The sequence below is a fragment of the Brevibacterium sp. 50QC2O2 genome (assembly GCF_024580675.1).
Taxonomy (GTDB): Bacteria; Actinomycetota; Actinomycetes; order Actinomycetales; family Brevibacteriaceae; genus Brevibacterium; species Brevibacterium moorei.
Map to the genome: position 1 here is coordinate 1 of NZ_JANIJZ010000019.1, position 47,428 is coordinate 47,428.

Annotated in this window: 43 protein-coding genes, 2 tRNA genes, 1 other RNA gene and 1 pseudogene; 20 read left to right on the top strand and 27 right to left on the bottom strand. The window is 66.7% G+C overall.

Features of this window, described 5'->3' with window-relative positions; translation table 11 throughout:
• Window positions 1-44: 44 nt before the first annotated feature.
• A complete protein-coding gene (locus NQ038_RS13150) occupies window positions 45-1,493 on the bottom strand; it encodes a hypothetical protein (protein ID WP_257062774.1) in 1,449 nt (482 codons plus the stop codon).
• A 165-nt stretch (window positions 1,494-1,658) separates the two neighbouring features.
• On the opposite strand from NQ038_RS13150, the gene lipB reads away from it, so the two are divergent.
• From lipB to NQ038_RS13165, 3 genes are read left to right on the top strand one after another with little or no spacing between them, the layout of a single operon-like run.
• A complete protein-coding gene (gene lipB / locus NQ038_RS13155; RefSeq protein ID WP_257046759.1) occupies window positions 1,659-2,297 on the top strand; it encodes a lipoyl(octanoyl) transferase LipB in 639 nt (212 codons plus the stop codon).
• A gap of 39 nt (window positions 2,298-2,336) precedes the next feature.
• Window positions 2,337-3,383, top strand: coding sequence for a lipoyl synthase (gene lipA / locus NQ038_RS13160; protein WP_257062775.1), 1,047 nt, complete (start codon window positions 2,337-2,339; stop codon window positions 3,381-3,383).
• A 29-nt stretch (window positions 3,384-3,412) separates the two neighbouring features.
• Window positions 3,413-4,147 (top strand): DUF4191 domain-containing protein, encoded by a 735-nt coding sequence (locus tag NQ038_RS13165; RefSeq protein WP_257046761.1) that lies wholly within the window; start codon window positions 3,413-3,415, stop codon window positions 4,145-4,147.
• Between the two features lie 111 nt (window positions 4,148-4,258).
• Here the strand turns inward: NQ038_RS13165 and NQ038_RS13170 are convergent, their stop codons facing one another.
• On the bottom strand, window positions 4,259-4,699 hold the full coding sequence (locus NQ038_RS13170; RefSeq protein WP_257046762.1) for an RDD family protein: 441 nt from the start codon (window positions 4,697-4,699) through the stop codon (window positions 4,259-4,261).
• A 207-nt stretch (window positions 4,700-4,906) separates the two neighbouring features.
• Between NQ038_RS13170 and glnA the strand changes: the two genes are divergently transcribed.
• Entirely contained in the window at window positions 4,907-6,331 is a 1,425-nt protein-coding gene (gene glnA, locus NQ038_RS13175; RefSeq protein ID WP_257046763.1) for a type I glutamate--ammonia ligase, read from the top strand.
• Between the two features lie 129 nt (window positions 6,332-6,460).
• Here glnA and NQ038_RS13180 read toward each other — a convergent pair whose 3' ends face one another.
• The 4 genes from NQ038_RS13180 to NQ038_RS13195 all read right to left on the bottom strand — a co-directional run bounded on the left by NQ038_RS13180 (window position 6,461) and on the right by NQ038_RS13195 (window position 11,863).
• A complete protein-coding gene (locus tag NQ038_RS13180) occupies window positions 6,461-9,481 on the bottom strand; it encodes a bifunctional [glutamine synthetase] adenylyltransferase/[glutamine synthetase]-adenylyl-L-tyrosine phosphorylase (RefSeq protein WP_257046764.1) in 3,021 nt (1,006 codons plus the stop codon).
• 7 nt (window positions 9,482-9,488) lie between these two features.
• A complete protein-coding gene (locus NQ038_RS13185; protein ID WP_257046921.1) occupies window positions 9,489-10,826 on the bottom strand; it encodes a glutamine synthetase family protein in 1,338 nt (445 codons plus the stop codon).
• 5 nt (window positions 10,827-10,831) lie between these two features.
• Window positions 10,832-11,035: a hypothetical protein gene (locus tag NQ038_RS13190; RefSeq protein ID WP_257046765.1), complete on the bottom strand. Its 204-nt coding sequence runs from the start codon at window positions 11,033-11,035 to the stop codon at window positions 10,832-10,834.
• Between the two features lie 72 nt (window positions 11,036-11,107).
• Window positions 11,108-11,863, bottom strand: coding sequence for a FadR/GntR family transcriptional regulator (locus tag NQ038_RS13195; protein WP_257062777.1), 756 nt, complete (start codon window positions 11,861-11,863; stop codon window positions 11,108-11,110).
• 63 nt (window positions 11,864-11,926) lie between these two features.
• Here NQ038_RS13195 and map point away from each other — a divergent pair, with 63 nt between their 5' ends.
• From map to NQ038_RS13210, 3 genes are read left to right on the top strand one after another with little or no spacing between them, the layout of a single operon-like run.
• On the top strand, window positions 11,927-12,826 hold the full coding sequence (map, locus tag NQ038_RS13200) for a type I methionyl aminopeptidase (protein ID WP_257062778.1): 900 nt from the start codon (window positions 11,927-11,929) through the stop codon (window positions 12,824-12,826).
• Between the two features lie 23 nt (window positions 12,827-12,849).
• Window positions 12,850-13,695 carry a polyphosphate--glucose phosphotransferase gene (gene ppgK, locus NQ038_RS13205; RefSeq protein WP_257062779.1) on the top strand — a complete coding sequence of 282 codons (846 nt, stop codon included), beginning with the start codon at window positions 12,850-12,852 and terminating at the stop codon, window positions 13,693-13,695.
• A 38-nt stretch (window positions 13,696-13,733) separates the two neighbouring features.
• Window positions 13,734-14,201 carry an NAD(P)H-dependent oxidoreductase gene (locus NQ038_RS13210; protein ID WP_257046769.1) on the top strand — a complete coding sequence of 156 codons (468 nt, stop codon included), beginning with the start codon at window positions 13,734-13,736 and terminating at the stop codon, window positions 14,199-14,201.
• Window positions 14,202-14,249: 48 nt separating this feature from the next.
• Here the strand turns inward: NQ038_RS13210 and rnpB are convergent.
• An RNA gene (gene rnpB / locus NQ038_RS13215) (RNase P RNA component class A) lies at window positions 14,250-14,638 on the bottom strand.
• 41 nt (window positions 14,639-14,679) lie between these two features.
• Here rnpB and NQ038_RS13220 point away from each other — a divergent pair.
• Window positions 14,680-15,441 (top strand): peroxide stress protein YaaA, encoded by a 762-nt coding sequence (locus NQ038_RS13220; protein ID WP_257062781.1) that lies wholly within the window; start codon window positions 14,680-14,682, stop codon window positions 15,439-15,441.
• Here NQ038_RS13220 and NQ038_RS13225 read toward each other — a convergent pair.
• Window positions 15,431-16,180, bottom strand: coding sequence for a hypothetical protein (locus NQ038_RS13225; protein ID WP_257062782.1), 750 nt, complete (start codon window positions 16,178-16,180; stop codon window positions 15,431-15,433). The genes NQ038_RS13220 and NQ038_RS13225 overlap by 11 nt on opposite strands.
• Entirely contained in the window at window positions 16,171-17,064 is an 894-nt protein-coding gene (locus NQ038_RS13230; protein ID WP_257056807.1) for a Nif3-like dinuclear metal center hexameric protein, read from the bottom strand. Before NQ038_RS13230 ends, NQ038_RS13225 begins: the two co-directional genes overlap by 10 nt.
• A gap of 65 nt (window positions 17,065-17,129) precedes the next feature.
• Between NQ038_RS13230 and NQ038_RS13235 the strand changes: the two genes are divergently transcribed.
• Window positions 17,130-18,647 carry a fatty acyl-CoA synthetase gene (locus NQ038_RS13235; RefSeq protein WP_257062784.1) on the top strand — a complete coding sequence of 506 codons (1,518 nt, stop codon included), beginning with the start codon at window positions 17,130-17,132 and terminating at the stop codon, window positions 18,645-18,647.
• Between the two features lie 112 nt (window positions 18,648-18,759).
• On the opposite strand, the gene NQ038_RS13240 is transcribed toward NQ038_RS13235, so the two are convergent.
• From NQ038_RS13240 to NQ038_RS13265, 6 genes are all read right to left on the bottom strand, one after another.
• The gene (locus NQ038_RS13240; RefSeq protein ID WP_257046774.1) at window positions 18,760-19,521 is read right to left on the bottom strand and encodes an amino acid ABC transporter ATP-binding protein; all 762 of its coding nucleotides are present in this window, start codon (window positions 19,519-19,521) and stop codon (window positions 18,760-18,762) included.
• Window positions 19,521-20,492 (bottom strand): amino acid ABC transporter permease, encoded by a 972-nt coding sequence (locus NQ038_RS13245; RefSeq protein ID WP_257062785.1) that lies wholly within the window; start codon window positions 20,490-20,492, stop codon window positions 19,521-19,523. Before NQ038_RS13245 ends, NQ038_RS13240 begins: the two co-directional genes overlap by 1 nt.
• A gap of 1 nt (window position 20,493) precedes the next feature.
• On the bottom strand, window positions 20,494-21,444 hold the full coding sequence (locus NQ038_RS13250; protein ID WP_257046776.1) for an ABC transporter substrate-binding protein: 951 nt from the start codon (window positions 21,442-21,444) through the stop codon (window positions 20,494-20,496).
• A 187-nt stretch (window positions 21,445-21,631) separates the two neighbouring features.
• Entirely contained in the window at window positions 21,632-22,867 is a 1,236-nt protein-coding gene (locus tag NQ038_RS13255) for an alpha-hydroxy acid oxidase (RefSeq protein WP_257046777.1), read from the bottom strand.
• 36 nt (window positions 22,868-22,903) lie between these two features.
• A complete protein-coding gene (locus NQ038_RS13260) occupies window positions 22,904-24,139 on the bottom strand; it encodes an NAD(P)/FAD-dependent oxidoreductase (RefSeq protein ID WP_257046778.1) in 1,236 nt (411 codons plus the stop codon).
• 88 nt (window positions 24,140-24,227) lie between these two features.
• Complete coding sequence (locus tag NQ038_RS13265) at window positions 24,228-25,448, bottom strand: alpha-hydroxy acid oxidase (protein ID WP_257046922.1); 1,221 nt, start codon at window positions 25,446-25,448, stop codon at window positions 24,228-24,230.
• Window positions 25,449-25,609: 161 nt separating this feature from the next.
• On the opposite strand from NQ038_RS13265, the gene NQ038_RS13270 reads away from it, so the two are divergent.
• The gene (locus tag NQ038_RS13270; protein ID WP_257046779.1) at window positions 25,610-26,302 is read left to right on the top strand and encodes a metal-dependent transcriptional regulator; all 693 of its coding nucleotides are present in this window, start codon (window positions 25,610-25,612) and stop codon (window positions 26,300-26,302) included.
• A complete protein-coding gene (locus NQ038_RS13275) occupies window positions 26,299-27,015 on the top strand; it encodes a peptidyl-tRNA hydrolase (protein ID WP_257046780.1) in 717 nt (238 codons plus the stop codon). The genes NQ038_RS13270 and NQ038_RS13275 overlap by 4 nt, the downstream gene beginning before the upstream one ends.
• On the opposite strand, the gene NQ038_RS13280 is transcribed toward NQ038_RS13275, so the two are convergent.
• Window positions 26,979-28,685 (bottom strand): ABC-ATPase domain-containing protein, encoded by a 1,707-nt coding sequence (locus NQ038_RS13280; protein ID WP_257046781.1) that lies wholly within the window; start codon window positions 28,683-28,685, stop codon window positions 26,979-26,981. The two genes, NQ038_RS13275 and NQ038_RS13280, sit on opposite strands and share 37 nt — an antisense overlap.
• 67 nt (window positions 28,686-28,752) lie before the next feature.
• Window positions 28,753-28,826: transfer RNA gene (locus NQ038_RS13285), tRNA-Pro, on the bottom strand.
• Window positions 28,827-28,984: 158 nt separating this feature from the next.
• Between NQ038_RS13285 and NQ038_RS13290 the strand changes: the two genes are divergently transcribed.
• Window positions 28,985-29,575, top strand: a complete 591-nt coding sequence (locus tag NQ038_RS13290; protein ID WP_257046782.1) for a TetR family transcriptional regulator — start codon at window positions 28,985-28,987, stop codon at window positions 29,573-29,575.
• A 48-nt stretch (window positions 29,576-29,623) separates the two neighbouring features.
• Window positions 29,624-29,697: transfer RNA gene (locus NQ038_RS13295), tRNA-Val, on the top strand.
• Between the two features lie 159 nt (window positions 29,698-29,856).
• Here NQ038_RS13295 and NQ038_RS13300 read toward each other — a convergent pair.
• Window positions 29,857-30,480: a hypothetical protein gene (locus NQ038_RS13300; RefSeq protein ID WP_257046904.1), complete on the bottom strand. Its 624-nt coding sequence runs from the start codon at window positions 30,478-30,480 to the stop codon at window positions 29,857-29,859.
• A gap of 108 nt (window positions 30,481-30,588) precedes the next feature.
• Here NQ038_RS13300 and NQ038_RS13305 point away from each other — a divergent pair, with 108 nt between their 5' ends.
• A complete protein-coding gene (locus tag NQ038_RS13305) occupies window positions 30,589-30,945 on the top strand; it encodes a VOC family protein (RefSeq protein WP_257046905.1) in 357 nt (118 codons plus the stop codon).
• 135 nt (window positions 30,946-31,080) lie between these two features.
• On the opposite strand, the pseudogene NQ038_RS13310 reads toward NQ038_RS13305, so the two are convergent.
• Window positions 31,081-31,302 (bottom strand): annotated as a pseudogene (locus NQ038_RS13310) (DoxX family protein); the annotation flags it as partial.
• Window positions 31,299-31,886 (bottom strand): TetR/AcrR family transcriptional regulator, encoded by a 588-nt coding sequence (locus NQ038_RS13315; RefSeq protein ID WP_257046906.1) that lies wholly within the window; start codon window positions 31,884-31,886, stop codon window positions 31,299-31,301. The pseudogene NQ038_RS13310 and the gene NQ038_RS13315, both read right to left, overlap by 4 nt.
• 453 nt (window positions 31,887-32,339) lie before the next feature.
• On the opposite strand from NQ038_RS13315, the gene NQ038_RS13320 reads away from it, so the two are divergent.
• Window positions 32,340-33,440 (top strand): CoA transferase, encoded by a 1,101-nt coding sequence (locus NQ038_RS13320; RefSeq protein WP_257046907.1) that lies wholly within the window; start codon window positions 32,340-32,342, stop codon window positions 33,438-33,440.
• Window positions 33,441-33,639: 199 nt separating this feature from the next.
• A complete protein-coding gene (locus NQ038_RS13325; protein ID WP_257046908.1) occupies window positions 33,640-35,286 on the top strand; it encodes an ABC-F family ATP-binding cassette domain-containing protein in 1,647 nt (548 codons plus the stop codon).
• Between the two features lie 28 nt (window positions 35,287-35,314).
• Here NQ038_RS13325 and NQ038_RS13330 read toward each other — a convergent pair whose 3' ends face one another.
• From NQ038_RS13330 to NQ038_RS13340, 3 genes are all read right to left on the bottom strand, one after another.
• Window positions 35,315-36,310 (bottom strand): SRPBCC domain-containing protein, encoded by a 996-nt coding sequence (locus NQ038_RS13330; protein ID WP_257046909.1) that lies wholly within the window; start codon window positions 36,308-36,310, stop codon window positions 35,315-35,317.
• On the bottom strand, window positions 36,307-36,552 hold the full coding sequence (locus NQ038_RS13335; RefSeq protein WP_257046910.1) for a hypothetical protein: 246 nt from the start codon (window positions 36,550-36,552) through the stop codon (window positions 36,307-36,309). Before NQ038_RS13335 ends, NQ038_RS13330 begins: the two co-directional genes overlap by 4 nt.
• Window positions 36,553-36,663: 111 nt before the next feature.
• Window positions 36,664-36,969, bottom strand: a complete 306-nt coding sequence (locus NQ038_RS13340) for a DUF6506 family protein (RefSeq protein ID WP_257046911.1) — start codon at window positions 36,967-36,969, stop codon at window positions 36,664-36,666.
• 185 nt (window positions 36,970-37,154) lie between these two features.
• Between NQ038_RS13340 and pta the strand changes: the two genes are divergently transcribed.
• The 3 genes from pta (at window position 37,155) to NQ038_RS13355 (ending at window position 41,936) form a co-directional block, all read left to right on the top strand.
• A complete protein-coding gene (pta, locus tag NQ038_RS13345) occupies window positions 37,155-39,299 on the top strand; it encodes a phosphate acetyltransferase (RefSeq protein WP_257046912.1) in 2,145 nt (714 codons plus the stop codon).
• The gene (locus NQ038_RS13350; protein WP_257046913.1) at window positions 39,296-40,510 is read left to right on the top strand and encodes an acetate/propionate family kinase; all 1,215 of its coding nucleotides are present in this window, start codon (window positions 39,296-39,298) and stop codon (window positions 40,508-40,510) included. The genes pta and NQ038_RS13350 overlap by 4 nt, the downstream gene beginning before the upstream one ends.
• Window positions 40,511-40,619: 109 nt before the next feature.
• Entirely contained in the window at window positions 40,620-41,936 is a 1,317-nt protein-coding gene (locus NQ038_RS13355; protein WP_257046914.1) for an MFS transporter, read from the top strand.
• A gap of 25 nt (window positions 41,937-41,961) precedes the next feature.
• On the opposite strand, the gene NQ038_RS13360 is transcribed toward NQ038_RS13355, so the two are convergent.
• Genes NQ038_RS13360 through NQ038_RS13375 form a run of 4 tightly spaced genes read right to left on the bottom strand, consistent with a single transcriptional unit; the run spans window position 41,962 to window position 44,292 of the window.
• Window positions 41,962-42,936 carry an Fpg/Nei family DNA glycosylase gene (locus tag NQ038_RS13360; RefSeq protein WP_257046915.1) on the bottom strand — a complete coding sequence of 325 codons (975 nt, stop codon included), beginning with the start codon at window positions 42,934-42,936 and terminating at the stop codon, window positions 41,962-41,964.
• Window positions 42,936-43,364, bottom strand: a complete 429-nt coding sequence (locus NQ038_RS13365) for an HIT family protein (RefSeq protein ID WP_257046916.1) — start codon at window positions 43,362-43,364, stop codon at window positions 42,936-42,938. The genes NQ038_RS13360 and NQ038_RS13365 overlap by 1 nt, the downstream gene beginning before the upstream one ends.
• Window positions 43,365-43,376: 12 nt before the next feature.
• A complete protein-coding gene (locus tag NQ038_RS13370) occupies window positions 43,377-43,832 on the bottom strand; it encodes a redoxin domain-containing protein (protein ID WP_257046917.1) in 456 nt (151 codons plus the stop codon).
• Window position 43,833: 1 nt separating this feature from the next.
• Window positions 43,834-44,292, bottom strand: a complete 459-nt coding sequence (locus tag NQ038_RS13375; RefSeq protein ID WP_257046918.1) for a DUF3052 domain-containing protein — start codon at window positions 44,290-44,292, stop codon at window positions 43,834-43,836.
• Window positions 44,293-44,572: 280 nt separating this feature from the next.
• Here NQ038_RS13375 and aceE point away from each other — a divergent pair, with 280 nt between their 5' ends.
• Window positions 44,573-47,335 carry a pyruvate dehydrogenase (acetyl-transferring), homodimeric type gene (gene aceE, locus NQ038_RS13380; RefSeq protein WP_257046919.1) on the top strand — a complete coding sequence of 921 codons (2,763 nt, stop codon included), beginning with the start codon at window positions 44,573-44,575 and terminating at the stop codon, window positions 47,333-47,335.
• Window positions 47,336-47,428: the final 93 nt, after the last annotated feature.

Consider the following 47,428-nt stretch of genomic DNA (forward strand, 5'->3'; position numbering starts at 1 on the left):
GCGGAGCGGGATACCCGCTCCGCCCCGCCGCTTCGGCGTCTGGACTAACCTTCGGCTTCAAGGACCGAATAGACCTTCCAGACGCCGTTGGCGAACCTCAGTTCGACCCACACCGTGCGCGTGCCGTAGTCCACCGTGCCGGAGGCACCCGTCACCTTCGCGCCCATGGTGCTGCGCAGCCGCACCCGCCGCGCGCCGACCACCTCCGGAGCGCCCGGCTCAACGCTCAGTTGCACGTCGGATCCCCGGTGCGTCCCCGGGTCTGTTTGCGCGTCAGCCCGAGCCGCAGGTGAGTTCGGCACGCTGAGGTCTGCCAGCGCCCCAGCATCCCCGGTCTCCAACGCGGCCTCGCGCAAGCGCGTCAGTGCCCGCCAGGCGCCGACCGGCTCCTCCGGATCGTGCAGTGAATCCGACTCGGCCGCCACGGCCGATGGAGTCGCTCCGCCGGCCTCCCCCACCGCCGGGATCTTCTCGGCATCATGCCAGGGACCGGACAGGAGAATCCCAACCCCCACGAGCAGCAACGCCCCACCCAGCACGGGTACGGCCGAACGCCGCACCAAGACGGCCCATCCTCCGGACCGACGGGACCGGCGCCGACCCATCCGGCCCTCGGACGGCTCCGCTGACCGGCGGACCAGCCGGCTCCCCCGTGCGGCCCGCAATAGCGCAACGGAGTCCGCCTGACCGTCTTCGTGCTGCCTCGACCGCACACCTGCATAACGCTCGCTCAGCGCCTCCGCTCCCGGCCCGATGGCGGGCGTGCTCGCCGTCCGTGCCTGTTCGACGGCCACGCCGGTCTCCGCCGCGATGAACGGCAGGGGCTCTCCTTGGCCGCAGGCGTCAAGACGTTCGCGCACTCGCTCGGTGGCCAGGCCGTGGTCCGTGGCGTAGCGGGCGCTGCCGTAAGCCAGGTCGCTGAGGAACTCGGCCAGTTCGTCTGGCATACCCGGTGCCAGCGAAGCGGGCGGGGCGCCGATGTCGGCGGTGAGGTCGCCACTCAGCGCTACCACGGCCAGACGGGCCAGAGCACATGCCTCATCCCGTCCCGCGGCGGAGCCGTACCTCCCGGGGACGAGCACGATGTCGCCTCTCGCATCCACGCCGAAGGCATCGAGGTGCACCCTGCTCATCCCCTCAGGTGGCGGTGGCGCGCCGTCGAGCGCTTCGACCACCCGGTGCAGTAGGAACAGGCAGCGGGACACGCTCAGCGGTCCCGCCGTACCCAGATACATGCGCAGGGTCCCGCCTTCACAGCGGGACACCAGCAGGCCCTCTAACGTCTGTCCGTCAATCGGGTCGTACATCCGCGCGACGCGGGGGCGCGCACCCGTCCAAGCGCCGCCGGGAGCGTCGGCGCCGGTGACGAACCAGCGGCTGCGGCCATCCGCTTCAACACGAAAGAGGTCGTGCTCCAGCTGATGGACAAGAGTCCATTTTTCCTGGTCATCCTCGCGGACACCCGTTGTTTCCTGCTGCTCGTCATCGTTCATAATCAGTTCCAATGGCTAAGAGCGTTTATGTCGTTTTGTTGATAATAGATAACGCTCTCCACCAGAAATAGCCCGACACCGGTTGAATCACTCCTCCCGTCGGTTCCCAGCGCCCGTCGCCGGGTGTCTTTGCCCACAGCACCCGGCTGGACATAGGGTGGTGCCATGGTCCTCACCGTTGAAAAACTCGGCTTCGCCCCCGAACTCGTCGATTACCGTTACGCCCTGGGCATTCAGAACGCCTACCATGACGAGGTCGTCGCCGGCACACGGGACTCCACGCTCCTGGCACTCGAACACGAGGCCGTCTACACGGCGGGCAAGCGTACCGAGCCCCACGAGCGCCCCCTCGACGGCACAGAGGTCATCGACATCGACCGCGGAGGCAAGATCACCTGGCACGGACCCGGCCAGCTGGTCCTCTACCCGGTATACCGACTCAACGACGCCAAGGACGTTCGCCTCTACGTCAGCCAAATCGAGGATGCCGTCATCGAACTGCTCGCCGGCCTGGGAATCGAAGCCGGACGCGTGGACGGGCGCGCCGGAGTCTGGCTGGAGGCCGATGCCACCGGTCCCGAACGCAAAATCGCCGCGATTGGCATTCGCATCCACGACGGCGTGACCATGCACGGTGTCGCCATTAACTGCTCCAATTCCTTCTCCGGATTCGACAACATCGTCCCCTGCGGAATAGTCGACGCCGGGGTGACCTCCATCAGCCGCGAGCTTCACAGGGAGGTCACTCCCGCCGCACTCGCCGATGAGGCCATCGCACTTCTGAATCGCCATATCACCGCCTGACCCCCACACAGCCTGACCCCACACAGGAAGGACCAGCACGTGACAATCGCACCCGAGGGACGCAGATTACTGCGCGTCGAAGCCAGGAATTCGGAGACCCCGATCGAGTCCAAACCCGACTGGATCAAGGCGAAGGCCCATATCGGCCCCGAATTCTCCGAATTGAAATCCCTGGTGCGCACGTCCGGGCTGCATACGGTATGCGAAGAGGCCGGGTGCCCGAACATCTTCGAATGCTGGGAGGATCGCGAGGCGACTTTCCTGATCGGCGGCGAACAGTGCACCCGACGCTGTGACTTCTGCCAGATCGACACGGGCAAGCCCGCCGACTTCGACGCCGACGAACCGCGCCGGGTCGCCGAATCGGTCGCCACCATGGGCCTGCGGTATTCGACGATCACCGGCGTGGCCCGTGATGATCTGGCCGATGGTGGGGCCTGGCTCTACGCCGAGACGGTTCGCCTCATCCACGGGCTGGACACCGCCGACGGACAGGGCACCGGCGTCGAGCTGCTCATCCCCGATTTCAACTCGGACGACGACCAGCTGGCTGAAGTCTTCTCCTCCCGCCCCGAGGTCCTGGCCCACAATGTCGAGACGGTCCCCCGCATCTTCAAACGTATTCGCCCCGGCTTCCGCTACGACCGTTCACTGTCCGTGTTGACGAAGGCCCGCGCGGCCGGCCTGGTGACGAAATCGAACCTGATCCTCGGCATGGGAGAGACCAACGACGAAGTCGTCGCAGCCATGCAGGACCTCCACGACGCCGGCTGCGACCTGCTGACGATTACCCAGTATCTGCGCCCGTCGCCGCGCCATCATCCGATCGACAGGTGGGTCAAGCCACAGGACTTCGTCACATTGCGCGATGCAGCCGAAGAAATCGGCTTCCTGGGGGTCATGTCGGGGCCGTTGGTCCGCTCCTCGTACCGGGCGGGGCGGTTGTGGGCGCAGGCCATGCGCCGCAAGGGGCGCCCGATTCCGGCCCACCTGGCCCACCTCGACCGTGACTCCGAATCCCCGGCCAGGCAGGAGGCCCAGGCGGTGGTCGATACCTTCGGCGCGGGCGAAGAGGTAAAATACTGAGCAGTCCGCAACTGTCAAGAAACGAGTCCATGTCTACTTCGAACGAACCGAAGCCCAAACGCTTCAAGCGCAAGCCGAAAGATCCGAACAATCCGGGCCGGATCGCCCAGATGAAGCAGGTCTACAAGCTGGCGGCCAAGCACTACAAGGCCCTGCCGTGGATCCTGGCCGCCGCGGTGCTCGGCGGCGGCGCCCTCGGCGCCCTGGTCGGCCTGCTGCTGCCACCCATCTGGCTGTGGATCATCCTGGGCCTGATGGTCGGCGTCCTCGGTGCTACCTTCATCCTGGGACGCTTCGCCGAAACCGCGGCGTTCGAGGAGATGCGTGGCAAGCCCGGCGCCTACGGTGCGGTCCTCAACACGGTGCGCAAGTCCTGGCTGGCCGACGACGAGCCCGTGGCTGTCGACCCCAAGACACGCGACCTGGTGTACCGCGCCACCGGCCGCGGCGGCGTCGTCCTGGTGGGCGAGGGCCCCGCCGGACGCGTGGCCAAGCTGGTGGACAAGGAACGCAAGCGCCATGAGAGGGTGCTCCCCGGTGTTCCGGTCAACACCCTGCTCGGTGGCGAGGGCGAGGGACAGATCCCGATGAACCGGCTGACCAAGGAGGTCTACAAGATCCCGCGGAAGCTCAACAAGTCGGAGGTCCTGGTCATTCGCAAGCGCCTGACCGCACTGGGCACCATTTCGAAGCGGGCTCCGATCCCCAAGGGCATCGACCCCAGCCGGGCGCGCCCGGACCGCCGCGCCATGCGTGGTCGCTGATACCTCGCAGCACGCAACAGGGCCCCTGTTCCATCCACACTCCGTGTAGTGAACAGGGGCCCTGTTTCATCGTCTTCGTCGTCCCCTCCATCCGAATACGGAGGACATCGGTCACATTCTGACCACTGTGACGTTCGCCGCCAAGTCGTGCAAACCGCGACGATCGCCGTTGTAGACGACTGCCGGGATGACCAGAGCCAGCAAGACAACCCGCACCAGGATCCAGCCCGGATTGCGGCGAGTCCCGCCAGGGCCCAGCAGCCGCACCCGCAGCACCCGCTGACCGATCGTGTACCCCAGGGTGGACTGCAGCACCCAGTTCTCCACCAGGAACAGCCCCAGCGTCACCCAGGAGTCCCCGTGGAAGAACGCGGTGGAGATCAGCAGGCACAGGCCCCAGTCGATGCACAGGGACAGGAACCTCTTCCAGTGTGGGGCGACCGAGCCCGGGCCCTCCTGGGGCAGACCCAGGCGTTTGCCGGGCCAGTCGCCCGGGCGCATGGAGAGGTCGGGGCCGTTGAGCCAGGAGCCGATATCATCTCTGTCGATCACCCCACCAGGGTATCGCCTGAGACGATTCCCGACCGCATCCGGAGGCCTTCGCCACATTGCAGGGCTGCACCGCATAGGATGAAGGAGTGGTCGCTGAAACATCTCCGAAACATTCGGGACACTCAGCGGTTACGGCATCTGGCTAAAGTGGTCAGAGCAACGCGGTAATTCATATGTATCGCGTATCGATTGACACTGGGAGTGAGCTTGTTTACATCAGCCTCTGAACTCGTCGCCTATCTGAAGGCAGAGGACGTCGAGTTCGTCGACGTCCGCTTCTGCGACCTGCCGGGCACCGTACAGCACTTCAACATGCCGGCTGAGGCCTACGGCGAGGACGAAATCGAAGAGGGCCTGCTCTTCGACGGCTCGTCCATCCGCGGCTTCCAGTCGATCAACGAATCGGACATGAAGCTGCTGGCCGATGTCACCTCGGCCTTCATCGACCCGTTCCGCGAGGCCAAGACCTTGGTCGTCACGCACTCGATCGTCGATCCCTTCACCGACGAGCCCTACTCCCGCGATCCCCGCCAGGTCGCAGCCAAGGCCGAGGCCTACCTGAAGTCCACCGGGATCGCCGACACGGTCTTCTTCGGCGCTGAGGCCGAGTTCTACCTGTTCGACTCGATCCGTTACGACAGCCAGCCCGGCGGCGCCTTCTACAAGATCGACTCCGTCGAAGCGGCCTGGAACACCGGCGCCGAAGAGGGCGGCCACAACCTGGGCTACAAGACCCCCATCAAGGGCGGCTACTTCCCCGTCTCCCCCTCCGATCACTTCGCCGACATCCGCGATGCTATCTCACTGACGCTCAAGGAGATCGGCTTCTCCGTCGAACGCGCCCACCACGAAGTAGGCACAGCCGGCCAGCAGGAGATCAACTACAAGTTCGACAGCCTGCAGAAGGCCGCCGACCAGCTGCTGGACTTCAAGTACGTCGTGAAGAACGTCTCGAACGAATTCGAGAAGACCGCGACCTTCATGCCCAAGCCCATGTACGGTGACAACGGCTCCGGCATGCACTGCCACCAGTCGCTGTGGAAGGACGGCAAGCCGCTGTTCTTCGACGAGAACGGCTACGCCAACCTCTCCGATCTGGCCCGCTGGTACATCGGCGGCCTGATCGAACACGCCGGCGCCGTGCTGGCCTTCACGAACCCGACGATCAACTCCTACCGTCGTCTGGTTCCCGGATACGAGGCACCGGTCAACCTGGTCTACTCGGCACGCAACCGCTCGGCCGCCATCCGCATCCCGGTCACCGGCTCGTCGCCCAAGGCCAAGCGCCTGGAGTTCCGCGTGCCCGATCCCTCGTCGAACCCCTACCTGGCCTTCGCCGCCCAGCTGATGGCCGGCCTCGACGGCATCAAGAACCGCATCGAGCCGCCGGAGCCGATCGACAAGGACCTCTACGAACTGCCCCCGGAGGAACTGGGCGACATCAAGCTCACCCCGAACTCCCTCGAGGATGCCCTGGCCGAACTCGAGGCCGACCACGAGTTCCTCACCGCCGGCAATGTCTTCACGCCCGATCTGATCGAAACGTGGGTCAAGTACAAGCGTGAGAACGAACTCGACGTCGTGCGCCTGCGCCCGACTCCGGCCGAGTTCGAGCTGTACTACACCGTCTGATCCGATCAGACCGGCTCAACGATAAGGGCTGTGGCCCGCAACCGCTTCGGTTGCGGGCCACAGCCCTTATCGTTCTCTGTGGGTGGAACGCACGCTGCCCTGGCACCGCGCTTCGGATCTCGACTCGCGTCACTCCTCATAGCCGAAGAACAGCCGCTCGACCACCTTCCTGGCGTGCCGTGCCGCACGCAGATAGTCGTCCTGGAACTCCTGCCACAGACCAGGGCCGTAACCCATCAGCCGTGCAACCGCTTCCAGGTCCTCCGGCCGGGCCGGCAGGGAATCTGCGATGCGCCCGCGGAAGAGCACCGCTGCACAGCGGATCTGGGTGGCCGCCAACCAGGCCTCCTCGAGAACCTGTGCGTCTTCCCCACCGATTACGCCCAGTGCCACCTCAGCGTGCAAGGCCGGCAGGGTCGAGGTGGTGTGCAGGGCCGCTTCCCCGTGCCCGTGGACCAGCTGCAACAGCTGAACCGTCCACTCTACGTCCGATAGTCCCCCGTGGCCCAACTTCAAATGCCTGCGGATATCGGCCCCGCGCGGCAAGCGCTCGGCCTCCATCCGCGCCTTGAGCCTGCGCATCTGGCGCAAAGAGCTCTCGGGGACGACTGCCGGGTAGCGCAGCGGCTCGATGAGTTCGAGATAGTCCGCAGCCAGACTCTGATCGCCGGCGATCGGACGCGCCCGCAGCAGGGCCTGAGCCTCCCAGGGCTCCGACCACTTGCCGTAGTACGCCCGGTAGCTCTCCAGGGTGCGCACCAGCGGTCCGTTCTTGCCCTCCGGCCGCAGATCCGCGTCCAGCTCGACGGCCGGGGCGGCGCCCGCCTGGCCCAGCTCGTGGATCAGGCGCAGGGCGAGCTTCTTAACGTGAGTGGCCAGACGGCTCCTGGCGTCGTCGTCCAGATCGCCTGCCGGACGGTAGACGAACATCACATCCGCATCGGAGGAATAGCCGACCTCCGCACCGCCCAGCCGGCCCATCGCGATGACCGCGAACTCGTAGGCGGGCGTTTCCGGGGTGTCCATGGCCAGGCGCATGGCCTGGCAGCCAGCCGCTATCGTGGCATCGACGATCTGCGCGAGCCGGGCCGGAATCTCCGTTCGGTCCCCGACTTCGAGCACATCGGCCAGCGCACAGCGCAACAGTTCGCGCCCGTACAGGCCTCTGATAGCCGGAATCGATTCTGCGCCGTGCCGGCGCAGCAGGCCCGCCGTCTCGGCCCGCAGATCGCTGCGCACGGCCAGCGTCAGTGGCTCTTCGAGCCAGGCCACCGCCGAGGGATTCTTCAACAGGAGTTCCGTAGCATACGCCGAAAGCGACAGGACACGGGCCATTGCCCTGGCCGCCACACCCGAGTCGCGCAGCATCTTGAGATACCAGGTCGAACCGGACAATGACTCGGACAGGCGGCGGAAGGACAGCAGAGCCGCATCCGGATCCACGCCGTCGGCGAACCAGTCCAGGAGGGCCGGCAACACCTGCTTCTGCACGTGTGCGCTGCGCCCGGTGCCCTGGGCCAGGCGGCCGATGTGCAGCAGCGCGGACTTCGGATCCTTGTAGCCGAAGGCGGCCAGGCGGTCGCGGGCGGCCGAATCGGACATCCGCACGATGGAGTCGGCTCCCGCGGCGGCCTGCAGAATGGGCCGGTAGAAGATCTGCTGGTGTAGGACCCGCACTCGGCGGGAGTGGACAGTCCGCTCGGCCGCCAGGCGCTCGGCGCTTCGGTCCCCATCGGCGTAGACGGCCCTGGCCAGGGTCCGCAGTCGGCCCGGATCATCCGGCAACAAAGCCGTGCGCTGCATCCGGGGGATCTGCAGACGGTGTTCGACGACCCGCATGAACCGATACGCCGCGGCCAGATCGCGGCCGTCATCGGCCCCGATATAGCCCAATCCAGCCAGCCGCGGGATCACGTCGAGGGTCGCCGTAACACGGATCTCCTGCTCCTCGCGCCCGTGGACCAATTGCAGCAGCTGGGCTGAGAATTCCACGTCGCGCAGTCCGCCGCTGCCCAGTTTGAGCTGGCGGGCGGCCTCGTTGGCCGGGATCAGATCGACGACGCGCCGCCGCATGGCGCGTACCCCGTCGATGAAGCCCGGACGGGCCGCCGCCGTCCACACCAGCGGATTGAACGCCTCGAACCACTCGTGCCCCAGCGCGACGTCGCCGGCGATCGGACGGGCCTTGAGCAGGGCCTGGAACTCCCAGTTCTCAGCGGTTCGCTCATAGTAGGAGCGGAATTCCTCGAGGGGCCGGACCAGCGGGCCGGCCTTGCCCTCCGGACGCAGTGCCGCATCGAGTTCCCACAGTGCGGGCTCCGCGGCCGGCCGGTCGATGAGCTCGGCGACGCGGTTGGCCAGTGCAGTGGCCAGTTCGCGTTCGGCCGCAGGCTCCGCACAGTAGACGACATCGACATCGGAGACGTAGTTCAATTCGCGTGCGCCGCACTTGCCCATTCCGATGACGGCCAAGCGGACTCGGGCATCCGGATCCAATTCCGCCCGTGCCACCGCCAGTGCCGCATCGATCGCCGAGGCGGCCATGTCCGCCAGGATCCGGCAAACCTCGGCGACCACATCAGTGGGACACTGTGCGAGCAGATCATCGGCGGTCAGCCGGATCAGCAGTTCCCGGTAGGCCACGCGCAGTGCGGTCCGGCCTTCCTCCCCGCGCACCATGGCCACTGGCGCAGGTGCCTCCGGGTCCGCTCCGACGGCGTCGAACAGGTGCGCGCGCAGGGCCGGCTGCGCCGCCGCAGAGGTTCCCAGCAGGCAGGTGGTGGACCCCGGTTCCGGCAGGGCCAGCATTCGCAGGGACTGCGGATGCCGGATAATGAAGTCGATGCACGCCTCGGAATACCCACCCAGGGCGATGACCCGACGCAGGACCTGTGACGTGGCCAGCAGGTCGGCCAATCCAGAGGCATCCGGATGAGTTGCCACGGCCTCGGCCACACGGATAACCGCCAGACCGGCGGCGTCGGGGTCGGCCACCGAACGCGCCAGTGCCGTGGCGGCAGCGGCGGACAGCGCAGGTCGGTCCAGCAACTGCGCGGCCTCGGTGAGGAAGCGGGGATAGCGGAAACTGGCCTGGGGCCGGCCCGATTTGCCCGGCCGGCCCGTCGGCTGGGACCGTCGCGTCTGCGGCATCAGCTGCTCACAGGGAACTGAAGTCGCGGCTCAGTTCGAATTGGGTGACCTGCGCGCGGTAGTCCTCCCAGTCCTTGCGCTTATTGCGCAGGAAGTAGTCGAAGACCTCCTCGCCCAGGGTCTGCGCGACCAATTCGCTGTTCTCCATCGCGATGATCGCCTCGTTCAACGAGGCCGGCATGGCCTCGATGCCCAGTGCCCGGCGTTCCCCGTCGGAGAGCAGCCACACATCGTCTTCGGCCTCCGGGGGCAGTTCGTAGCCCTCCTCGATGCCCTTGAGGCCCGCAGCCAGGATGAGCGAATACGCCAGATAGGGGTTGGCTGAGGAATCCAGCCCGCGGAACTCGATCCGGGCAGAGGACGACTTCCCCGATTTGTACTGCGGTACCCGGATCAGGGCCGAACGGTTGCGGTGGCCCCAACAGATGTAGGACGGGGCCTCGTGCCCGGTCCACAAGCGCTTATAGGAGTTGACGTACTGATTGGTCACGGCGGAGATCTCCGGGGCATGGCGCAGCAGGCCCGCGACGAACTGGCGTCCCGTGGTCGAGAGCTGATAGTCCCCCGATGGGCTGTAGAAGGCGTTCTCCTCGCCCTCGAACAGGGAGACGTGCGTGTGCATGCCGTTGCCGGGCTGGTCGGCCAGGGGCTTGGGCATGAAGGACGCGTACACGCCCTGGGCGGCCGCCACCTCCTTGACCATCGCGCGGAAGGTCATGACGTTGTCGGCCATGGTCAGGGAGTCGGCGTAGCGCAGGTCGATCTCGTTCTGGCCAGGTCCCGCCTCGTGATGGGAGAACTCGACGGAGATCCCCATGGCCTCCAGGGTCTGCACCGCGGTGCGGCGGAAGTCATTGGCCGTGCCGCCGTTGACGTGGTCGAAATAGCCGGCGGAGTCCACGGGAATGGGCAGTCCGCCGTTCAGCTCCCCCGACTGAAACAGGTAGAACTCGATCTCCGGGTGGACGTAGAACGTGAAGCCCAGGGCAGCGGCACGGTCCATCGTCCGCTTGAGGACATTGCGCGGATCCGACATCGCGGGCCCACCGTCGGGCGAGATGATGTCACAGAACATCCGCCCTGTGGGCTCTTCCTCTCCGCGCCACGGCAGCAGGCTGAAGGTCGAGGGGTCCGGTTTGAGGACCATGTCCGCCTCGAACACGCGTGACAGGCCCTCGACCGCCGAACCGTCGAACCCGATGCCCTCGCCGAAGGATCCTTCGAGTTCCGCCGGCACGATCGCCACCGACTTCAACCGACCCAGGACGTCGGAGAACCACAGGCGGATGAAGCGCACATCGCGGTCCTCGACCGTGCGCAGGACGAATTCCTCTTGTTTACTCAACCCGGTCATTTGCCGTCCCAGTCCTTGTCCTCGTCGTCCCAATCCCGATTGCGGGTGGCGGCCGTGCGCAGCGCCGCCTGTGCCTCTTCACGCGTATCGTACGGGCCCATGCGGTTCTCCCAACCGCTCAGCGGGCCCTCTTCGACCTGGCCGGTGCGCACGTTGAACCAGTACTTGACGTCACCGGGAAGTCCGTTCTCCTCAGCCATCTCGTCTCCTTCTTCGGCCGTGTCCGCCACCCGGCGGAGTCGTGGACCGCCTTCTGGCGTATCGCCTCTAGCCTATCGCCTGCCGACTGTGTCGTCCCCGAGTGCACGAGCATCCTCTTCGGCCCCGGCGGAACCCGGTTGCATCGTCGTAGCGCGGAAGTGCTCCTCACACAGGACGCCGGCTTCCTGCGCGCGTCCCGCTGCGATGGCAGCGGCGATCGCAGCGTGGTCGCGCTGGGCTGCTGCGAACAGTTCGGGCGAAAACGGGTCGTGTCGGAAGCCGGCGTTGATCCGCCGGTCCAGGTCGACTGAGATCCTGACCAGTTCCTCGTTTCCGGTCGCTCTGGCGATCGTATGGTGGAAATGCGCGTCGGCGCTGCGGGCGTGGATCGGATCGTCCATCTGTGCATAGCGGGCGGCAGCGGCGCTGATATCGTGTGCGTCCTCCGGCGTGCGGCGCAGGGCCGCAACATGGGCCAGTCGCCCGTGGACGATCGCCCTGGCGTCGAGTAGCGATTCGCGTTCGGCGCGGAAGGTCGCCAGGTGCTCCTGCTGTCCGGCCAGTTCGCCCGCGTCGCCCGCTGCGATGAAGGTGCCCCCGCCCCTGCCGCGACGCCGGAGGACGAAGCCGGCCCGTTCCAAGCGGTCCAAGCCGGCGCGCACCGATGAGCGCGAGACCTGCAGGGCCTGTGCGAGCTCACGTTCGCTCGGCAGCGGGGTACCGACCGGTAGAGCGCCGACGGCGATCGCCGAGAGGATGTGATCGGATATCTGCTGGCCCGTCGTCGGCACGGAGACCACTGTCTCCAACCCTTTGAGTTCCTGCATAAACGACCACCTGTTCGATTGTTCGTTTGTTCGATTGCTCGGACGTCTAGACTGATTCCTATCATGGCAAAGAACACCCACGTTGAAAAAGGCACCCTGAGCCCGCACCGGAGAGTTCCCACCTCCATCGACCGCCCCGAGTACGTGGGCCGGCCAGAGCCGCGTGAAGGGCTCACCGGTGATAAACACACACCGGAGGAAATCGAGCATATCCGCTCCGCCGGAGCCATCGCCGCCAACGCGATCGCCTTGGCCGGGCGTGCCATCGCCCCCGGCGTGACAACCGACGAACTGGACCGGATCGCCCATGAGTACATCTGCGATATGGGCGGATATCCCTCGTGCCTGGGATACAGAGGATTCCCCAAATCCATCTGCACATCCGTCAACGAAGTCATCTGCCACGGCATTCCCGACTCCACGGTGCTATCCGACGGGGACATCCTCAACCTCGACGTCACCGTCTTCAAGGACGGCGTACACGGAGACACCAATTTCACTTTCGGCGTCGGCACAGTGGCCCCGGAGGTCAAGGACCTGGTCGCGCACACCTACGAGGCGACAATGCGCGGGATCAAGGCGGTGCGTCCCGGTCGGCAGGTCAACGTCATCGGCCGCGTCATCGAGAAGTACGCCAAGCGCTTCGGCTACGGCGTGGTACGCGACTTCACGGGTCATGGAGTCGGCAGGGACTTCCACTCCGGCCTGGTGGTCCCCCACTACGATGCCGCACCGGCCCATGCCGAGGTGATCGAGCCGGGCATGGTGTTCACAGTCGAGCCGATGCTGAACCTGGGGACCGCCGACTGGCGGCAATGGGACGACGACTGGACAGTGGTGACCGCCGATCTGCTCCCCTCCGCCCAGTTCGAACACACCCTGGTTGTGACCGAGGACGGTCCGGAGATCCTCACCCTGCCCACCGGCGAATTCGCAGACGAGCTCACCGACTTCTGGAAATAGCCTCGACGTAAAGGACCCCGAGCATGCCCACTCACGGAAATCTCGCCATCGGCATCGACATCGGCGGCACCGGCATCAAGGCCGGGCTGGTCGACGTGGCACGCGGGCGCCTGGTCGGCAAACGGGCCAGAGTGGATACGCCACAGCCGGCGACGCCGGCGGCGGTGGAGCAGTCCCTGCGTGCGGCCCTGGCGGCCCTGCAGTCGCAGACGGTGGCCGAGTACGGTGCGGACCGGGCGCCGCGGCTGGACCGACTGCCGGCCGGCACCGCCTTCCCCGGGGTCGTCAAAGAGGGCGTGGTCGGCTATGCGCCCAATCTGGACCCCTCCTGGATCGGCGCACACTTGGGCGAGCTGGCAGGCCGGCTGACCGGTTGTTCCCATGTGCTCAACGACGCCGATGCCGCTGGACTGGCGGAGATGGCCTATGGGGCCGGTCGGCGCTTCAGACGGGGCACCGTCGTCATCACCACGCTGGGCACCGGGATCGGCACTGCACTGTTCACCGCCGGCCGGCTCTTCCCGTTCAGCGAACTGGGCCATATCGAACTCGACGGGGCCGAGGCCGAGGCCGTGGCCGCACGGTCAGTGGCAGTGCGGGAAGGACTGGACTTCCCGGCTTGGGCCGAGCGCCTGCAACGGTACTATGCGGAGCTGGAGAAGATCCTCAACCCCGATGCCTTCATCGTCGGCGGCGGGGTGTCGAAACGGCATGCGGAATTCCTCCCGCTCATCCATACCAATGCTGCCCTGATACCCGCCCAGTTGCGCAATGAGGCGGGTATCGTGGGCGCCGCGCTCTTCGCCGCCCACGGTGGGAAGCCCAAGGCGGGGGTGCCCAAGCGACTGCGCGGCAATAAATCCCGCTGATCCGCCCCGGGGTGGCACTTGTGCGTTAGCGTGAAGGGATGACACGCGTACTCCTCATCCATCACTCGCCCACTCCCGCGACCAGGCGGATCGCCGATGCCGCTCTGGCGGCCCTCCGGCTCGATGATCTGCACGACCTGGTCAGCGACGGGCAGCTCGAACTCGTGGAGACTGCGGCGCTCGAACCGGACATCGACCAGGTCCTGGCCGCCGATGCCTATGTGCTCGGCACGACCGCGAACTTCGGTTATATCAGCGGCGCGCTCAAGCACTTCTTCGACACCGTCTACGACCAGGTGCGCGAACCCACGGCGGGCAGGCCGTTCTCGTATTGGATCCACGGCGGCTACGACACGACGGGCGCGCAGCGGGCGATGGAGGCGATCACCACGGGCCTGGGGTGGTCTTTGGTCCACGAGCCGGTCGTGTGGACAGGCGAGGTGCAGACCGAGCAGCTCGACCGGGTCCAGGAGATGACGGCGACCGTCCTGGCCAGTGCGCTGTGACGATCCGGTGACGAAACGGGCCCTGATCTAGCGTTTTCCCCGGTGAGGGTGGACAGGCCGCCTATAAGCCGGGTTCTGTGCATGGGCCGGTTACCCGGATCCCAATCAACGGTCATCTATCTAGGACCGCCGTTGCCGACGGCCTCGAGCGATCTACCCGATGGCATGACGAGCAGCCCGAACCATCTGTCTGATCTTGCTCCCGGTGGGGTTTACCTGGCAGACCCAGTCACCTGGGTCCCCGGTGGTCTCTTACACCGCCGTTTCACCCTTACCCCCGCCTCACCAATGGTGGAGCAGGGGCGGTCTGTTCTCTGTGGCACTATCCCGCGGGTCACCCCGGGTGGGCGTTACCCACCACCGTGCTCTGTGGAGCCCGGACGTTCCTCGGCGACGCACCCTTCCGGGCGTGTCGACGCGACCGTTCGACGACCTGTCCGCACCCAAGTCTACTCCCCTACCTGGGTAGGGTTGGACTGTGATCATTCTGCTGCCGCCCTCCGAGGGCAAGACCCCCGCCTCCACCGGACCCGCACTCAACCTCGAGGACCTGGCCTTTCCCGAACTCACCGCCGCCCGGCTCGAGGTCCTCGAGGCCCTGCAGCAGACCTCGGCCGCCCCGGACGCCCTGCAGATCCTGGGGGTCGGACCTACCCTGTCCGGCGAGGTGGCTCGCAATCGGGAATTGACCCGGATCCCCTGCGCCCCCGCACTCCAGACCTACACCGGGGTGCTGTTCGCAGCCCTCGATGCACCGACCCTGACCACCACGGCCCAGCACAGGCTGGGCTCGCTGTATGTGTCATCGGGGCTGTTCGGAATCGTGGCAGCCGGCGACCTCATCCCCGCCTACCGACTGGCGATGAAGGTCAGATTGCCCGACACCGGCGTGCTCTCGACCTGGTGGAAGAAGCGCCTGACCCCTGTGCTCGATGCCCGTTTCGCGGATGAACTCGTCGTCGACTGCCGCTCGGGCGACTACCGGAAGTCCTGGCCGGGCGATCCGGCCCACACGGTCGTGGTCAATGTCTACACCGAGCGGGCCGGCAAACGCAGCGTGGTCAGCCACAATGCCAAACACACCCGCGGCCTGCTGGCCCGGCACCTGCTCGAGCGCACCAGCTCGGACCCGGACTCTCCGCAGGAACTGGCCGGGGCCGCGGGCGAGGCCTTCACGGTCGAGCTGACGGCCGCCGGCCGCAGGAAGCCGGCCGAGCTGGCGATCATCCTCACTGCCTGAGGAGGGGGACCTCGCAGTCGGGGCAGCTGAACACGGTGCCCGGTTGCAGAGCCTTGAACTCGGCCAGGTCCGCTCCGGCCAGGGCATCGCCGCAGTTGCCACAGGCGCCGGCGTCGCAGGGCATGAGGCCCGGGCCACCGGCGTCCAGGTCCGCCCTGACCGGGTCTGCGGCGGGGCCCATGTGCGCCAGGTCCTGGGCGATGGCCGTTTCCAGTTCGGCCAGCCGGGTGGCGATCTCGGCTTCCACACGTTTGCGCAGGGCCTGCTTCTCCTTGCCCTGCGCGGCGATTCCGGCAGACTCCTGTTTGAGCCCGGCGACGTCCCCTTGGAGCTCCTCGATCGATTCGAGCAGCTCGAGTTCCGCGTCCTCCAGCTTCGCCAGAGCCGCCTTGGCGGAGTCGATGTCGCCCTGCAGCGCCACCAGGTCCCGCGAGGTCATGCCCTCGCCTGCGTTCAGCCGGGCCTCCATCGCGGAGATCTTGCTCTGCTGGTCAGCGGTCCTGGCCGCCGTTTCACGCTGTTGTCTGTGCTTGTCCTCCAACGCGGTCGTGAGTTCCCCGCTCCGGACGGCCAGTTCCCGGTGCCGGGCGGCCAGTTCCCGGTGCCGGGCGGCCAGTTCGGTCAGTTCGGCCACGAGCTCCGTCTGGGCCCTGCGATGGGTCTCCCGGCGGGACTCCCTGAGGTGTGCGATGAGTTCTGCGGCTGCGGCGGGGTCTGCCGCCCAGGTGGTCAAAGCCATGTGATGCTTCCTCGTTCCGTGTTCGTATTCGATTCCGCAGCCGGTGCACCGGCCTGCGCGATGCGCATGGTCCAGGGGTCGGTGTTGACGTGGGATACCGCGAGGCGCACCCGGTGCCCGGCCTGGGCCAAAACGGAGGTGAGCTGGTGTGCGGCGGTGGTGATCCACGGGGATTCCGCTGCGAAGTGGGCGATATCGATCAATTGCGGACCGGCCCCGGTGCGGTGGCCCGTGTCGATGGCCTCGGTGGCAGGGTGGTGGCGCAGATCGGAGGTGATGTAGACCTGCGCCCGGGCCCGGCGGACCGCATCGAATTCGGAGTCCCCCGCCCCGCCGAGCACCGCAACCCGTTCGATGCGGGCGGTGGGGTCTCCGGCGATACGGATTCCGGTGGCAGTGGCGGGAACGGATGCTGCCAGCCGACGGGCCAGCTCTTCGACCGTGCAAGCGGTGGCCAGGGTGCCGACACGTCCGATGCCCACTCCGGGAACGTTCTGGGGAACCAGTGGGGCGCGCTGTCCCAGTCCGATCGCATCGCACAACACATCGGTGACTCCCCCGGGTGCGGAATCGGCATTGGTGTGGGCGTTGAACTGCGCGATCCCCGCGCGGATGAGCCGGGTCACGGCCCCACCCTTGAGGGTGTCCGCCGCCACCGAGGTGACCCCGCGTAGCAGCAGGGGGTGGTGGGTGAACAGGAATTGGGCGCCGATTCCGATCGCCTGGTCGACGACGGCGTCGGTGGCATCGAGTGCGGCCAGGATGGTGGAGACCTCGGCGTCGGGATCGCCCACGGCCAGGCCCACCGTGTCCCAGGGTTCGGCCCAGGCCGCCGGCCAGAGGGACTCTGCTGCTGCCATGACATCGGATACACGTGCGGTCATAGGATCAACTCTACTGGCGTCCACGGCCGCTTGGCAGGCGCACGGCGCATTGCTACATTGAACACATGACGCACCTCACAGGTTTGCGGACGAATACCATCGCCGATATCGTCCGCCGTTCGGCCGCCCGTTACCCCGATAAAACCGCCGTGGTCTTCCGGGACCGATCCTGGTCCTATCCGGAATTGGACCAGGCGATCACCGACGTCGCCCGGCACCTGCTGTCCCAGGGGCTGACGCCCGGGTGCAGGGTCGCCGCCTATGGGAAGAACTCGGACCTGTACCTCCTCCTGTTCCTGGCCTGCGCCAGGGCCGGACTGATCCACGTGCCGGTGAACTATCAACTCACCGGTGACGAACTCGAATACATTCTGGCCGATTCCGGCGCCGATTTCGTCATCGCCGATCAGGACTTCTCCACCTATGTCCAGGCCACGGATACCGGCCGGGCCACGGACTTCGCGACCTTCGAATCGCTGCTGGAGCCCGCGCGCACCGGCGGGGAGCCGGCCGGCCTCGACGAGTTCGCGGCCACCGACGGCGATATCGCCCAGCTGCTCTACACCTCGGGCACCACCAGCGCTCCCAAGGGCGCGATCATGACGCACCGGGCTCTGGTCGCAGAGTACCTCTCCGCCGTCAATGTCCTGGACTTCGGGCCGGCTGACCGACAGGTCCACGCCCTGCCCATGTACCATTCGGCGCAAATGCACGTGTTCCTGCTGCCGGCCCTGATGCAGGGGTCGTACAACATCATCGTGCCGGCCCCTGTGCCGGGAGAACTGCTGGCGATGTTCGCCCAGCAGAGCATCGACACGTTCTTCGCCGCGCCCACCGTGTGGGTGGCGCTGGCGAATCATCCGGATCTGACAAAGGTCGATCTGAGCACTCTGCGGAAGGCCTACTACGGCGCCTCCATTATGCCGGGACCGGTCCTCGGCCGGCTGCAGGAGCTGTTGCCGGACTTGGGCTTCTACAACTGCTTCGGCCAGTCGGAGCTGGGCCCCCTGTGCACCGTGTTGCGCCCGGAGGACCACGCCGAGCATCCCGGTTCGGCCGGCAAGCCTGTGCTCTTCGTCGAGACCCGCGTGGTCGACGGCGACGGCGTGGATGTCGAACCCGGAGTGCAGGGCGAGATCCTCTACCGTTCCCCGCAGCTGTGCGAGGGCTACTGGAACAAACCGGAGGCCACCGCCGAGGCCTTCGCCGGCGGCTGGTTCCACTCGGGCGACCTGGTGATCCAGGACGCCGATGGCTTCATCCAGGTCGTCGACCGGGTCAAGGACGTCATCAACACCGGCGGCGTACTGGTGGCCGGGCGGCAGGTCGAGGACGCGATCTTCGAGTTGGACAATGTGGCCGAGGTCGCGGTGGTCGGGCTGCCTGACGAGAAGTGGATCGAGGCGGTCACAGCCTATGTCGTGCCCAAGGGCCCGCTGAGCGCCGAGGAGGTCATCGCCCATACGAGGACCCGCCTGGCCGGCTTCAAGGTGCCCAAGGCCGTCCACCTGGTCGAGACCCTGCCGAAGAACTCCGCGGGCAAGATCCTCAAGCGCGAATTGCGCCGGGCCGAGGCCTCGTAGGCGGGCGCGAACGCACCACGTCCTCGCCCACAATGGGGTGGGCATGTAGCGGGGGCCGGAAGTCGATGGACTTCTGGCCCCCGTCTCGTCCGTGCGATGCGGTGGTGCTGGCTCAGCGCACCTTGTCGAGGAATCCCTTGACGCGCGGATTCGTCGAGGTCAGCAGGTCGGCCGGCGCCGCCTTCTCCATCACGATCCCCTGGTCGAAGAAGGCCACGGTGTCGGCGACCTCGCGGGCGAAGGCGATTTCGTGGGTCACGATGACCATTGTCATCCCGTCGTCCGCCAGTTGTCGCATGGTCGTGAGCACCTCCCCCACGAGTTCCGGATCCAGTGCCGAGGTCGGCTCGTCGAAGAGCATGAGCTCGGGATCCATCGCCAGCGCACGGGCGATGCCCACCCGCTGCTGCTGGCCACCGGAGAGCTGGTGGGGCTTCTTGTGCCCGTGCTCTGCCAGGCCCACCCTGGCCAGTTCCTCCTTCGCCCTGGCCTGTGCCGCATGCCGGCTCATCCCCTTGACGTGGGTCAGCGCCAGCGCGACGTTCTCCACCGCGTCGAGGTGGGCATAGAGGTTGAAACGTTGGAAGACCATACCGATCCGGGCGCGGAATTCCGCGAAGCGCTTATCGCCCCATTCGGTGAAGTGATCGCCATGGCGGGAGTAGCCGACCTGATCGCCCAGCACCTCGAGGCTGCCGGAATCGATGGTCTCGAGCCCGTTGACGGCCCGGAGGAAAGTCGACTTGCCCGATCCCGAGGGCCCGATGATACAGCTGACCTCTCCCGGGGCGACGGCGAAGTCGACGCCCTTGAGGACCTGGTGATCACCGAATGCCTTGGTGACGCCGTGCGCGGTGATGATGGACTCGGCCATTAGATGTTCTCCTTGGCCTCGGTGGCGGAATCGGGAAGGGTGGTGACGGGCTTCGTGCCCGACCGGGTATCGAACAGGCGCTGCATCCAGGAGCCCTTGCGGACCAGGCGGACCCGGTCGCGACCGAAGCGCTTCTCCAGCAGGCTCTGCAGGTAGGTGGCGATGGCGGTCATCAGCATGTACCAGATGCTCACCACGATGAGCAGTTCGATCACAAGGTTGTTGACCTTGTAGATCTGCGAGGCGTTCGTCATCAGATCGGTACCTGCGACCACGATCACCAGGGAGGTGGTCTTGAGCATCGAGATGAACTCATTGGCCGTCGGCGGAATGATGATCCGCATGGCCTGGGGCAGGACGATCAGGCGCATGGTCTGCCCGCGGGTCATGCCGGATGCCTGTGCGGCCTCCGACTGTCCGGCATCGATCGCCTGGATGCCCGCGCGCACCGTCTCTGCGAAGTAGGCGGCCATGTTCAGGCCCAGGCCCAGGATCGCCGCGGTGGTGCCGGTGATGAGCTCATTTGTGTCCCAGTAGACGCCGATCATGGTGAAGGGGATCTTCACGATGATGTGCGGGAGCAGGAAGGCCAGGTTGAACCAGAAGATCAGTTGCACGATGACCGGGGTGCCGCGGAAGAACCAGATGTAGGCCTCGGCGATCCAGCGCAGCACCGGATTGACCGACAGCTTCATCACGGCAAGCACGACGCCCAGGATCAGGCCGATGATCGTGGCCACGATGGAGATCCAGATGGTCACGCCGATGCCGGAGATGATCCGTTCGTTGAATAGATACTGCCCGACAGCGGCCCACTGGATGTTCTCGTTGAACAGCAGGGTCTTGAGCATCCAGGCGACGATGTAGACGACGATGACGGCCACGATGATACGTGCCCAGGGGACGCGGCGCTTGATGGCCACAGCGGTGCCGTCGGCTGCGACGATGTCAGCGGTTCTGTGCTTGCTCATCTCAGTCGCCTCCGTTGATGGTCGCCTTGTCGATGGCGAGCTTGTCGACGCTCCAGGCGTCGAGGATCTTGCCGTAGCTGCCGTCGTCGATCAACGATTGCAAGGCCTTCTGGACCGCTTCGGCGAAGGGCTTGTTCTTGTTGTCGATGGCGATCCCCCAGATGGACTCGCCACCGGATACCTCGACCGCGTCGAATCCGGATTCGGGATCTGCGGCACGATCCGCTGCGGGCGGATAGTCGGTCAGCGAGGCGACGGACCTGCCCGATTTGATGGCGAGCCCCGCCTCCCCGTCGGCGGAGAAGCCCAGGATCTTGATCGCCGGCTTCCCCTTGGACTCACAGTCCTTGGAGAAGGTCTTCAGCCGGGCTTCGGAGGACCCGCCTTGGACCGTCGACACCGGTTGGCCGCACAAGTCCTGCGGGCCCTTGATCCCCTTGGGATTGCCCTTGGAGACCTGGATGGCGTTGCCGGCCTTGACGTAGTCGACCATGAAGGCCTGGGCCCGGCGCTCCTTGTTGTCTGTCATCGAGGACATGACGAAGTTGTAGCGGCCGGATTTCATACCGGGGATCATCGAGGCGAACTCCTGGTCCTCGATGTGGAAGCCGATGCCCAACTTCTTGGCGATGGCCGCGGCGATCGCAGGATCGACTCCGAGAATGTCCTTGCCGTTGTCGGCGAAGAGCTCCATGGGCGGATATCCCACGGAGTTGGCCATTTTGATACCGGTGGCCCTGATGTCCTCGGGCACCAGTTCGGTCAGCTGCGGATCGGCCTGGACAGCGTCGAGAACGCCCTTGGCCTTCTCGTCTGCGGGGACCTTCACCTCGACGGCGCCGCCGGCTTTCTGTTCGTAGAGCTCCGAGAGCGGTCTGGCGCCACAGGCGCTGAGTGTGAACGCGAGCGCAGTGGCACAGGCTGCCGCCGCAAGCGTCTTCATCCCCTTCATGGGTGCTGTGTCCTTTGTTGTCGGTGTACTGGCCTAGGGAATCCTAACGTGTTTTTCCTCATCCGGTGATTTATGACACATAGTGGATATTCGCCGTAAACCTTACCGCAATACAACACTGGAGCCGATGATCCTCCGGGGTATAACGCGATCGGAGGGCCACCGGCCCCGGTCGACTGCTCCGGAGCTATTCGGACAGGCGGGGGCGCAGCCGGTCCAGCAGGGTCACATGGCGGGGTTCGAGTTCTTCCAGGCAGGACACGCCCAGCAAGCGCATCACCCGTTCGATCTCCCCGGTGATGATGCTGAACATCCGGTTGACCCCCATTTCACCCCCGGCCATGAGCCCGTACATATAGGCCCGCCCCACCTGGGTGTAGCGGGCACCCTGGGCGATGGCCGCGACGACGTCGGCACCGGACATGATGCCGGTGTCGATGTGGATCTCCAGGTCCCGTCCGACCTCGCGCACCACCTCGGGCAGCAGGCGGAAGGGCACGGGCGCCCGGTCGAGCTGGCGACCACCGTGGTTGGACAGCTGGATCCCGTCGACGCCGAAGTCCGCGATACGGCGGGCGTCGTCGACGTTCTGCACGCCCTTGATCATGATCTTGCCGTCCCACATGTCGCGGATTTCGGCGAGGTCATCGAAACTCAGGGACGGGTCGAACATCGCGTCGACCAGTTCGCCGGGTGTGCCCTGCCAGTTCTTGATCGCGGCGAATTCCAGGGGTGCGGTGGTCAGCAGGTTGAACCACCATTCGATCCGCGGTGCGGCGTTGTACATGGTCTTGAGCGTCAGCTGGGGCGGGAAGGACATGCCGTTGCGCTTATCGCGATGCCGGGCGCCCGCCACGGGCGTGTCCACGGTCAGCAGTAGGGTGTCAAACCCCTGTTCCCTGGCACGGCGGACCAGTTCGAAGCTGCGCTCGCGTTCCTTCATGACGTAGAGCTGGAACCACAGGCGGCCGCCGGGTGCGGCGGCCCTGACGTCTTCGGGGCTGGTCGTGCCCATGGTGGACAGGGCGAAGGGCACCCCGTAGTTCTGTGCGGCCCTCGCCCCGGCGGACTCCCCGGCGGAGTGCATGAGGCGGGTGAAACCGGTGGGCGCGATGCCCACGGGATAGTCCACGTGGCGTCCCATGACGTCCCAGCCGGTGGAGACCTGCGAGACGTCGCGCAGGATGGTCGGGTGGAATTCGACGTCGCGGAAGGCGTCATAGGCCCGCTGCAGGCCGACTTCGTTCTCGGCTGCCCCGAAGGTGTATTCGAAGGGGCCCTTCGGGGTGCGCCTGCGGGCGATGTCGCGTAAGTCCCAGACGGTCTGGGCCTTGGACAGACGGGCCACGGCGGCGTTGCGCGCCGGATTCTTGAAGACGAGGATCTGCTTGAGGTAGTCCAGGTCGGGCAGTTGGTGTTTCATCGAGTGCCTTTCTTCGGTTGTCTTCTGTCGTGGTCTCTAGACGTGCGCGGATTCCACACCGTGGCCCTCCCGAGTCAGCCTTCGGGCGGCCGCGCGTCCGGCCAGTCTGCCGGCGCGGGTGGCTCCGATGGTCGAGGCCGCGGAACCGTAGCCGATCAGGTAGATCCGCGGGTCGGCGTCGACGGTGACCTCGTCGGCGATCGCGATGCCGCCGTTGGGCCCGCGCAGGTGCAGGGGTGCGAGGTGGTCCAGGGCGGGGCGGAAGCCCGTGTTCCAGAAGATCACGTCGACGTCCTCGGTGTGTCCGCCCGGGTAGGGCTGCCAGGATCGGGGCTGGACCAGGGCGGTTCGCCCGCCGGCCGGTCCCAGTCCGGCGGTGGCATTCGTCGTGGGGCCGGCGAAGACGACACCATGCGGGGTGATCCGGTTGAACATGCCGTGGCTGATCAGCGTGCCGTCGTGCACTCCCTCGACGTATTCGGGCCATAGGGGGATCCCGGTATGGCGCACCACGCTGGCCGCTGGCAGACCTGCCCTGATGCGTGTGGTGACGCCGGCTTCCACCGCTCTGCCCCATTCGGGGTCGTGTGCGCGTGCCAGGAAGTTCGGCGGTCGGCGGGTGGCCCACAGGGTCTTGGTGACCGGAGCCAGCTCGAGCAGGAACTGCACGGCCGATAGGCCCCCGCCGACGACGAGGGTGCGCAGGCCGCGGAAGTCCTCGGCCCTGGTGTAGTCGTGGGTGTGCAGTTGCCGGCCGGTGAAGGTCTCCCGTCCGGGGATGTAGGGAATGAATGGCCTGGTCCATGTGCCGGTCGCATTGAGGATCAGGTCGGCGGTGAGCGCCTGGTCCGCCCCAGCGGCCCCGGGCCGCGACTCGTCGCGGAGGGTGACGTGCAAGGGTCCTTCACGCCGGCCCTGTGGGGAGTCGACCCTGGTGACAGTGACGGGCCTGTGCACCCGCAGGTCGAAGGCGTCCTCGTAGCGGCCGTAGTAGTCGGCGACGATGCGCGCGGCGGGGACATCCGCCGGCGGATCGCCCAGTGGCAGGCCCGGCAGGTCGGCGATTCCGTGGGCCCGGCCCAGGGTCAGGGAATCCCATCTGTGCTGCCAGGCGCCCCCGGGACCGGTGTTCGCGTCGACGACGAGGAAGTCCTCTCCCGGTACCAGGCCGCGGTGCACCAGCTCGTGCGCGGCTGCCAGTCCCGCCTGTCCTGCGCCGATGATCAATGCGGCGAAGTGCCGGCAGGATGGTTGCGGTGGTGTAGCGCTCACGGGGCCAGCCTATGCCGCCCCGGTGCCGGCGGCCATCGCCGGAGTGGGAGCCGCCCCGGGATTCGGACATTCCCGGGGCGGGCCGACCTCAGGCCCGTTCGGCCTCGCGGGCGGCCTCCTGTGCCAGGCGGGGGCGCAGATTGTCCAGCAGGGTCACATGGCGGGGTTCGAGTTCTTCCAGGCAGGACACGCCCAGCAGGCGCATCACCCGTTCGATCTCCCCGGTGACGATTTCGAACATCCGGTGGACACCCGCCTGGCCGCCAGCCATCAGGCCATAGAGGTAGGCGCGCCCGGCCTGCGTGTAGCGGGCTCCATGGGCGATGGCCGCGACGACGTCGGCACCGGACATGATGCCCGTGTCCACATGGACCTCGAGGTCCTGTCCGACCTCGCGCACCACCTCGGGCAGCAGGCGGAAGGGCACGGGTGCGCGGTCGAGCTGGCGACCGCCGTGGTTGGACAGCTGGATCCCGTCGACTCCCAGATCGGCCAGGTGTTTGGCGTCGTCGACGTTCTGCACTCCCTTGACCAGGATCTTCCCGCCCCACACTTCGCGGACCTCTGCCAGGTCCGAGAAGCTAACGGTCGGGTCGAACATCGAGTCGAGGAGTTCTCCGACAGTGCCGTTCCAGTTGCGCACGGCCGCGAACTCCAAGGGTTCGGTCGTCAGGAAGTTGAACCACCATTCCGGACGGGGTGCCGCGTCGAGCACCGTTTTGAAGGTCAGCTGGGGCGGGAAGGACATGCCGTTGCGCTTATCACGGTGCCGGGCCCCGGCCACCGGGGTGTCCACGGTGAACAGGAGGGTGTCGAAGTTCTGCGCCTTGGCCCTCTCCACCAGCTCATAGGAGCGGTAGCGTTCCTTCATCATGTACAACTGGAACCACAGCCGCCCGGTGGGCGCGGCCTCGCGCGCGGCCTCCGGTCCCGTCGTGCCCAGGGTCGACAGGGCGAACGGCACGCCGAATTCCTGGGCGGTCGCAGCCCCCGCGCGCTCCCCCGCTGCGTGCATCAGCCGGGTGAACCCCGTCGGGGCGATGCCGAAGGGATAGGCGACCGGCGCACCCATCACATCCCATGAGGTCGAGACCTTCGACACATCACGCAGGATGGTCGGATGGAATTCCACATCTCGGAATGCGTCATAGGCCCGCTGCAGGCCAACCTCACCCTCGGCCGCGCCCGCCGTGTAGTCGAAGGGGCCCTTGGGAGTGCGGCGTTTGGCGATGCGGCGCAGATCCCATACCGTCGGAGCCTTGGCAAGACGGACGGTCTTGGGGTTCTTCACCGGGTTCTTGAAGACCATGACGGATTTCAAGTAGTCGAGGTCGGGCAACTGATGCTTCACAGGATTCTCTCCTTCGTTCAGGTGAGCGTTCACACGGACGCGCAAACGTTCGTAGGCGCGCCTTACCTTATACGCTACACGACCGCAGACCCAGACGAAATCAAAGTAGAATCGTGGCGATGTCCACTCCCATGAATTCCCGCCTGGTCGAGGACTACACCTCGATCATCTGGAAGGCCCACGAACTGCCCGGCCAGGGCCCGTCGACCGGTGATCTGGCCGAACAGCTCGGCGTCACCGCGCCCACGGTCTCCGCCAACCTCAAGAAGCTCTCGCGCGACGGTTTCATCGACTATCGCCCCTACGGGGCCATCACCCTGACGCCGGCGGGCACTCAGATCGCCATCGGCGTCGTGCGCCGCCACCGGATCCTCGAAACCTACCTGGTCCGGGCCCTGGGCCTGACCTGGGACCAGGTCCATGAGGAGGCGCATCGGCTCGAACACGCCCTGTCGGATCTGGTGCTCGCGAAGATGGACGCCGCCCTGGGACATCCCAGCCACGATCCCCACGGAGATCCGATTCCGACAGCCGACGGCACCGTCGCCGTGGACTCCTCCATCCCCCTGCTCGATGTGGCCCAGGAGGTCACCGTCCGAGTCGCCAGGGTCTCCGACCGGTCCGATGAACTGCTGCGCTATCTGGCCGGCCACGGCCTGCAGGTAGGCACCGAGCTCACCCTGGTCTCGGCGAATCCGATCGCCGGAACGGTCTCGGTGCGCATCGACGACCGCTCAGTGGAACTGGGGCTCAGCGCCGCCGACGCAGTGCGCGTACTCCCGGTTCACCCACACCAGGGGGACGGGGCATGAGCGAGCCCGATGCAGAACAGCTCCGGCCCGACCACGCCGAGCCCTGGGCACTGCAGATGGTGATCTTCCGCGATCGGGCGAACCCTGCCGGCCATACCGAGGTGTTGCGCGCCGCCGGTGCCGCCGTGGCGGCCCTGCTCGACGATGAGCGGTCCCGCAGCGGCGTTTGGAGCTCGGCGGTGGAACACTGGCGGGCCGGCTGGGTGCGCAAGGTGGCCCGCCGCGCCGATGGAAAGCGCTGGCGTGACGCGATCGAATTGCCCGGGGTGACCCGGGCCTCGGGTACCGCGCGGGTCCGCGCCTATCCCCCGGCTCCCCTGCGGCCCCTGCCCAGGGAGCTGTCCAGACTGCAGGTCGGCGGCACCGAGTTCCCGCGCACGGACGAGTCGGGTGATACAACCGGATCCGCCGACAGCGCAGCGGATGCCATCGTCATCGTGGAGGTCGACCCCGGTCTTCAGATGAGCACGGGCAAGACCGCGGCCCAGGTGGGTCACGCCGTGCAGGCCGTCCTCGATGAGGCGCCGGACGATGTCCTCGCCGCCTGGCGGGCAGCCGATTACGCCATCGACGTGCGCGTCCCCACGCAAGCGCAATGGGCGGTGAACGAGCGTCCCGTGTCGATCGTGGACGCCGGTCTGACCGAACTCTCCGGCCCTACGGAGACGGTGCGCGCCTACTGGCGCGCAGCGGACAGTCGCAGGCCGCGATAGCGGCACAGCGCCGTGTGGATCTCCTGGATCCTGGGCCGCGTCAGATGGCCGGGATTGGCCCGGCCGACGGCCAGGGCGTCCAGGCCCTCGGCATCCAGCTCGGCTGCGAGCTCGGCGATTGCGGTGAGGGCGTCGACGCGGCCGTCGAACCGGCGGGACAACCGCTCGAGGGCAGCGGCCACACCGGCAGTCTGCGCGGCGTCGAGCAGCTGGCCCACCGCAGACATGTCGATCGACTCGCGGCCCAGCTGGATCTCCCCCAGGCCGCGGGCGCGCGCCGGTTTGCGCTTATCGGCGGGTTCCAGCGCGCCGGCGACCGGCACCCGTCGGCCCGAGGTGGCGAACAGCCCCGCGATCGTGGTCTCGTTTGCGGCGGCCTCCCCCGGCGCAGGCCGCTCGGCGTGGGCGGCTGCGATCTCCCTGGCGCGCGCAGTGACCTCGGCAGGGACATAGGCGTCCATCGCCACCACGGTGTCGGCCACTGCGAAGAAGGCCCCGGAGCCGCCGGCGACCAGCACTGTGGACACCCCCGCCTGTTCGTACAGGGGCCGGATCCGGTCGACGAAGGGGGTGATCGGCTCACGGTCGGCCGGGATGAGTTCGCGCATCCGCTCGTCGCGGATCATGAAGTTCGTCGCCGAGGTGTCCTCGTCGATCAGCAGCGCGCTCGTCCCGGCGGTGACGGCCTCGACCAGATTGGCCGCCTGCGAGGTCGACCCCGAGGCATTCGTGGTGGAGAAATCGCGGGTGTCGGCACCCGAGGGCAGACCGGAGATGAACGGGGAGATGTCCACACCGGTCACCGCCCGGCCGTCCTCGGCGCGAATGGCCGCGGCATCGTCGACCGTGAGGACCCATTCGCGGCCATCGCCTGCGATATGCGGGTAGACGCCGCGCTCCAGGGCGCGCAGCAGCGTCGATTTTCCGTGATAGCCACCGCCGACGATCACGGTGATGCCCACGGGCACTCCCATTCCGGTGACCGTGCGTCCGCTGGGCAGTTCGAAGGTGCAGCGCAGCGAATCGGGTGAGGTGAAGGGCACTGCACCGCGGGCCAGTGGCAGGTCGGAATCGCCGGAGCGCCGCGGCAGGATCGCCCCGTCACCGACGAAGGCCACCAGGCCGCGTTCGCGCAGGGCCCGGCGCAGTGCCTGTTGATCGCGGTACAGCGCGACGTGCGCGGCCAATGCCGCATGGTCCAGGTTCTCGTACAGCAGGCCGGCGCGAGCGGCCGCCGGCAGTTCGCGGGTCAGCAGGCGTTCGGCCTCGCGGCCCTTGATGCGCCGACCGGCGGCAGGCAGTTGGACCGATAGACGGGCCTCGACGAAGTCCGGGGCGATGAGCACATTGGTCCGCTCCAGCACCTCCTGACCCACCCGGCCCACGCCGATCGCCCGGTTGCCGATGGCCGCTTCGAAGGCGCGGGTGAGGAAGTCCGCGGTGGCGATGCGGCCCTCGCGGTCGTCGATGAGGTGGGAGGGAATGGCGGCGTCGCGGATGTCGAAGGCCGCGCGCATGAGCGAGGGTGGGGCGTAGGGGTCCGTCTGCACCTTGTCGATGGAGACGATCACATCGCCGAAGTCGAAGTCCCCGCGCAGTTCTTTATATCCCCCGTAGCTGCGCCCGTCCAGGCGACGCAGCAGTTCGGTCAGGTGGTGGTCGGATCGCATGCCTGCCTCCGTGGAGTATGAGTCTGGGGAAAACAAAAACCCCGGGTCCGAAGACCCAGGGTATCTGTCGGGATAGCGGGATTTGAACCCACGACCTCCTCGTCCCGAACGAGGCGCGCTACCAACCTGCGCCATATCCCGTATTCACTTCTCATTGCCGTGCTTGGCAACGAATAAAACAATATCCGGTCCCAGGGTGCCGCGCAAATCGAGACGGCCCGATTCGACCCAAAGTGAGCAAGCACACGTTTGTAGGGTGATTATCGGGGAGCCGCCGGCGGTGCCGATAGGATCGCCCTATGGCATTGACCCGCGCCCTCATCACCGACGCCGCCCTGGCGATCCTCACCGAGTTCGGCCTGGGCGATCTGTCCATGCGCAGACTGGCCCGCGACCTGGGCGTGCAACCCTCGGCACTGTACTGGCACGTGAAGAACAAACAGGACGTGTTCGTCCTGCTGGCCGAACGCATGTCCGCACAGGTCGATTCCCTGCAGGGTGGTTCGCGACAGGGCGGCCCGAACACCGAGACGCAGACCGGGATCGCCGAGGCGCTCGCGGCATTGCGCACGGTGTTGCTGCGCTACCGCGACGGTGCGGAGATCTTCACTGTCGCCTACGCTCAGGCCGGCACCGAGGTCCTGCCCGGCACACTGACCGCAGCGGCGGCAGCCGCGGACCGGACCGGCGAGGTCGACGCGTGGATCGGCTATGTGCTGGGGCTGACCGCGATCGAACAGAATCGGGACCTGCTGGCCCGGCTGGACACAGGGCCCGGTTCGGCTGCGCGCGCAGCGGCGAGGAACTCCTCGCCGCTCGGAACGCCCAGCGCCGAGGAGGTCTTCGCCGCCGGACTGCAGAGGCTGGTCGGCACCGCCTCCGAGGCCTGACTCCGCTTTTGGCGGTCCACCACACCTGTGGCATACTTGGTTTCCGTTGGGCCTATAGCTCAGTTGGCTAGAGCACCTCGTTTACACCGAGGGGGTCGGGGGTTCGAGTCCCTCTGGGCCCACCCACGTCCTGAGTCGCGAGATCGTTGACAGATGAGCCGCGACAGGGCTGACACGAAGGCCCCGGAGTTTTCCCTCCGGGGCCTTCGTGTTGTCCGGACTCGGATGGGGGTTCATCCGGTTTTGCGGATGGGTGACTGGTAGCTCTTGGCGGGGTCGGTCTAGTGTGCGGACCGAGTGCTGATCATGGCACCTCCTGAGACCAGAAGGAAGCCAACGCCGATGGCGGCGAAGGCGGCTCGGAACTCGCCTCCGACGACGTGTCCGATCCCGTCGGGCATCGCTCCTGCAACCTCGACGCCGGTACCGATCATCATGAGCCGCCTACTAAGAGTCGACCATGCGGACCGCCCGCGGAGCCAGCGCCCCGCCTGCCACGCCAGGCAGACGACGCCCACATTTGAAATGACGTGGTCCATGACAGAGGTGCCCGCCTCCGTCAACGATGGCAGGTTCCCATCGGACAGGTGGAAGGCGGCCTGCGCGGCTACTCCGACTATCTGGGCTCCCAGGCCGACGAGGATCAGGGGTGGAACCGGGCGGTCTCCGCGTGAGTCGTTGATTCGTGGTGTCATGTCAGTGTCCTTGATGGAGCGCGCGTTCGCGGCCGGCCCGAGGTAGAGGGCCGTGCAGGCAACCTCCCCGACCGTGGAGAGGAGCTCGCCGTCGTCTCGTTCGCAACCGTCGAGGAACTGTGTGCCTGGTTGGCGGCCCATCATGCCACGCACCCCGGCCCCGGTTCCCCGAGCTGCGTCATCGTGCCCACTACCGAGCTCATCGAGCATCTCGCTCACTCCTCACACCTAGGGCGCCGGCGGCCAGGGCGTGAATCGGAATGGCAGTTCTGTTCAATTAGTACGACGCCACCGCCATCGCGCACATCCGCTGTCACAATGGGCAGCATGATCGTTCACAGAGTAGTGCCGAACTTGACCGTCACGGACCTGTCCAAAGCAGTCGACGAACACCGGGCCGCTCTTGGGCTAGACGTGCTCATGGACCATGGCTGGATTGTCACGCTTGGCGACGATGAAGGACATCAGCTCAGTCTGATGACCGCCGACGCCTCCGCCCCGATGAACCCGGCGGTTTCGATCTTCGTAGACGACGTGGCCGAAGCGCTGAATCGAGTCCGCTCGGCCGGGCTGGAGATCGTGCATCCACTCACTGAAGAACCATGGGGAGTCACCCGGTTCTTCTACCGCGACAGCGGCGGAAAAGTCGTCAACGTCGGAATGCACAGTTCCTAGATCAGGTAACCGAAGACCAGGGTGACGACTGCACGGCCGAACATTCCCAGGCAGTTCAACCCAGCACGCGCGCCCCGGAAACCGCGCTCGCAGATGCGCTGCGATTGCACAGAGGAAGTACACGATGACCCCGGCATGCGCGGCCAGTCCGACGCCGGGCACCCACAGACCGGCGATCAAACCCACCACCGCACACGCCTTGACGACGACGAGCGCCCACCACCAATCACGCGGGAACCGCACACCTTCAAGGCAGTCGCTGATGAACCTCGGCGGCCGGAGCGAGACGATCACATCGAAGAGCAGCGCTGCGCCGAGGAGACAGGACAACCACCAGGGATCGGGGATCAGGCTCATTCCCCCTCCCCCGCGTGTTTGGTGAGTGCGGCGATCACGCTGCGCAGACTATCGCGCAGTGCGTGGACATCCGGGGCATCACCAGGCCAGGTGAAGAGCCGCCCGATGTATGCGAAGTAGATTCCCCCGGCGAGCGCAGCGGCCCGCTCGACGGGTACCCCTCCCTCGCGCAGGACCGCGGCTATTTCACCGGACAGCCGCGCGGCCAACTCCGTGAAGACCGACGACTCGTGTGCGCCCAGGACCAGGATGGAACCGTAGGTGCGCGCCAGAGCAAAGTCACTGGAGAACAGGAGGAGGAATGGCCCGAACAGTTCCATGATCTGCTCGGTGATGCCCGCCTGGACCCGACTATCGGCAGCACCGCCTCGTTGGACATGGACTTCGCGGATCCGCTGGTCGAAACACTCCAGGAGCAGCGCATTTTTATCACCGACGGACATGACCGTCCCGACACTCACCCCGCCGGCGGCTGCAATTTCTCGAATGGTCGTCTGGGCGAATCCTTGGGTGCGGAACAAGCGGTCCGCGCTTGCAAGCACTTTCGCGTTGGTCGCGCGGCGCTGAACGTCACGAGTCTTCATCGTCCCCACCCTTATGAACATGTTCACTGAACATGTTCATCCTATGCTATGACGAGCCCACCCGGCCAGGGTGAATCGAAACCGAACGTAACGAATCGCTTGACAGTAGGGGTCCAATGGGGATGATCGAACCATGGCCGCGTCGTACCCGGAACCCCTACCCTTCCCAGACATCCTGTCCCGCATCTGGGCGATCACCGGCACGTCCGACTCCACGGTGCCACAGGCCCTCGACGCGGTGACCTTCGCCGGCCCCCGGGAGGTGCTTCCCTCCGCCTTCGACGTGACGGGGCTGGCCACCGGGGCAATCGCGGCCACCACGCTGGCGCTGGCTCGGTTGCACGCCGCCCGATGGGCAAGGCCTGCCGCCCCTGTAACCGTCGACAGCGCCGAGGCCTGTGCCGCGTTCGCCGCCGAACGGCTGTTCACACCAGTCGGCTGGGAACTGCCCCGTTGTGGGATCCCCTGGCGGGCGACTATCGCACTGCGACCGACTGGATCCGGTTGCACACCAATTACAGTCACCACCGTGACGCAGTCGTCCATGTGCTGGGCGTTCACGACCGCGCCGGCGTGGAGGCAGCGGTGGCCACACTCCCGGCCGAGGAGATCGAGCGCGCCGTCGTCGCTGCGGGCGGCGCGGCAGCAACCCTGCACACCCGTGAGGCCTGGCTGGATTCCGCAGCGGGTCGCGCCGCCCGTGATGCTCCCCCGATCACAGTCCGGGAACACCCCGGCACCGCAAGGGTCGGCTGGGCGCAGACCACTGCGGATCTACCCCTGAGCGGAGTCCGCTTCCTCGACCTCACGCGCGTCATCGCAGGGCCGGTGTACACCAAGATCCTCGCCGGCTACGGTGCCGAAGTGCTGCGCATCGACCCGCCAGGTTTCACCGAGGTGGCCTCCCTGTTGTCTGAGACCACACTGGGCAAACGCGCGGCAGCGCTCGATCTGGCTAACCGTGCGGGGCGAAGCACGTTCGAGGAGCTGGTCAGAACGGCCGACGTCATTGTGATGGGCTACCGGGCCGATGCCCTGGAACGCATCGGCTATGACAGGGCCCGCTTGGCCGCCCTCAATCCGGGCCTCATCACCGCACAGCTCAACGCCTATGGATGGGCGGGGCCCTGGCGGAATCGGCGCGGGTTCGACAGCCTCGTGCAGTTCAGTTGTGGAATCGCCGCCACTGGAGCATCCGCCTACGCCCGTGAGGAGCCGGTCCCGCTGCCCGTCCAAGCCCTTGATCATGCGAGCGGGTGGCTCCTGGCCACGGCCATCACCCGAGCGCTGCACCGTCGGCTCTCATCGTCCACCGTCTCACACATCACCGGTTCGCTGATCGGCACGGCCAATCTGCCCTATGCCATGAGTCCACCGGATGGACCACCGGTGCCGGGGAATCAGGCCGAGCCCGGCTTGGAGGAGACCCAAACGGATTGGGGCCCCGCACTACGGGTGCCGTTGCCCGGCCATATAGCGGGTGTCCAGCCGGTTTGGGCATATCCTGCCGGACCACTGGCCCGGCACGGCGCACAGTGGACGGACCGGCCGTAGCACTGCCCGATGATGGGCGCTAGACTTGCGCCCATGCATTTGTATTTCCTGTGACGGCCGAGTAGGTCCACCGCACTCGTCGAAATTCCTCCGAGCCGCGGCGACCGCCTCTCCCGACCCCTGTGCGGGTCACCGTCATTTCGCGCACCCATTTTCCGGGCCTCCGAGCCAGTGGCTGCGCTTGTTCAAAGGATCTACTGTGCCAACCTCATCACTTCACGCCCATGCGCGCTCCAGCGCGCAACTCATTGCCACCGACGTCTCCGTCATACGCGGTGCAACGCCAATCCTCAACCATGTCGATCTGAACCTCTCGCCGACGTCGCGCGTGGCGATGGTCGGCGAGAACGGCAGGGGCAAGTCCACGCTGCTCCACGTGCTCGCCGGTGATCTCGCCCCCGATGCCGGCACGGTTGACCGGATCGGCACGATCGCCGTGGCCGAACAGGAGTTCGACGCCACGGATGGCCGCACTGTGGGCCAGGTAGTCGCGGAGGCGATCGCAGAATCCCTGGCGGCACTCGCCGAGCTCGACGCGGCAAGCGGCGCCCTGGCCGGCGGAGCCGAGACAGCAGTCCAGAGATACACCGCCGCTTTGGAGCGCGCCGAGGCGCTCGACGCCTGGGATGCCGAACGTCGCGTCCGGATCGCCCTCGATGCACTCCAGGCCGATTCCGATATGGCCAGGCCCCTGGCCGAACTGTCCGTCGGACAACGGTATCGTGTCCGGCTGGCCTGCCTGCTGGGCACCGAGACCGACTTCCTCCTGCTCGACGAACCGACGAACCACCTGGACCGCGGCGGTCTCGAATTCCTGACGGCCCAGCTGCGCTCCAGGTCCGGCGGCGTTGCCGTCGTCACCCACGACCGGGCGCTACTTGCCGACTTCGCCGAGACCGTCGTCGACCTCGATCCGACTCCGGACGGCCGTCCCGCGATCTACGGCAGTGGATATGAGGGCTACCGGACGGGGCGCATCGCCCTGCGGGAACGGTGGGAGCAGGAGTATGAGCGCCAACGAGCCGAACGAGGCCGCCTGCAGGACAGCCTCAGTTCCGCGCAAAATCGCCTGGTCTCCGGTTGGCGGCCGGACAAGGGCACGAACAAGCACGGCCGCGCCACACGGGCCGGCGGTCTGGTCCAGAGCGTCCACCGTCGCCAGGCAGCACTCGAGGCGCACGCCATTACGGTTCCGCAGCCGCCCCAGGTGTTCCACTTCCCCGAACTGCACGTACGCGCCGGAGCATCGCTCTTGACCGTCGACCAGGTCGGCGTCTCCGGCCGACTGGCCGGACCGGTGTCCTTCTCGCTCTCACAGCACGGCAGGCTCGCAGTGCTCGGCCCCAACGGTGCGGGCAAATCGACCCTGCTCCGAGTCTGTGCCGGTGACCTGGCCCCCGATACCGGTTCGGCCCGGTTATCCGGCGGCACACGGCTGGGCTTCCTGCACCAGGAATCGGCGCTGCCCGGCCAGCTGCGCGCAAGCGAGCTCTACGCCTCGCGCCTCGCTGCGCTCCTAGCGGATGGGGTTCTGCCGCAGGCCGAGGCGATCGGCCTGTCGCAGCTGGGCCTGTTGAAGCCCGGCGAGTCGGGCAAACGGGTGGCAGAGCTCTCGATGGGGCAGCAGCGGCGCCTCGAATTGGCCCTGGTGCTGGCGCGTCGGCCGCACGTGCTGTTGTTGGACGAGCCGAGCAACCATCTCTCCATCGCACTCGTCGATGAACTCACCGAGGCCCTGGGGGCGACTGGTGCCGCCGTGGTCATGTCGACCCATGACCGGCAGCTGCGCCGGGACATATCCGATTGGCCCAGCATCGAGGTGGCGACCCCTGCTGCTCTCAGATAGCCGGCACTCTCGATGAGCCCGAGGCCGGTCACCGGAACACCCGGCTGATCGCCGCCGCCAACTGGCTCAGCTGCAGCCAGATGGCGAAGTGATGCACCGGTCGCAGCACCCGGCCCGCTGCAGCCCGGAGGACGTTTCGCCGGCGACCCTTGTGCACCCACGCGGTGGTGATGTGCAGGTGACTGCCGCCGGCGGCCGGCTCCAATTCGATCCGGATCACGCGGGCGTTGGCCTTCGGGGCATCGGGCCAGGTGAAGCGCCATTCGCCCAGCAGCCCCTCCTGCCAGTCGGTTGTCTCCACTCGCGCGGATCGATGCTGCGCTTTCACCCGGGAGGGTCTGCCGTCGGGGTGTTCGGTCACGGCGTGTGCCGTCCACGTCGAACCGACACTCACCACGGCGGGCGGAGCCTCGATCCATCCGGTGCCTGGCTCCCATTCCGGCATTCGCGCAGGGTCGGCCAGCAGCTCCCATACCCGGTCGATGGGGGCTGGCACGAAGCACTCCCGTGTCCCCGACAGGCTATCCGCCTCGGTTCCACCCACAGCGTCGTGGGCATGGCGTTCGGCCTCGTCGAGTCGGGCGATCACGGTTGCGGGCGTCGTGCCCAGGCGCCCGAGCACGGCTTCGATCAATCCGCTGGGTTCGACGACCAGTTCACGCAGAATCGCTGCCGCATCGCCCCGCTTCCCATCCCGAGCCGAGTTCTTGATGATTTCCAAAGCCCGGGGGTGCCAATCCACTGCTCCGGTTTCATGGAAGGTGATCCTGCCGGGCTGTGGGGACTCGGTCCGGATCCCGAGTGAGTTCAGCTGTTCCTCGTGCTGCCGCTCTATGGCGTCGCGAGCGGTTTCCAGGGTGATGCCGAGGCTCCGTAGGAGTTGGCCGGCACGCTGTTCACTGAGGACGAGGGCGAGGAACAGGTCGTCGATCCCCGCAGTCCGCTCTTTGCGGCGGGACGCTTCCTCCATGGCCGTGATGGACAGAGTGTGACTGGTTGCGGTTTGGACGCTGAGCTTGTTCATCGGGTCCTCCTGGGGACGGGAATCGACGGGTCGATTCGCTTCGCATACTTCTTGTGCACCGCTTGGCGTGAGACTCCGAGCGCGCCGGCGATGTCCTGCCAACTCATCCCGGCCCACAGTCCTGCTTCAACCTGCGCCAGTTCCAGGCGCTCTGTGAGCGCACGCAGGGAGGAGATGGCTCTGAGCCCCGCTCGGGGATCCCGTGTGTCGGCAGCCGTTTCGGCTATCTGTGTTGACTCCATGCAGTCAACCTATGTTGCTACCGGTCAGTTGTCAACCATTGTTGCCAACGGAGATGATCAGCCCCTTCTCCCGCGTCCCGATGCAGCCCACCGTGCAGGCAGTCCCCGACCTCACCCGAACAGCTGGTCGCCGCTCTTGTACTCCAGCCCGGGGTGGTTCTCGAAGCGGACCACGCCGACGGCCACGGTATCCGGCACCGCGGCCTTGATCCGCGCGGTCCCCTCGATCCCGAAGCCCCCGCACAATTCGATCGCGCCGACCCCGGCGGCCGCCAGCTCCCGGGCCGCGGCCTCGGAATCGGCGTAGTCCGCAGCACCGACGACCGTCAGGTCGACCCCCGGTGTCTCGACGGTCTGCCTGTCGGTGTGCCAATCGGCACCCGGTGCCAGGAAGATGAATGCCGCTTTGAGTTTCATCACTACTCTCCTTCGATGTCGCCGACTTCACTGTCGGTCGCTCCCGGTGGGCCCGCAAGGGCTCACCAACCGCCAGTGTGGCCCTTTTCCCCTGTGATGACCAGCTATCCCAGCCTGCGAGCGCCCGGCGATCATATTCGGACTCCGCACTATCTTCGGCGCCCGATCCGTGTTTAGGCTGAGGCATGTCCGCAAGCGTATACATCGCATCAGCAGAAGGTCGCTCCGGGAAGTCCACGGTCGCACTCGGAGTACTCGACGTCATCGGCCGCACCAGCCCACGGGTCGGGGTGTTCCGGCCGGTCACCCGCACCCGGGATTCCCGCGACTACGTCCTCGACATGCTCCTGGAGCACACCACCGCCGACCTGGACTACGAGACGTGCATCGGCACCACCTATGAACAGCTGCACGCGGATCCCGACGCCGCTCTGGCGCTCATCGTCGAGCGCTTCAAGGCCGTCGAGGCCCAGTGCGAATTCGTCGTCGTGCTCGGCAGCGACTACACCGATGTGTCCACCCCGGCCGAGCTGGCGGACAACGCGCGGATCGCTGCGAACCTGGGCGCCCCGGTCCTGCTGGTACTCGGCGGGCGCGCCCCACAGGGTGAGAACGTGCGTTTGGGCGGCGGCACCGCCCGCACCCCGGCCGAACTCGCGCAGGTGGCCACCGTGGCTTTCTCCGAACTCGGCCAGGAACGGGCTGAACTGTTCGCGATCGCCGTCAACCGGGCGGACCCGGACGCTTTGGAGGCTACCTCCGAAGCCGTGCGCGAGGCCGCGGCCCGCGCCGTTCCGCCGGTCGGCGGTACGGATGCCGCGCTGCCGGTGTGGGCCCTGCCCGAGGACCCGGTTCTGGTGGCGCCGTCGGTGGCCGATGTACGCGACTGCCTGGGCGCTGAGTTCGTCGGTGGGGATCCCGCCTTGCTCGAGCGCGAGGTGATGGGAGTCGTGATGGCGGGCATGTCGATGGACAATGTACTGCCCCGCCTGCACGACGGCTCCCTGGTGATCGTCGCCGCCGACCGCACCGAGGTGCTGCTCTCGTGTCTGTTGGCCCATGCATCGGCCACATTCCCATCCCTGGCCGGCATCGTACTCAACGGCCCCTTCGACCTGCCAGAGGCCGTCGACCGGCTCGTCGCGGGTCTGGGCTCGCCGCTGCCCGTCCTGACCACCCCCGGCGGCACCTTCGACACCGCGGCGCGCGTGATGCGCACGCAGAGCAGACAGGCTGCGGCTTCGCCGACACGCTACGATGCGGCATTGAATTTGTTCCGGCGCCACATCGACGCGGGGGTGCTGGCCAAGAGCCTGGGCCTGGCGCGCTCGCAGGTCGTCACCCCGCTGATGTTCGAGTACGGCCTGGCGCAGCGGGCGGGCAATGACCGCAAGCGGATCGTCCTGCCAGAGGGCGATGACGACCGAGTCCTGCGGGCGGCGGCGCGCGTGCTGGGTCGCGGCATCGCGGACCTGACGATCCTGGGCGACGAGGCGAAGGTGCGCGCCAGGGCAGCGGAGCTGGGCTGCGATTTGGACGCCGCCACGGTCATCAGTCCCTTCGATCCCGGATATGTCGACCGCTTCGCCCAGGTCTACACGAGGCTGCGGGCCCACAAGGGCATGACGTACGACCGGGCGGCAGATACCGTGACCGACGTGTCGTACTTCGGCACCCTGCTCGTCCACGAGGGTCTGGCCGATGGCATGGTCTCCGGAGCCGCGCACACCACGGCGCATACAATCAGGCCGGCGTTCGAGATCATCAAGACGCGCCCCGACGCACAGGTCGTGTCCTCGGTCTTCCTCATGGCACTGGCCGACCGGGTTTTGGTCTACGGCGACTGCGCGGTCATACCGGATCCCGATGCCGGGCAACTGGCCGATATCGCGATCTCCTCGGCCACCACAGCCGCTGGATTCGACATCGAGCCGCGGGTGGCGATGCTGTCGTACTCCACGGGCGATTCCGGATCCGGTGCGGATGTCGACAAGGTCCGCGAGGCGACCCGACTGGTCCACCAGCGTCGCCCGGATCTGGCAGTCGAGGGTCCGATCCAGTACGACGCCGCGACCGATGCTGCGGTCGCCGGCAAGAAGCTGCCGGGTTCGCAGGTGGCGGGCCGGGCGACGGTGTTCGTCTTCCCGGACCTCAACACCGGAAACAACACGTACAAGGCGGTCCAACGGTCCGCCGGCGCACTGGCGATCGGGCCGGTGCTCCAGGGCTTGAACAAGCCGATCAACGATCTGTCCCGTGGCGCGCTGGTCGACGATATCGTCAATACGATCGCGATCACCGCGATCCAGGCACAGGGTGGTAGGTCATGAGCGTCGTGCTCGTCATGAACAGCGGTTCCTCTTCGTTCAAGTACCGGCTGATGGCCGTCGAAGCGGAGATCCCGCTGGCCTCCGGGGTGGTCGAGCGGATCGGCGAGGACATGGGCCGGGCCAGGCACACCGTGCACCACTGGCCGCACGCAGAGGGCGGTGACAGCGTGTTCACCCAGGACCTGCCGATCCCGGACCATGCCGCCGGCTGCCGGGTGATGCTCGACGCCTTCGCCCAGTACGGGCCCTCCCTGTACGAGCACCCGCCGGTCGCCGTGGGTCACCGGGTGGTCCACGGCGGCGCCCGGTTCTTCGCGCCTACGGTCATCACCTCGCTGGTGGAGATCAACATCGACGAGCTCTCCCTGCTGGCCCCGCTGCACAATCCGGGTGCTGTGGCCGGCATCCACGCCGCCGAGGTCGCCTTCCCCCGGGTGCCGCATGTGGCGGTGTTCGACACGGCCTTCCATCAGACGATCGAGCCGGCGGCCTACACCTACGCGATCGATAAGAAGGTGGCCACGTCGAACCGTATCCGCAAGTACGGCTTCCACGGCACCAGTGTGAAGTTCGTCTCCGAACGCGCGGCCCAGTTCCTGGGCAGGCAGCCGGAGGAACTCAAACAGATCGTGTTCCACCTGGGCAATGGGGCGTCTGCCACTGCCGTGTCCGGTGGCAAATCCGTCGACACGTCCATGGGCTTCACCCCCTTGGAGGGCCTGGTGATGGGCACCCGGTCCGGCGATATCGATCCGGCCGCGCTGTTCCACCTGGCCCGGCGCGCCGATATGTCCACCGGTGACCTTGACACGCTGCTCAACAAGCGCTCGGGCCTCCTCGGCCTGACCGGGGCATCCGATATGCGCGACGTCCTCGAACGCAGGGAGGCAGGCGATCAGGATGCCGCACTGGCCTACGACGTCTACGTCCACCGGCTGCGCGCCTATGCGGGCTCGTATCTGGCACAGCTCGGCGGGGCCGACGTCATCGTGTTCACAGCCGGGGTCGGCGAACACTCCCCCGCGGTCCGGGCGGATGCCTTGTCAACGCTGGGCTTCGCCGGCATCCACATCGATCCCGTGCGCAATGCCCAAGCCGGCTCCGGCATCAGTGTGATATCCCCGGACGATTCGCCGGTCACGGTGTTGGTGGTGCCGACGAACGAGGAGTTGGAAATCGCCCGGCAGACCCTGGAGGCCGCGAACGCGTGAAACACATGTCTGAAGTGATTCTTGCACTCTGAGACGACGCGCGTCGGGGCGGGCGGCGGGCGGATAATATTCCGGTTAACTCCCCGGAATCGAAAGTGACCGTTCTCCTATGACCGCTCCAGCGGCGGCGTCCCCGGCGCCCGCCAATCAGACATCCCCCAAGGATATGCGCAAGATCTCCACCGCCAGCGCCTTCGGCACCGGCATCGAGCTCTACGACTTCCTGATCTTCGGCCTGGCCGCGGGCCTTATCTTCCCCAAGCTGTTCTTCCCCGGCTCCGATCCGCTGATGGGCACGCTGCAGTCCTTCATGGCCTTCGGCGCGGGCTTCCTGTCCCGGCCCCTGGGCGGAATCGTCTTCGGCCACTTCGGTGATCGGGTCTCGCGCAAGACCATGCTGGTCATATGCCTGGTCGCCACCGGCACCTGCACGGTCCTCATCGGGTGCCTGCCCACTTACGGCACGGTCGGTGCGCTGGCGCCCGTCCTGCTGGTGTCCCTGCGCATCCTCCAGGGCTTCTTCATGGGCGGCGAACAGTCCGGCGCCTTCATCATGGTCACCGAACACGCCCCGCGCGGCCGCAAGGCCTTCTTCGGCGCCTTCGTCACAGCCGGCTCCCCCATCGGCACCCTGCTGGGCATCGGCGTATTCCAGCTCACGGCCCTGTTCACCGGCGACGCCTTCGCCACCTGGGGCTGGCGCATCCCATTCATCGCCTCGGCCATCCTCATCATCATCGGCATCTACGTGCGCGTGGGCATCGACGAATCCCCGTCCTTCAAGAAGATCTCCAAGGCCGGTGCCGTCGCCAAACTGCCCCTGGCCGGCGTCATCGCACACGCCTGGCCGTTCCTCATCGCCGGCGTCCTGGTGAACCTGGGCTTCAACCAGTTCATGTTCATCATCAACTCCTTCACCACGTCGTACGCCGTCAAGCAGATCGGGTTCAGCCAGACCGACACGCTGATCTCCGGACTGGTCGGCGGCTTGGGGATGCTGATCGCGGTCTTCGTCGCCGGCTGGGCCGCCGACCGCTTCGGCCTGATCAAGGTCATGATGTGCGGGGCCCTGTTCCAGCTGGTGTGGGCCTACCCGTACTTCCTGCTGATCGACTCGGGTTCCGTGGTCGGCCTCTACCTCGCCGTGGTCGTCGGTTACATCGGACTGAGCTTCGTCTTCGGTCCCATGGCCGCGTTCTACGTCAGCCTGTTCGACCCGGCGCACCGGTATTCCGGGGTCGCAGTGTCCTACAACCTGGGAGCCGTACTCGGCGGGGGCCTCTCCCCCTCGATCGCCCAGGCGCTGCTGGCCTCCGGCGCCGGCTCGGCGGGCATCTCGGCCTATGTCGCACTGGGCGGGGTACTCTCGGCCATCGGCCTGTTCATCGGCATGAAGCAGGTCCAGCGGGCCAAAGCCGCCTGGTGATGCCCGCGGCGCCCCGGCTGCAGGCTCAGGCGAGTTGGCAGCCGGGGCACCAGTACAGTTTGCGCCCGGCCACGACTTCCAGGGCCACGGGGGTGTGGCACCTGTAGCACGGCTGCCCGGCCCGACCGTAGACCGCGTGTCGGCCCTCGACCGTTTCGAGGGCCAGTTGCTTCGCCGCACCGCGCAGTCGGGTACGGGTGACGATCACCCCGGTCTCCACGCCGATCGGCAACAGTCGGCACCAATCGTCCCACAGGGCCCGCAGCACCTCGACGGGCAGGGCATTCGCCGCCGTATGGGGGTTCACCCGGGCCCGGAACAGCAGCTCGGCCCGGTAGATATTGCCGATTCCCGCAACCACCGCCTGGTCCATCAGCACTGTGCCGATCGGCGTGCGCTTGCGCTGGGCCACGGAGATGAACCGGCGGCCCCCGGCGGCCCGGCCGTCGACCAGCGGATCGGGACCCAGTTTCCGCAAACGGGCCGTCAGTTCCCCTGGCTCCAAGACCTCGCAGGCGGTGGGCCCGCGCAGATCGGCGCAGGCGTCGGCTGTCAGCAGGCGGGCACGCACCGCGCCGACGGGTTCCGGGGGCCAGACGGGCCCGCCGACGGTTTCGGCCGCGGTTTCATCCGGGCGGGGCAACTCGTTCTCACCGGCCCGCAGCCGGGTCACCCGGCCAGCGCGCAATTTCCTGGGCGCGCCCATGCTGCGCTGGGCCAGCGAGTACTCGCCCGTCTGCCCCGCGCGCTCCCCCTGCCCGGTCAGCCGGGCGAAATCCCAGGCCCCGTAGAGCCCCAGGTGGACCCGCAGGCACAGCTCGCCGGAGAAGGACAGGAAGAGCTGCTTGCCCACCGCGTAGGACTCCTCTATCGTCCGGCCGTCGAGGAGCGCGGCGCCGGCTGCGAACCGGCCCTGGGGCGAGGACACCGCGACCCGCCTGCCGACCATCAGGTCGGCGAAGCGGGCCGCGATTCTGTGGACCGAATGTCCCTCGGGCATCAGGCCGTGGCGCCGGGGCCGGTCGCGGCCTGCTCGCCCAGCTGTGCGCGGATCTTGGCCGCCGCCGCCTCCAGGGTCTCCGGCGAGGCGACCGAGCCGCGCTCGAGCACATGGAAGTCCTTCAGCGAGTTCGTCGGCCACACATGGATGTGGACGTGGGGCACCTCGTAGCCCTGCACCATGACGCCCACCCGCTGGCAGCCGAAGGCGGCCTGCTGGGCCTGTCCGATCAGCTGCGCCACCGTAAACAGGTGTGCGTTGAGTTCGGTGGGCAGATCGAGCCAGTGGTCGATCTCCTGGCGCGGGACGACCATCGTGTGGCCGGCGGTCAGTGGCTGAATGTCCAGGAACGCGACGCACAGGTCGTCCTGGTAGACGAAAGTGCCGGGGATTTCACCGGAGATGATCTTGGAGAAGATGCTGGGCATGGTGTGGCCTCCTCAGTGCAACCATGAAGCGAGGTCGCGGACCCGGTCCACAGGGCCGGTCTCCGCGCGTTGGATGATTCCGTGGGTGTCGATGAGGAAAGTACCACGTCGGGCGGCACCACGCTGTTCGTCGAACACCCCATAGGTCTGTGCGGCCGCACCGTGCGGCCAGAAATCGCTGAGCAACTCGATGCCGATCCCTGCCTCCCGGCTCCAGGCCGCCAGGGTGTACTTCGAGTCGACGCTGATGCCCACTGCACGGATTCCGCCGCCTGGTTCCCCGGTCCGGGCCAGATCCGTCAGCAGTGACATCTCCCGGCCGCACACAGGAGAGAATGCGAACGGGTAGAACACCAAGAGGACTGCCGACTCCCGGCTGGCCTCGGAGAGCACGAAGGTCGAGCCGTACTGGTCCGGCAGAATCAGTTCCGGCGCCGGAACGCCGGGGACCGGAGCCGCGCCGTTCATCTCAGCCGTTGCTCTTCTTGGCGACCAAACGCACGCCCGACCAGTCCGGGCCGACGCTGACGGTGGTCGTCACGTGCATGCCGGCGGTGGGCGCCGCATCGTTGATCTCAACCGGGCTGATGTGTCCGGGTCGCCCGGCCTTGGGGGTGAGCAGATAGACCGTGCCGGTCTCGGAGAGCATGGTCTGAGCGTCGACCAAGCCGTCGACCAGATCTTCGTCGTCCGAACGCCACCACATCACCACGGCGTCGAAAACGTCCTCGACGTCGTCGGCGGCCATGTCCTCGCCCGTGATCTGTGCGATGGCATCGCGCAGCGCGAAGTCGACATCGTCGTCGTAGCCCAATTCCTGAATGTACTGTCCCGCGCTCAGCCCCAGTGGATTGTTCGCCCCCGGGTCGGTGGCTGCGGTTGGTGCGGAATCCTTATTGCTCGTCCTACTAGAGGAAGTCGTTGCCATACTCCTTAATTTTTCATGTGAAGCGGCATTCGGGCAAATGCCCGGCCAGAAACGTGCCCGTCCGTCCCACCATGGGAGACACCGACCAGCGCCGGTGATCGGTTCCACAACCCGATCAGGGCTCTGACAGGGCACAATGCGCCCGGCCACGACATATCGGGACCCTGACTGTCATAAACTAGTGACGGTAAAAGTCTAAACTCCATACCTTTCGAACGACCGTTCAACTGGCATGGGCAGACAACGTTTCCGACCAAATCCCAAGCGGAAGGAATGCGCCTTGGACAACAAGAGCAACGGTCCGATCCTCAACGGCCTACCGGCCCAGGTACCGGACATCGATCCGGAGGAGACGCGCGAGTGGCTCGACTCCCTCGATGGAGTCGTCAAGGACGCGGGCCCCGAGCGCGCCCGCTACATCATGCTCAGCCTCATCGAGCGGGCCCGCGAGAAGAACGTGGGCGTGCCGAACCTGGTCACCACCGACTACATCAACACGATCGCCCCGGAGAACGAACCGTGGTTCCCCGGTGATGAACAGGTCGAACGCCGCTACCGCAGCTGGAACCGCTGGAACGCCGCAATGCTCGTCCACCGTGCACAGCGTCCCGGCATCGAGGTCGGCGGTCACATCTCGACCTACGCCTCTGCCGCGACACTCTACGAGGTCGGCCTGAACCACTTCTTCCGCGGCAAGGACCACCCCGGCGGCGGCGATCACATCTTCTTCCAGGGCCACGCCTCCCCCGGGATGTACGCCCGGTCCCTCCTCGAGGGCCGGATGAGCGAAGACCAGCTCGACGGTTTCCGCCAGCAGGTCTCCCACCGCATCGACGGCAAGCCCTTCGGCATGCCCTCGTATCCGCACCCGCGCCAGCTGCCGAACTTCTGGGAGCACCCCACCGTGTCCATGGGCCTGGGGCCGATGAATGCGATCGCGCAGGCCCAGTTCGACCGCTACCTGATGGGCCGCGGCATCAAGGACACCTCGCAACAGCACACCTGGGCCTTCCTGGGCGATGGCGAAATGGACGAGCCCGAGAGCCGCGGCATGCTCCAGACCGCGGCATACGAGGGCCTGGACAACCTGACCTTCGTCATCAACTGCAATCTGCAGCGCCTGGACGGCCCGGTGCGCGGCAACGGCAAGATCATCCAGGAGCTGGAAGCACAGTTCCACGGTGCCGGTTGGAACGTCATCAAGGTGATCTGGGGCCGCGAATGGGATGACCTGCTGGCCCGCGACCGTGACGGCGCACTGGTCAACCTGATGAACCAGACCCCCGACGGCGATTACCAGACGTACAAGGGTGAGTCCGGTGGTTTCGTGCGCGATAACTTCTTCGGCCGCGATCCCCGGACCAAGGCCATGGTCGAGGAGTACACCGACGCCCAGATCTGGGGCCTCAAACGCGGTGGCCATGACTACCGCAAGGTCTACGCGGCCTACAAGGCGGCGATGGAGCACAAGGGACAGCCGACCGTCATCCTGGTCAAGACCGTCAAGGGTTACTCACTGGGACCGCACTTCGAGGCCCGCAACGCGACGCACCAGATGAAGAAGCTCACGATCGAGGATCTGAAGCTGGCCCGTGACCACTTCAACATCCCGATCAGCGACAAGCAGCTCGAGGAGAACCCGAAGAAGCCGCCGTACTACAACCCCGGCCCCGACGCCCCGGAGGTCCAGTACCTGCGCGAACGCCGCCGCGAGCTGGGCGGTTTCGTCCCCGAGCGCCGCTCGAAGTACACGCAGATCAAGCTGCCCGATGACAAGGACTTCAAGGTCGGCTACAAGGGCTCGGGCAAGCAGAAGATCGCCACGACCATGGGCTTTGTGCGCGTGCTCAAGGATCTGATGCGCGACAAGGAGTTCGGCAAGCGCATCGTCCCGATCATTCCCGACGAGGCCCGCACATTCGGCATGGACTCGTTCTTCCCGACGGCCAAGATCTACAACCCGCACGGACAGAACTACATCTCCGTCGACCGCGATCTGTTCCTGGCCTACAAGGAGGCCACGGACGGCCAGTTGCTGCACATGGGCATCAACGAATCCGGCTCCACCGCCGCATTCACGGCAGCCGGCACCAGCTATGCCACGCACGGCGAGCCGATGATCCCGTTCTACATCTTCTATTCGATGTTCGGGTTCCAGCGCTCCGGCGATGGATTCTGGGCCGCCGGCGACCAGATGGCGCGCGGTTTCATCCTGGGAGCCACCGCCGGCCGCACGACGTTGGTCGGCGAGGGCCTGCAGCACGGCGATGGTCACTCGCACATCCTGTCCTCGACCTTCCCGTCGATCGTGTCCTACGATCCGGCCTATGTCTACGAAATCGCCCACATCGTGCGCGACGGTCTGCACCGTATGTACGACCCGGCCGATTCCCGCGACCCGAACGTCAGCTACTACATCACGATGTACAACGAGCCGATGGTTCAGCCGCCCGAGCCGGAGGGCCTGGACGTCGACGGCCTGCTCAAGGGCCTGTACAAGCTCAAGGACGGACCTGCGATCTCCGGAGCGCCCAAGGCCCAGCTGATGGCCTCCGGCGTTGGTGTGCCGTGGATCCTGCAGGCCCAGCAGATGCTGGCAGAGGATTGGGGTGTCAGCGCCGACGTCTGGTCGGTCACCAGCTGGCAGGAACTGCGTCGTGACGGCCTGACCTGCGACGACGAGCGGCTGCTCCATCCGGAGGCCGAGCCGCGCGTGCCCTTCGTCGCCCAGCAGCTGGCCGGCGCCGACGGCCCCGTCATCGCCACAAGTGATTTCTCCCGTGGCGTGCCGGATATGATCCGGCAGTACGTGCCGAATCACTTCGTGTCGCTGGGCGCCGACGACTATGCGATCTCGGATACCCGTCCGGCCGCACGCCGTCACTACCTCATCGATGCCGCCTCTGTCGTCGTGCAGACGCTCATCAGCCTGGCCGATCTCGGACTGGTCGACTCGGCCCTGGCCGCCCAGGCGACCAAGAAGTACAAGCTCGACGATCCGACGGCCGGTGACTCGGGCTCGACCGAGGGTTCCGCGGCCTGACCGGGTCCCGCACCCCTCCCTGCCGCGCCCCGATTCGCGCGGCTTGACGACGGGGGCGGCGGTCCCGGCGGATCCACAGTGATCCGCCGGGAC

What these genes read in the sequence shown, in the direction of transcription:
- NQ038_RS13365 (WP_257046916.1), bottom strand. Translation starts at nt 43,364, where the DNA reads ATGCCCAGCATCTTCTCCAAGATCATCTCCGGTGAAATCCCCGGCACT.
- NQ038_RS13330 (WP_257046909.1), bottom strand. Translation starts at nt 36,310, where the DNA reads ATGAACAAGCTCAGCGTCCAAACCGCAACCAGTCACACTCTGTCCATC.
- NQ038_RS13235 (WP_257062784.1), top strand. Translation starts at nt 17,130, where the DNA reads ATGACGCACCTCACAGGTTTGCGGACGAATACCATCGCCGATATCGTC.
- NQ038_RS13280 (WP_257046781.1), bottom strand. Translation starts at nt 28,685, where the DNA reads ATGCGATCCGACCACCACCTGACCGAACTGCTGCGTCGCCTGGACGGG.
- NQ038_RS13270 (WP_257046779.1), top strand. Translation starts at nt 25,610, where the DNA reads ATGTCCACTCCCATGAATTCCCGCCTGGTCGAGGACTACACCTCGATC.
- NQ038_RS13370 (WP_257046917.1), bottom strand. Translation starts at nt 43,832, where the DNA reads ATGAACGGCGCGGCTCCGGTCCCCGGCGTTCCGGCGCCGGAACTGATT.
- pta (WP_257046912.1), top strand. Translation starts at nt 37,155, where the DNA reads ATGTCCGCAAGCGTATACATCGCATCAGCAGAAGGTCGCTCCGGGAAG.
- lipB (WP_257046759.1), top strand. Translation starts at nt 1,659, where the DNA reads ATGGTCCTCACCGTTGAAAAACTCGGCTTCGCCCCCGAACTCGTCGAT.
- NQ038_RS13150 (WP_257062774.1), bottom strand. Translation starts at nt 1,493, where the DNA reads ATGAACGATGACGAGCAGCAGGAAACAACGGGTGTCCGCGAGGATGAC.
- NQ038_RS13180 (WP_257046764.1), bottom strand. Translation starts at nt 9,481, where the DNA reads ATGCCGCAGACGCGACGGTCCCAGCCGACGGGCCGGCCGGGCAAATCG.
- NQ038_RS13245 (WP_257062785.1), bottom strand. Translation starts at nt 20,492, where the DNA reads ATGAGCAAGCACAGAACCGCTGACATCGTCGCAGCCGACGGCACCGCT.
- NQ038_RS13210 (WP_257046769.1), top strand. Translation starts at nt 13,734, where the DNA reads ATGACACGCGTACTCCTCATCCATCACTCGCCCACTCCCGCGACCAGG.
- NQ038_RS13305 (WP_257046905.1), top strand. Translation starts at nt 30,589, where the DNA reads ATGGGCAGCATGATCGTTCACAGAGTAGTGCCGAACTTGACCGTCACG.
- NQ038_RS13315 (WP_257046906.1), bottom strand. Translation starts at nt 31,886, where the DNA reads ATGAAGACTCGTGACGTTCAGCGCCGCGCGACCAACGCGAAAGTGCTT.
- NQ038_RS13230 (WP_257056807.1), bottom strand. Translation starts at nt 17,064, where the DNA reads ATGACCGCACGTGTATCCGATGTCATGGCAGCAGCAGAGTCCCTCTGG.
- NQ038_RS13165 (WP_257046761.1), top strand. Translation starts at nt 3,413, where the DNA reads ATGTCTACTTCGAACGAACCGAAGCCCAAACGCTTCAAGCGCAAGCCG.
- NQ038_RS13255 (WP_257046777.1), bottom strand. Translation starts at nt 22,867, where the DNA reads ATGAAACACCAACTGCCCGACCTGGACTACCTCAAGCAGATCCTCGTC.
- NQ038_RS13290 (WP_257046782.1), top strand. Translation starts at nt 28,985, where the DNA reads ATGGCATTGACCCGCGCCCTCATCACCGACGCCGCCCTGGCGATCCTC.
- NQ038_RS13375 (WP_257046918.1), bottom strand. Translation starts at nt 44,292, where the DNA reads ATGGCAACGACTTCCTCTAGTAGGACGAGCAATAAGGATTCCGCACCA.
- NQ038_RS13265 (WP_257046922.1), bottom strand. Translation starts at nt 25,448, where the DNA reads ATGGTCTTCAAGAACCCGGTGAAGAACCCCAAGACCGTCCGTCTTGCC.
- NQ038_RS13250 (WP_257046776.1), bottom strand. Translation starts at nt 21,444, where the DNA reads ATGAAGGGGATGAAGACGCTTGCGGCGGCAGCCTGTGCCACTGCGCTC.
- NQ038_RS13350 (WP_257046913.1), top strand. Translation starts at nt 39,296, where the DNA reads ATGAGCGTCGTGCTCGTCATGAACAGCGGTTCCTCTTCGTTCAAGTAC.
- map (WP_257062778.1), top strand. Translation starts at nt 11,927, where the DNA reads ATGGCAAAGAACACCCACGTTGAAAAAGGCACCCTGAGCCCGCACCGG.
- NQ038_RS13225 (WP_257062782.1), bottom strand. Translation starts at nt 16,180, where the DNA reads ATGGCTTTGACCACCTGGGCGGCAGACCCCGCCGCAGCCGCAGAACTC.
- NQ038_RS13360 (WP_257046915.1), bottom strand. Translation starts at nt 42,936, where the DNA reads ATGCCCGAGGGACATTCGGTCCACAGAATCGCGGCCCGCTTCGCCGAC.
- ppgK (WP_257062779.1), top strand. Translation starts at nt 12,850, where the DNA reads ATGCCCACTCACGGAAATCTCGCCATCGGCATCGACATCGGCGGCACC.
- NQ038_RS13340 (WP_257046911.1), bottom strand. Translation starts at nt 36,969, where the DNA reads ATGAAACTCAAAGCGGCATTCATCTTCCTGGCACCGGGTGCCGATTGG.
- NQ038_RS13240 (WP_257046774.1), bottom strand. Translation starts at nt 19,521, where the DNA reads ATGGCCGAGTCCATCATCACCGCGCACGGCGTCACCAAGGCATTCGGT.
- NQ038_RS13190 (WP_257046765.1), bottom strand. Translation starts at nt 11,035, where the DNA reads ATGGCTGAGGAGAACGGACTTCCCGGTGACGTCAAGTACTGGTTCAAC.
- NQ038_RS13195 (WP_257062777.1), bottom strand. Translation starts at nt 11,863, where the DNA reads ATGCAGGAACTCAAAGGGTTGGAGACAGTGGTCTCCGTGCCGACGACG.
- NQ038_RS13300 (WP_257046904.1), bottom strand. Translation starts at nt 30,480, where the DNA reads ATGCTCGATGAGCTCGGTAGTGGGCACGATGACGCAGCTCGGGGAACC.
- NQ038_RS13335 (WP_257046910.1), bottom strand. Translation starts at nt 36,552, where the DNA reads ATGGAGTCAACACAGATAGCCGAAACGGCTGCCGACACACGGGATCCC.
- NQ038_RS13355 (WP_257046914.1), top strand. Translation starts at nt 40,620, where the DNA reads ATGACCGCTCCAGCGGCGGCGTCCCCGGCGCCCGCCAATCAGACATCC.
- NQ038_RS13275 (WP_257046780.1), top strand. Translation starts at nt 26,299, where the DNA reads ATGAGCGAGCCCGATGCAGAACAGCTCCGGCCCGACCACGCCGAGCCC.